Annotated in this window: 46 protein-coding genes and 2 tRNA genes; 18 read left to right on the top strand and 30 right to left on the bottom strand. The window is 38.1% G+C overall.

All coding sequences use genetic code 11. The annotated features are described in order from the left end of the window. Positions 1-370: 370 nt before the first annotated feature. The gene (locus RBU60_RS07295; RefSeq protein WP_308864098.1) at positions 371-934 is read left to right on the top strand and encodes a hypothetical protein; all 564 of its coding nucleotides are present in this window, start codon (positions 371-373) and stop codon (positions 932-934) included. A gap of 134 nt (positions 935-1,068) precedes the next feature. Here RBU60_RS07295 and RBU60_RS07290 read toward each other — a convergent pair whose 3' ends face one another. The 3 genes from RBU60_RS07290 to RBU60_RS07280 all read right to left on the bottom strand — a co-directional run bounded on the left by RBU60_RS07290 (position 1,069) and on the right by RBU60_RS07280 (position 4,191). Beyond that, a complete protein-coding gene (locus RBU60_RS07290) occupies positions 1,069-2,268 on the bottom strand; it encodes a bifunctional alpha/beta hydrolase/OsmC family protein (RefSeq protein ID WP_308864097.1) in 1,200 nt (399 codons plus the stop codon). Beyond that, positions 2,265-2,990 carry a lipoyl(octanoyl) transferase LipB gene (gene lipB / locus RBU60_RS07285; protein ID WP_308864096.1) on the bottom strand — a complete coding sequence of 242 codons (726 nt, stop codon included), beginning with the start codon at positions 2,988-2,990 and terminating at the stop codon, positions 2,265-2,267. The genes RBU60_RS07290 and lipB overlap by 4 nt, the downstream gene beginning before the upstream one ends. A 79-nt stretch (positions 2,991-3,069) precedes the next feature. Continuing rightward, positions 3,070-4,191: a T9SS type A sorting domain-containing protein gene (locus RBU60_RS07280; protein WP_308864094.1), complete on the bottom strand. Its 1,122-nt coding sequence runs from the start codon at positions 4,189-4,191 to the stop codon at positions 3,070-3,072. A 136-nt stretch (positions 4,192-4,327) separates the two neighbouring features. Between RBU60_RS07280 and lysS the strand changes: the two genes are divergently transcribed. After that, positions 4,328-6,022, top strand: coding sequence for a lysine--tRNA ligase (gene lysS / locus RBU60_RS07275; RefSeq protein WP_308864092.1), 1,695 nt, complete (start codon positions 4,328-4,330; stop codon positions 6,020-6,022). A gap of 561 nt (positions 6,023-6,583) precedes the next feature. Here lysS and yiaA read toward each other — a convergent pair. Continuing rightward, positions 6,584-7,048, bottom strand: a complete 465-nt coding sequence (gene yiaA / locus RBU60_RS07270; RefSeq protein WP_308864091.1) for an inner membrane protein YiaA — start codon at positions 7,046-7,048, stop codon at positions 6,584-6,586. Positions 7,049-7,205: 157 nt separating this feature from the next. Between yiaA and RBU60_RS07265 the strand changes: the two genes are divergently transcribed. Further along, positions 7,206-8,678, top strand: coding sequence for a hypothetical protein (locus RBU60_RS07265; protein ID WP_308864090.1), 1,473 nt, complete (start codon positions 7,206-7,208; stop codon positions 8,676-8,678). Between the two features lie 77 nt (positions 8,679-8,755). Here RBU60_RS07265 and RBU60_RS07260 read toward each other — a convergent pair whose 3' ends face one another. Continuing rightward, entirely contained in the window at positions 8,756-9,373 is a 618-nt protein-coding gene (locus RBU60_RS07260) for a DUF937 domain-containing protein (RefSeq protein ID WP_308864088.1), read from the bottom strand. 179 nt (positions 9,374-9,552) lie between these two features. On the opposite strand from RBU60_RS07260, the gene RBU60_RS07255 reads away from it, so the two are divergent. The 3 genes from RBU60_RS07255 to RBU60_RS07245 all read left to right on the top strand — a co-directional run bounded on the left by RBU60_RS07255 (position 9,553) and on the right by RBU60_RS07245 (position 13,153). Beyond that, positions 9,553-10,128, top strand: coding sequence for a hypothetical protein (locus RBU60_RS07255; protein WP_308864087.1), 576 nt, complete (start codon positions 9,553-9,555; stop codon positions 10,126-10,128). A 93-nt stretch (positions 10,129-10,221) separates the two neighbouring features. Then, a complete protein-coding gene (locus tag RBU60_RS07250) occupies positions 10,222-12,702 on the top strand; it encodes a zinc-dependent metalloprotease (RefSeq protein WP_308864086.1) in 2,481 nt (826 codons plus the stop codon). Between the two features lie 88 nt (positions 12,703-12,790). Then, entirely contained in the window at positions 12,791-13,153 is a 363-nt protein-coding gene (locus RBU60_RS07245) for a hypothetical protein (protein ID WP_308864085.1), read from the top strand. Between the two features lie 44 nt (positions 13,154-13,197). On the opposite strand, the gene RBU60_RS07240 is transcribed toward RBU60_RS07245, so the two are convergent. Both RBU60_RS07240 and xrtF read right to left on the bottom strand, forming a co-directional pair. Continuing rightward, a complete protein-coding gene (locus RBU60_RS07240) occupies positions 13,198-13,635 on the bottom strand; it encodes an exosortase F system-associated membrane protein (RefSeq protein WP_308864083.1) in 438 nt (145 codons plus the stop codon). Next, positions 13,632-14,183: an exosortase family protein XrtF gene (gene xrtF, locus RBU60_RS07235; protein ID WP_308864082.1), complete on the bottom strand. Its 552-nt coding sequence runs from the start codon at positions 14,181-14,183 to the stop codon at positions 13,632-13,634. The genes RBU60_RS07240 and xrtF overlap by 4 nt, the downstream gene beginning before the upstream one ends. Before the next feature lie 84 nt (positions 14,184-14,267). Between xrtF and RBU60_RS07230 the strand changes: the two genes are divergently transcribed. Then, positions 14,268-14,726 carry a GAF domain-containing protein gene (locus RBU60_RS07230; RefSeq protein WP_308864081.1) on the top strand — a complete coding sequence of 153 codons (459 nt, stop codon included), beginning with the start codon at positions 14,268-14,270 and terminating at the stop codon, positions 14,724-14,726. Positions 14,727-14,829: 103 nt separating this feature from the next. Here RBU60_RS07230 and hemW read toward each other — a convergent pair whose 3' ends face one another. Both hemW and RBU60_RS07220 read right to left on the bottom strand, forming a co-directional pair. Then, positions 14,830-15,954 carry a radical SAM family heme chaperone HemW gene (gene hemW / locus RBU60_RS07225; RefSeq protein WP_308864079.1) on the bottom strand — a complete coding sequence of 375 codons (1,125 nt, stop codon included), beginning with the start codon at positions 15,952-15,954 and terminating at the stop codon, positions 14,830-14,832. Further along, positions 15,954-17,189, bottom strand: a complete 1,236-nt coding sequence (locus tag RBU60_RS07220) for a glycosyltransferase family 4 protein (RefSeq protein WP_308864078.1) — start codon at positions 17,187-17,189, stop codon at positions 15,954-15,956. Before RBU60_RS07220 ends, hemW begins: the two co-directional genes overlap by 1 nt. Before the next feature lie 79 nt (positions 17,190-17,268). Between RBU60_RS07220 and RBU60_RS07215 the strand changes: the two genes are divergently transcribed. Then, positions 17,269-17,829: a sigma-70 family RNA polymerase sigma factor gene (locus RBU60_RS07215; RefSeq protein WP_308864077.1), complete on the top strand. Its 561-nt coding sequence runs from the start codon at positions 17,269-17,271 to the stop codon at positions 17,827-17,829. Further along, the gene (locus RBU60_RS07210) at positions 17,830-18,108 is read left to right on the top strand and encodes a hypothetical protein (RefSeq protein WP_308864076.1); all 279 of its coding nucleotides are present in this window, start codon (positions 17,830-17,832) and stop codon (positions 18,106-18,108) included. 8 nt (positions 18,109-18,116) lie between these two features. Here the strand turns inward: RBU60_RS07210 and RBU60_RS07205 are convergent, their stop codons facing one another. After that, positions 18,117-18,944 carry a UbiA prenyltransferase family protein gene (locus tag RBU60_RS07205; RefSeq protein ID WP_308864075.1) on the bottom strand — a complete coding sequence of 276 codons (828 nt, stop codon included), beginning with the start codon at positions 18,942-18,944 and terminating at the stop codon, positions 18,117-18,119. Between the two features lie 136 nt (positions 18,945-19,080). Between RBU60_RS07205 and gcvP the strand changes: the two genes are divergently transcribed. The 4 genes from gcvP to RBU60_RS07185 all read left to right on the top strand — a co-directional run bounded on the left by gcvP (position 19,081) and on the right by RBU60_RS07185 (position 24,484). Beyond that, on the top strand, positions 19,081-21,924 hold the full coding sequence (gene gcvP, locus RBU60_RS07200; protein WP_308864074.1) for an aminomethyl-transferring glycine dehydrogenase: 2,844 nt from the start codon (positions 19,081-19,083) through the stop codon (positions 21,922-21,924). A 113-nt stretch (positions 21,925-22,037) separates the two neighbouring features. Further along, the gene (locus RBU60_RS07195; RefSeq protein WP_308864073.1) at positions 22,038-23,099 is read left to right on the top strand and encodes a 3-oxoacyl-ACP synthase III family protein; all 1,062 of its coding nucleotides are present in this window, start codon (positions 22,038-22,040) and stop codon (positions 23,097-23,099) included. A gap of 11 nt (positions 23,100-23,110) precedes the next feature. Next, entirely contained in the window at positions 23,111-23,635 is a 525-nt protein-coding gene (locus RBU60_RS07190) for a methyltransferase (RefSeq protein ID WP_308864072.1), read from the top strand. Continuing rightward, positions 23,636-24,484: a glycosyltransferase family 2 protein gene (locus tag RBU60_RS07185; protein ID WP_308864071.1), complete on the top strand. Its 849-nt coding sequence runs from the start codon at positions 23,636-23,638 to the stop codon at positions 24,482-24,484. Positions 24,485-24,492: 8 nt separating this feature from the next. Here RBU60_RS07185 and pafA read toward each other — a convergent pair whose 3' ends face one another. After that, positions 24,493-26,184, bottom strand: coding sequence for an alkaline phosphatase PafA (gene pafA, locus RBU60_RS07180; protein ID WP_308864070.1), 1,692 nt, complete (start codon positions 26,182-26,184; stop codon positions 24,493-24,495). 113 nt (positions 26,185-26,297) lie between these two features. Between pafA and RBU60_RS07175 the strand changes: the two genes are divergently transcribed. Beyond that, a complete protein-coding gene (locus RBU60_RS07175) occupies positions 26,298-27,035 on the top strand; it encodes an MlaE family ABC transporter permease (RefSeq protein ID WP_308864069.1) in 738 nt (245 codons plus the stop codon). Next, the gene (locus RBU60_RS07170; protein ID WP_308864068.1) at positions 27,035-27,799 is read left to right on the top strand and encodes an ABC transporter ATP-binding protein; all 765 of its coding nucleotides are present in this window, start codon (positions 27,035-27,037) and stop codon (positions 27,797-27,799) included. Before RBU60_RS07175 ends, RBU60_RS07170 begins: the two co-directional genes overlap by 1 nt. On the opposite strand, the gene RBU60_RS07165 is transcribed toward RBU60_RS07170, so the two are convergent. From RBU60_RS07165 to porU, 10 genes are all read right to left on the bottom strand, one after another. Next, positions 27,796-29,271, bottom strand: coding sequence for a DUF389 domain-containing protein (locus RBU60_RS07165; protein WP_308864067.1), 1,476 nt, complete (start codon positions 29,269-29,271; stop codon positions 27,796-27,798). The genes RBU60_RS07170 and RBU60_RS07165 overlap by 4 nt on opposite strands. Before the next feature lie 8 nt (positions 29,272-29,279). Beyond that, entirely contained in the window at positions 29,280-30,365 is a 1,086-nt protein-coding gene (locus RBU60_RS07160; protein ID WP_308864065.1) for a mannose-1-phosphate guanylyltransferase, read from the bottom strand. Positions 30,366-30,370: 5 nt separating this feature from the next. Then, on the bottom strand, positions 30,371-30,967 hold the full coding sequence (locus tag RBU60_RS07155; protein WP_308864064.1) for a SprT-like domain-containing protein: 597 nt from the start codon (positions 30,965-30,967) through the stop codon (positions 30,371-30,373). 9 nt (positions 30,968-30,976) lie between these two features. Beyond that, positions 30,977-31,666: an SDR family NAD(P)-dependent oxidoreductase gene (locus RBU60_RS07150; RefSeq protein ID WP_308864063.1), complete on the bottom strand. Its 690-nt coding sequence runs from the start codon at positions 31,664-31,666 to the stop codon at positions 30,977-30,979. A gap of 5 nt (positions 31,667-31,671) precedes the next feature. Next, positions 31,672-32,646 (bottom strand): M28 family metallopeptidase, encoded by a 975-nt coding sequence (locus RBU60_RS07145; protein ID WP_308864062.1) that lies wholly within the window; start codon positions 32,644-32,646, stop codon positions 31,672-31,674. A 243-nt stretch (positions 32,647-32,889) separates the two neighbouring features. Further along, on the bottom strand, positions 32,890-34,620 hold the full coding sequence (locus tag RBU60_RS07140) for a pyruvate dehydrogenase complex dihydrolipoamide acetyltransferase (protein ID WP_308864061.1): 1,731 nt from the start codon (positions 34,618-34,620) through the stop codon (positions 32,890-32,892). A gap of 5 nt (positions 34,621-34,625) precedes the next feature. Next, positions 34,626-35,624, bottom strand: a complete 999-nt coding sequence (gene pdhA, locus RBU60_RS07135; RefSeq protein WP_308864060.1) for a pyruvate dehydrogenase (acetyl-transferring) E1 component subunit alpha — start codon at positions 35,622-35,624, stop codon at positions 34,626-34,628. Between the two features lie 97 nt (positions 35,625-35,721). Next, positions 35,722-36,204 (bottom strand): cytidine deaminase, encoded by a 483-nt coding sequence (cdd, locus tag RBU60_RS07130; RefSeq protein WP_308864059.1) that lies wholly within the window; start codon positions 36,202-36,204, stop codon positions 35,722-35,724. A gap of 84 nt (positions 36,205-36,288) precedes the next feature. Beyond that, the gene (gene porV / locus RBU60_RS07125; protein WP_308864058.1) at positions 36,289-37,461 is read right to left on the bottom strand and encodes a type IX secretion system outer membrane channel protein PorV; all 1,173 of its coding nucleotides are present in this window, start codon (positions 37,459-37,461) and stop codon (positions 36,289-36,291) included. A 43-nt stretch (positions 37,462-37,504) separates the two neighbouring features. After that, entirely contained in the window at positions 37,505-41,272 is a 3,768-nt protein-coding gene (gene porU / locus RBU60_RS07120; RefSeq protein WP_308864057.1) for a type IX secretion system sortase PorU, read from the bottom strand. 212 nt (positions 41,273-41,484) lie between these two features. Here porU and gldJ point away from each other — a divergent pair, with 212 nt between their 5' ends. Next, on the top strand, positions 41,485-43,179 hold the full coding sequence (gene gldJ / locus RBU60_RS07115; RefSeq protein ID WP_308864055.1) for a gliding motility lipoprotein GldJ: 1,695 nt from the start codon (positions 41,485-41,487) through the stop codon (positions 43,177-43,179). 68 nt (positions 43,180-43,247) lie between these two features. Further along, entirely contained in the window at positions 43,248-44,525 is a 1,278-nt protein-coding gene (locus RBU60_RS07110) for a UDP-N-acetylmuramoyl-tripeptide--D-alanyl-D-alanine ligase (protein WP_308864054.1), read from the top strand. A gap of 57 nt (positions 44,526-44,582) precedes the next feature. On the opposite strand, the gene RBU60_RS07105 is transcribed toward RBU60_RS07110, so the two are convergent. From RBU60_RS07105 to RBU60_RS07065, 9 genes are all read right to left on the bottom strand, one after another. Further along, positions 44,583-44,657: transfer RNA gene (locus RBU60_RS07105), tRNA-Val, on the bottom strand. A gap of 44 nt (positions 44,658-44,701) precedes the next feature. Then, a tRNA-Val gene (locus tag RBU60_RS07100) sits at positions 44,702-44,776 on the bottom strand. A 1,880-nt stretch (positions 44,777-46,656) separates the two neighbouring features. Then, positions 46,657-47,874: a bifunctional folylpolyglutamate synthase/dihydrofolate synthase gene (locus tag RBU60_RS07095; protein ID WP_308864052.1), complete on the bottom strand. Its 1,218-nt coding sequence runs from the start codon at positions 47,872-47,874 to the stop codon at positions 46,657-46,659. Positions 47,875-47,880: 6 nt separating this feature from the next. Next, positions 47,881-48,741 carry an energy transducer TonB gene (locus RBU60_RS07090; RefSeq protein ID WP_308864051.1) on the bottom strand — a complete coding sequence of 287 codons (861 nt, stop codon included), beginning with the start codon at positions 48,739-48,741 and terminating at the stop codon, positions 47,881-47,883. 2 nt (positions 48,742-48,743) lie between these two features. Next, on the bottom strand, positions 48,744-49,133 hold the full coding sequence (locus RBU60_RS07085) for an ExbD/TolR family protein (RefSeq protein WP_308864050.1): 390 nt from the start codon (positions 49,131-49,133) through the stop codon (positions 48,744-48,746). Between the two features lies 1 nt (position 49,134). Beyond that, positions 49,135-49,836, bottom strand: a complete 702-nt coding sequence (locus RBU60_RS07080) for a MotA/TolQ/ExbB proton channel family protein (RefSeq protein WP_308864049.1) — start codon at positions 49,834-49,836, stop codon at positions 49,135-49,137. Positions 49,837-49,923: 87 nt separating this feature from the next. Then, a complete protein-coding gene (gene nhaB / locus RBU60_RS07075) occupies positions 49,924-51,393 on the bottom strand; it encodes a sodium/proton antiporter NhaB (RefSeq protein WP_308864047.1) in 1,470 nt (489 codons plus the stop codon). A gap of 31 nt (positions 51,394-51,424) precedes the next feature. Next, on the bottom strand, positions 51,425-52,651 hold the full coding sequence (locus RBU60_RS07070) for a Glu/Leu/Phe/Val dehydrogenase dimerization domain-containing protein (RefSeq protein ID WP_308864046.1): 1,227 nt from the start codon (positions 52,649-52,651) through the stop codon (positions 51,425-51,427). A 156-nt stretch (positions 52,652-52,807) separates the two neighbouring features. Next, positions 52,808-53,881, bottom strand: a complete 1,074-nt coding sequence (locus tag RBU60_RS07065; RefSeq protein ID WP_308864045.1) for an anhydro-N-acetylmuramic acid kinase — start codon at positions 53,879-53,881, stop codon at positions 52,808-52,810. A gap of 85 nt (positions 53,882-53,966) precedes the next feature. Between RBU60_RS07065 and RBU60_RS07060 the strand changes: the two genes are divergently transcribed. Continuing rightward, positions 53,967-55,109, top strand: coding sequence for an acyl-CoA dehydrogenase (locus tag RBU60_RS07060; protein ID WP_308864044.1), 1,143 nt, complete (start codon positions 53,967-53,969; stop codon positions 55,107-55,109). Positions 55,110-57,671: the final 2,562 nt, after the last annotated feature.

Raw genomic sequence — 57,671 nt, 5'->3', positions numbered from 1 at the left:
CCTGTTAGAGTCAGGCTACAGTCTTCATGCAAAATCAGTAAACACCTAAATTAGGGAAAGAACTACAATGAGAAAAGTCATAGATGTTAACCTTTTAGTTTAAAACGCATGAAAGAAGAGAATCCTAACATCTAAAAAAATATTCTTTGATGGGTCGTTATGATTTCAATAGGAAAAGCAGCATCTATTTAGCCTATTAAGAAATGCAGAGGTTTTACAACCTATTACCTCTGCTACTCTTAATCTTATTTGAATTAGCCTTCAAGAGAAAAAACCGAAGTAAAAAGCTTCGGTTTTTTCATTTTACATGTTAACCTTTTAAATTTTTCAGCATAAAATAGGAAACAACCATTAATTCCTAATTTTTAAAATGATGAAAAATTACATTTCAGAATCAACCTACGTGTTTTTAGCTCTTTTAATCACGTTTAGTTTTTCTTGCACTTTAGAAGACGATGATGGGGCAACTCAAGAAGAACAAAGTCTTGCAGAAGAAAGTGAAGAAAATACTAATGTAAAAACATTCACCTACGACGCCAGTAGCTTTACAGGTACTTACACTGAATTTAGTATTCCTGAAATAACACAAGATGTTATAGAGAACGAAGTGGTGTTGACCTACTTGACAGATGATGGAAGTTATTGGATTTCACCCTCACAACCAACCGATCATACCATAAAGTTTGACTTTTTAGCTCATACTGTATTAACCGTTGGGACACTAATTTTAGATTATGATGATGCATCGGGTTCTAAACACCATATAGATGTTGGAGATTTAGAAACCTTTAAAGTGATCATCATAAAATCTCCTAATACTATCTCTAAAAAAGCCATTAACACTAAACAGCAAATCATTAACGAGCTTAACCAAGTTGGCATAAACATGAACGACTATTACGCAGTTTGTAATTACTACGGAATCGATTACTAAACAAAAACACTTCTATGCATTTAAAAGCTTCGTCTTCTTTATGAGTCGAATTGTTCTGATTTCTTCAGAATATAATAGTCTACAAATAAGCTTTGAGTTTATCGTACAAAAGAAAATGATACTGCTTCCTTCAACTAAAGACACTCTTTCTCTAAGGTGACTACTTTTGATCCTTGCGTTAGCGTTTTATGAACAGGACATTTATTGGCGATTTCAATAAGTCGCTCTCGTTGTTTTTTATCTAATTCTCCTTGTATTTCTATGTGTCTAGTAAATACATCTTGTTTTGTTCCTTCTTCCACCTCTTCTTTTGAGTGGGAAATATGGACATTTACTTTTTGTAAATCCCATTCTTTGTGTTTCGCATACATGTGAAGCGTCATCGAAGTACACGCCGAAAGACCTGCAGTTACCAACTCAAATGGATTAGGACCAAAATCATTCCCCCCAGCACTTACAGGCTCATCGGCTAACATATAATGACTTCCTACTTTCATATGGGTAAGGAAATTGTCTTCTTGAGCCAAGCTTGCTACCACCTCATCTTGAGTAGTCAGTTTTGTAGCTTCGGGAATATCTACATAACGTCTAGCCCACCCTGCAATCACTTCTCCTACATAAAGAGAATCTTCCTTTTTTGAAAGCAAGTGATCTGCTTGGTCTAAAGAGATAAAGCTTTTAGGATGAAATGCTGCTTTAAATAGTTCTTCGGCATTATTTATAGTGACCACGCGATCTTGTGGGGAATGTAATATTAAGAGTGGCTTTCTTAAATCTGCCACTAAATCTAATAAAGAGTTATTTTCTAAATCATCTAAAAATTGTTTTTTGATGGTAAAGGGTCTTCCGCCAAGGGAAACTTGAGCCTGTCCTTTTTTAGAAATTTCTTCTACACTATCTTGAATTAAGTTTTTAACATGCATAGGTTCACTTGGAGCCGCAATCGTCGCGACTGCTTTTATACTCTCAATTTTACTCGCTGCAAAAAGAACCGCAGCGCCTCCCAAAGAATGTCCTATCAATAAACTGGGCGCAGTATGCTTTTCTTTTAAGTAACTTGCTGCAGCAATTAAATCTTGAATATTGCCAGAGAAATTAGTTTCGGCAAAATCTCCTTCGCTTTCTCCCAAGCCTGCAAAATCAAAACGAAGTACCCCAAATCCATGATTTGTTAGCGCATTGCTTAAATTTCTTATGGCTATTAAGTTTTTGGTACAGGTGAAACAATGAGCAAAAATGACAAAATTATGAGGTTTTTGATCTACGGGAAGACTAATCTTCCCTGCCAATTCTTGTCCTTGTTCGTTGGTGAAATTTACTTTATCTGATTTCATAATGCTTTTAATTCCTGGTTCGTCTGCAATTCTGCTTCGAACAAATTACTAAAATGTTTGAGGAGCTTTTCCTTGACTTTCTTTTCTGAAACTTCTTTCTTTCCTAATTCTACGTGCAAAGAAGTGACCGCTTTGTCTTTTATACCGCAGGGAATAATGTGGTCAAAATAACCTAAATTGGTATTCACATTTAAGGCAAATCCATGCATAGTGACCCACCTACTCGCTCTCACTCCCAAGGCACAAATTTTTCGGGCAAACGGAGTTCCTACATCTAACCATACGCCAGTTTCCCCTTCGCTACGTTCGGTTTTTAAGCCGTATTCTGCTAAGGTTAAAATCACCATTTCTTCTAATAAACGCAAATATTTGTGAATATCTGTAAAGAAATTTTCAAGGTCTAAAATGGGATAGCCCACAATTTGTCCCGGGCCGTGATAGGTAATATCTCCGCCTCGATTAATTTTATAGAAAGTAGCACTTTTTGCTGCTAATTGCTCTTCTGTTAATAACAAATTGCTTAGATCTCCACTTTTCCCTAAGGTATAAACGTGTGGATGCTCCACTAAAAGCAGGGTGTTTTGAGTCGGCTTTGAAGTGGCCTCTCGCCTATTCCTAATTTTGGAATCTATCACCTCTTGAAAAATTTTCTGCTGGTAGTCCCAGGTTTCCTTATAGTCTCTTAAGCCTAATTCTTGCAGCTGAACTAAGTGGTTTTTCATGAAGCTTATCTTAGCGGGTTATCAAAAAACAAAGGTACGATTTTCATCGCACCTTTTAAATATTCCGTTAAGCATAAACCTACTTAATCATTACTTTTTCTATACTATTTCCACGCTCGGTTTTCAGTTTCACAAAATAGGTTCCCGAAGCTAATTCAGACACATCTAAACGATAATTATCTTGAGCTTCTGTAAAGGAGTGCGTCTTTATTTTCTTCCCTGCGATGCTATAAATTTCTATCACTGCAGTTGAGTGTTGATTTGGTACGTTAATATAAAGTATTCCGTTTGCCGGATTTGGATACGCAAGCAATTCCGCTTTAGCTAATTCATTCACTGCTAAAGTAACATTAGATTCTAGATAATCTGCCACGCCGCTATTATCGGTATCATCATCTGTGGGATCTCCGTTGTTGTTATAATCTTCATCGGCAGTTAAAACTCCATCTCCGTCATCATCATTGTCTTCATAGTTTCTTAAACCGTCGTCATCGGTATCATCGTCGTTTAAATTACCGTTATTATTCAAATCTTCATCGGCAGCAGCTACCAAATCATCATCTACATCTATACTACAATCCCATACCAATATTAAAAAACTTGTTAAAGAAGAACATCCCGTATTCATATTTTCAACAATCACCCAAATGCTTTGAGGCTGTACGGTATTTGTGTAAGATGAAGGGTTTACGATTTCATTAGTGTTATTTTCGGCATCTGTTTGACTTTTATAGTAAGTCAGCATAAAATCGGAAACATTTTGTGTCCCTAAAATAATGCTATCATTAAGCGTTAAATCAAAATTTGCTGTTCCATTACCTATCTCACAGTAAATTAATTCGGGTGCTTGGTTGGCGATAGGCGCATCATTTACGATAAGATCTAAGATAGCAGTAGCAAAATTACCTGTTCCTATATCTTGCACCCTAGAAAAAAGAGTTTCATTATAAGGAGTCATATTAACATAAGGCGATGAAAGTTGATTCATGGCAGCATCTGCATCTACTATGGTAGTGTAATAAGAAACGACATAGTCACTGGAAGACTGAGACCCCAATACCTGAGCATCTGCCGCTGTTAAATCGAAGTTAGCAAACCCATCGTTATCGTCATCGCAAACTGCTAGCGTTGTAGGATTGGCGGTTTGAGCAAAGGCATTTATTTGAAATGTAATTACAAAAAATAGTAGTAGTCTTTTCATGGTTGTAGCTTTTTGCTTAGTACTAATAAAACAATTTCATATAAAAAACTCCTACTTGGACTAAAAGCTTCGTTTGCTTTTTTTGATTGCTAAAAAGTTTGTAATTACCTTTGCAGCTTCAAATTAAATAGAAACTATGCAATTATCTGAACAAGAACTTGTACGTAGGGAAAAATTAGCTTCTCTAAAAAAATTAGGCATCAACCCTTATCCGGCAAATGAATATCCGGTAAATCATACTTCAGCAAAGATTAAACAGGAGTTTGAAGAAGGCAAGAAGGTGGTGATTGCAGGAAGATTAATGTCTAGAAGAATTCAAGGGAAAGCTTCTTTTGCAGAATTGCAAGACTCTCAAGGGAGAATTCAGGTATATTTTAATCGCGATGAGATTTGCACTGGTGAGGATAAAACGCAATACAACGATGTGTATAAGAAATTACTAGATATTGGTGATTTTATTGGGATAGAAGGAGAGCTTTTTACTACGCAGGTAGGAGAAAAAACCGTGATGGTGAAAAACTTTGTATTGTTAAGCAAAGCTTTAAAACCTCTCCCCTTACCAAAGAAAGATAAGGATGGAAACGAATACGATAAGTTTAACGATCCAGAAATGCGTTACCGACAGCGGTATGCAGATTTGGCCGTTAACTCTAAAGTGAAAGAGGTTTTTATAAAGCGCACCAAGTTATTTACAGCGATGCGTGATTTCTTTAATGACAAAGGTTATTTTGAAGTGGAAACGCCTATTCTACAGTCTATTCCTGGCGGAGCTGCAGCAAGACCTTTTATAACGCATCACAATGCCTTAGATATTCCGCTTTACTTAAGAATTGCCAATGAGTTGTACCTTAAAAGGTTAATTGTAGGCGGTTTTGATGGCGTTTATGAGTTTTCTAAAAACTTCAGAAACGAGGGAATGGATAGAACCCATAATCCTGAATTTACTGTAATTGAAATCTATGTAGCCTATAAAGACTACAATTGGATGATGGACTTTACGGAAAAATTACTCGAACATTGCGCCATTGCCGTGAACGGAACTACCGATGCTACTTTTGGAGAACACAAAATTAACTTTAAAGCTCCTTATAAAAGAGTGACCATGACAGATTCTATCAAGGAGTTTACTGGTTTTGATATTACCGGAAAAACAGAAGAAGAACTTAGAGCTGCGGCATTACGTATGGGCTTAGACGTAGACGAAACCATGGGGAAAGGAAAACTCATCGATGAGATTTTTGGTGAAAAATGTGAAGGAAACTACATCCAACCTACTTACATCACCGACTATCCCAAAGAAATGAGTCCGCTTTCTAAAGAGCACCGTGATAATCCAGAGTTAACCGAGCGTTTTGAGTTGATGGTTTGTGGGAAAGAAATCGCCAATGCCTACTCCGAGCTGAATGATCCTATCGATCAACGCGAACGTTTTGAAGACCAATTAAACCTGGCTAAAAAAGGAGATGATGAAGCGACAGAATTTATAGATCAAGATTTCTTACGTGCTTTAGAATACGGAATGCCGCCTACCTCTGGATTGGGAATTGGTATGGACCGACTTATTATGTTTTTGACCAATAATCCTTCTATACAAGAAGTGTTATTCTTCCCACAAATGCGTCCAGAGCGTAAGCAACTAGACTTAACGGAAGAGGAGAAAACAGTCTTAGATTTATTAAAGAAAGAATCCCCGCAAGAATTGGAAGTTATAAAGAGTGCTTCTGGCTTAAGCAATAAGAAATGGGACAAAGCCACCAAAGGCTTAAGAAAGCACAAGCTCGCTAAGGTGAATAAAACCGATGAAGGTTTGTTTGTAGAATTAGAAAGCTAGTTCAACTGTCACCCTGAGCGACAGTCGAAGGGTCTTTTTCATAAAACTTAAAAAGGAATCATTCTTTACGGAATTGATTCCTTTTTGCTTTTGTAGCAAAGTAAAATCACACAAATTGAAACCAATAGATATAATACAAAAATTAGAGAATAGTGAACTGTACTTAGAATTAATACTGGCAATAGGCTTATGAAATTAGTCAAGTAACCTATGAGCATTATATTTATTTCCTCCTGAAATACAAACACCAACCCCACAATACACAATACACTCGTAACACTTATAAGGTTTAATGATAAGCTGAAAATACAATCTATCATACTAAACAGGCTTAGCATACCAAAGGGTATCGTTATTCCTTTCCCCATAGAAATTGGAATCATAATCAATAGAATAATTGATATTAACTTTAAAATAATGATCATTTTTATTCTCATGATAAAGTAGATAAACATATTGAGCAACACTTTATTAGAACAAAAAACGACCCTAAAAAAATCTTTAGAGCCGTTTACAAACATCAAAACAGGACTTGCTTTAGAAGTGCTGTTTTGGTGTTTTTTATTTCTCCTTCTTATCAATCCATTTGATGTCTCTGGTGTTTTTTTGCACGGCAATCGCACTAAACAAAGCCAAGCTAAACGACATTCCGTAGAAGCCTTTTTCACTTAGTTCCAAATCGGCGTTCCAAAGGCCAATCACCAATAATAAGATAGAAGCGATGGTGGTTACCCAACTAATCCCAAAATACACATCGGTTACGGGAATATTTTCTTGTCTGTCTCGCACGCTTTTTTGAACCGAAATCACCGAGAAAAGACCAAATAACAAAATGGTGAAGTAGTAGCCTTTTTCGTTAAGCATCATCTCTGCATTCCACAATCCAATGCAGTAAGAAATCATTCCAATAAATAAAGCCGACCAAGAAGCAGAAACAAAAGCTCCTGTAGGTTTTCCGTTAAACGGCGTATTTTTTGTTTTTTCTAAATCAACTCGTTCGTTTTTAAAATCTGTTTGCGTTTCCATAATTCATTTATTTTGATGTTTGTACTCACAAAGATGCAGCAAGCTTTAGAGTGAGACTAAGCTATTTTTAGAACATTCTTACGATTCAAAACATTATTATAAACTATAAAGTGCTATTTTTATACATTTATTGACACCTATAACCTACGATTAAACAATGTCTATTGTTCCTTTAATACAAGCGCTTAATGAAGAAGAGCAACACAAAGTGCTTAAGTTTCTCCAACAACACAACCAACGTGGCGATGTAAAAAACATTCAATTGTTTAATTACATCCGTAAAGGAAAGACGGAAAAACTGGATGAGAAAATTTACGGAAAACCTTCAAAGAATGCTTTTTATGCACTTTGCAACCGTCTTCAAGAAAACATTATTGAAGTGGTTGCAGCGAATAGCTTTTCTGGTAAAACTTCAGAAGAGATTAGGTGTCTTAAATGCTTATTGGCTAGTCGTATATTTTTTGAGAAGCAACTTTATCCCTTAGCGGTAAAAACCTTGCAGCGTTCAGAAAATCTGGCGAAGGAGTTTGAATTATACAGCATTCTAAATGAAGTCTATCATACCAAAATACAATATGCACAACATCAAAAAAACAAATCCCTAACAGCGCTTTTTGAGGAAGCTAAGCATAATTTAGAAGCATTTCAAAACGAGTTTCGTCTTAATATGGCTTACGCCGAAATAGAAACAGGACTTCGGCAAAATCCGCTTCAAAATTCAAAAGATCTGATTGAAAAAACTTTTTTTAAACTTCAAATTCAAGCGGAAGAAACGCTTACCTACAAATCTTTATTTCAATTACTGAGTATGTTATCCGAGGCAGCGAAACAACAAAGTGATTATTTTAAAATATTAAATTACGCTTCAAAGTTGTTTAACATCGTAAAGAAGAAAGCTCATTTTGTCGAAAAACACGAATATTATTATTTACACATCTTAAGTTTGATGGCTAACATCTACTTTAGAACCAAAAGATTTGAAGACTCTCTTTCACTCCTTGAAGATTTACAAAATAAGTCGCTAGACCCTAAAAACAGTTCTTTTGTTATGGAAGATACTGTTCTTCTTACATCTCTCAACCTTATTTACACCAACCAACTTGATGCGGCCATAACCAACTTAGAACAGACCTCCTTAAAAACTCCCAACCTCAACTTAACTCTAGCGGTATGTTTTATTCTTCAAGAAGAGCCTCAAAAAGCCTATGCGATCATAAAAGAATTTCAGCATAGCGATCATTGGTACGAGAAAAAAATCGATTTACTTTGGGTGATTAAAAAAAACCTGATTCATCTTATTGTTCTTATCGAACTGGAGAAAGTTGATTTGGTATATCAACACTTCCAATCTTTTTATAAGCGTTTTGGCACCCGACTTAAAAATGCTGGCGAAGAACGAATTCTTCAATTTACAAAATTGGTAAAAGCTTATTATGACCATCCTGAAGAAAGCAACTCTGAAAAATTAAAACATCAATTAGAAACCAGCTTTCTAAGCGACCCAGAAAAGCCTGCCGATATTTTGATGCTGGGTTTTTATGCTTGGATAAAGTCTAAAGTCTACCAAGAAGAAGTCTATCAAGTTCTCTTAAAAACCCTCGACTTCACTTCGCAGAATAAGTCCGTTTAAAATTCTACCCACAAAAAAGTCCTTTCAAAAAGTAATTTTTTTGAAAGGACTCTCCTTTATATCATTAAGGTGACGTTCTAGAAAAGACCGCCAAGACCTCCTCCGCCATCTTTCTTATCTCCGCCTAAGAATTTTCCGGCTATATCATCCATAACACTTCCATCTCCATCGGCGTCCAATAGGCTTTCTAGCATAGAAGCATCTTTATCTCCGCTTGTTCCCATTGCAGAACCAAGCATATCAGATAAACCACCGCCTCCGCCGCTTTGTTTTTGTTTCCCTAGGAAGCCCATAACCAATGGCATCGCCATTTTTATAATCTTGCCCACAGATGAAGCATCTACTCCGGTCATTTTACTAATATTTCCTGTTAATGCAGATTCTTTTCCGCCGCCAAGCACGTGACCTAAAATATCGCCTCCTTTACTTAACAAACTACCACCATCTCCACCACCTAGCATTCCGCCAAGACTACTTAAGATAGACCCATCATGTTCTTTCGACTCTAACGCATTATTAAGGTTTTTTTCTCCTTCTTCTGTCTTAGCATTAGATTTCATAGCTCCCAAAATTGCGGGTAAAGCCATAGAAAGTACCGATCCTGTTTTCTCTTTAGAGACACCTGCTTCGTTACTTGCTCCATTGATAAGGTTTTGACCTGCTTCTGTTTTTAATAAGTCTAAAATTGATGACATCTTTATTGTTTTTGAGTTACCGCAACAATATAATTAATTTTTACTAAAACAAGCTTTAAAAACCTATTTCTATTCAGAACAGAAGAAAAACACAGTCAAAAGAAAAATTTATCTTAAATTAGAAGCTTGAGGTAATTTTGCCTCTTTTTTCTATAAATCAAACCTGTAGATTTCATTCTATGCCTCTAAAAGACATTCCCGAACAAAGACATTGGACCATTTCGTATTGGGATGTGGGGAAGCTACTCTACCTTTCTTTAGGGTTATTTATCTTAGAATCTATACTTTACGGGAGCCAATTAATACAATCCTATCAAAACAACTCTACTTGGGGCACCGTCTTTTGGGTGATTTGCTTTCTATTTTCTTTTGTCCATATCTTTTTAGTTCTTATGGATGGATGGTCTCGTTTTCAAAATTATAAAAGAGTAAAAGATCAATTCTACATTTATGGCTTTAACATCAAAACCGCCAATCATTACAAGGGGTCTAAATGCCAAAGAAATGCAATTCTTGTAGCTTCCAAAGAATTGGGACTAGAGCAACAAGCAGTTTCCTTTTATAAACGCCAAGGCATAAAATGGTATTATTTAATTCCAGATTTTATGGTAAGCGATCCCTTCTTTATGATACGATCTAATTTTTGGGCGAGAACCTTTATGGAGAAAAAATACATTCCCAAAATTGATTTCAGTAAAATACAATCCGAAAAAACACAAAGTACCTTATCAATTAAACCCTCCATGGGGGATTAAACCTTTATATTTTTTGGAGGTCAAAGCATTAGTAACAATCCAAAACCTAGGATAGGTTAAACCCTCGGGAGGGATTAAAATCTAAGTATTTCTATGAATAAATCACTATTATTTAAAACTTGCCTTGTCGGAATAAGTCTCTCGTTGAGCAGTTGCGCTGTTTTTCAGAAAAAGCAAAGTCCGCATTCAGAAAAGGAATCCATTAAAAAAGGGGACATTAAAGACTACAAGAAAGTAATTACCAAAGAGGCAAAATCTGATACAGGTTTATTTACCGTTCATCATTTAAACAAGAAATACTTTTACGAAATTCCAGATACACTTTTTAACCGAGAGATGTTAATGGTAACGCGTATTGCTAAAACGGCCAACGGAATTGGTTTTGGCGGCGGAAAGCAAAACACCCAAGTATTAAGATGGCAGAAAAAAGGGGATGATGTTTTACTAAGAGTGGTTTCTCATGAAATCGTCGCAGCAGATTCTCTTCCGGTACACGAAGCAGTAGTTAACTCTAATTTTGAGCCTATATTATACTCCTTTCCTATTAAAGCATTTCATAAAGATTCGATCAGCAAAAATACAGTAATCGATGTTACCGATTTGTATGAAAAGGATATTGCAGCGCTTGGCTTTCCGCAGGGAAGAAGAAAACAATATAAAATATCTGGCCTAGATGCTGATAGGTCTTACATAGATACCATTAGAAGCTTCCCTAAAAACATTGAAGTTAGACAAGTAAAAACTTACAAAGCGAGCAATCCTCCCTCCAACAGTTCTACGGGTTCTATTTCTTTAGAGTTTAGCAATTCGATGATTTTGTTGCCAAAAACTCCTATGAAAAGACGCTATTTTGACGAACGTGTAGGTTGGTTTGCTAGAGGTCAAACAGATTATGGCTTAAATGCACAAAAAAGCAAGAAAGTCAAGTATTTAGACCGCTGGAAACTTGAAGTAAAAGAAGAAGACAAGCAAAAATTCTTAAATGGTGAATTGGTCGAGCCTAAAAAGCAAATCGTTTATTATGTAGATAGAGCGACGCCAAAACAATGGGTTCCTTACATTAAACAAGGAATTGAAGATTGGCAAGTGGCTTTTGAAGCGGCTGGTTTTAAAAATGCCATTATCGCCAAAGAAGCCCCAAGTAAAGAAGAAGATCCAGATTGGAGTCCAGAAGATGTACGTTTTTCTGTAGTTCGGTATTTGGCTTCTCCTATTCCTAACGCCAATGGTCCACACGTAAGCGATCCTAGGTCTGGAGAGATTTTAGAATCCGATATCAATTGGTACCACAATGTAATGACACTTTTAAGAAATTGGTTCTTCGTTCAAACGGCGGCTATTAATCAAGATGCGCGCGGTGTAGAATTTAAAGACGAAGTGATGGGAAGACTTATTCGCTTTGTATCTTCTCATGAAGTTGGTCACACCTTAGGATTACCTCACAATATGGGAAGTAGCGTTGCGTACAACGTAGAAGATTTACGTAATCCAGAGTTTACCAGTAAATATGGGACTGCACCTTCCATTATGGATTATGCTCGTTTTAATTACATCGCGCAACCGGGCGATGGCGATGTGGCTTTGATGCCAAATATTGGCATTTACGATAAGTACGCTATTAGCTGGGGATACAAACCTATTTTTGATAAAACGCCAAAAGAAGAAAAACCTATTTTAGATGAATGGATTTTAGCACACGCCGGAGACCCTATGTATAGATTTGGGAGCCAGCAAAGCGGAAGCACCATCGACCCGAGTTCACAAACAGAAGATTTGGGTGATGACAGTATGTTGGCCAGCGAATATGGTATCAAAAACCTAAAAAGAATTATGCCTAATCTTATAGAATGGACGGCAGAAGATGGTAAAGATTACCAAGATCTAGATGATTTATACCAGCAAGTACTAAGTCAATACAATAGATATATGGGTCATGTGACGGCAAATATTGGCGGGGTTTACGAGCATTATAAAACTTACGACCAAGAAGGAGCTGTGTATACGCACGTTGCCACGGAAAAACAAGAAAGAGCGATGCAGTTTTTGCAAGATCAACTGTTTACGACTCCAGAATGGCTGTTAGATCCTTCTATCTTCAACAAAATTGAATTTGACGGAAGCGTTGAGCGGTTAAGAAGCTATCAAGAAAGAACCTTAAACAATATTTTAGATTTCGGAAGAATGGCAAGATTGATTGAAAATGAAACCATCAACGAAGATGTATATGGCTTATTAGATATGATGACCGGTCTAAGAACTGGTGTTTTTAAAGAATTAAGCAGCGGAAATAAAATAGATATTTATAGAAGAAATTTGCAACGCGCTTATGTCAATAGAATGGAATACTTAATGACTGGAAAACAAAACTCTATTCCTGCTGAGTATAAAAATTGGATAAATCACAGTGCTATTAATGTAGAACAAAGTGATATTCGTCCAGTAGTTAGAGCCGAGCTCAACAACTTAAAGAGAGACGTTCAACGTGCGATTGGAAGAACTTCAGATAAAATGAGTAGATATCATCTACAGGATTTAATAGAGCGAATAGATTTAATTTTAGACCCTCGAGGTTGATTTTTAAGGTTACATTAACTTTATTTTAAATAAAAATGTATATTTACATTTCATTTTTAACCAAAAACCATAAATAAAAAACCAAACCATGAGAAAAATAATATCCCTTATTGCGCTTAGCCTTGCTTTTTTAGCTTTTACACCAGAGATGAATGCTCAAGATTCAAAGACCGCTGAAGAAGTGGTTCGTGCTGAAACCTTAAAACAAGTAGATGAGCTTTCAGAAACATTAGGTTTAGATGCTAATGATCAAACAAGATTACACCGAAGTCTTTATGCTTATAATATAAATACAGAAGTACACATTAAGAATGTTACCGAAAAGAATGATGCGTATTATGCTAACAAAAAGAAGTTTGAACACTCTTTAATTGCTAGTACTAAAGAATTTTTATCTGCAGATCAAGTAAATCATTTAAAGAAAGTTCTTAAGATAGAAGCTGCTGAATAGATCCAGCATCAAACAGAATTGAAACTAAAATTATTAAAACCGACTTACAAGTCGGTTTTTTTTATGCTTTGTTGGTAATAAAATGCCGGTAATAATAAGAGAAGAAAAATAGGCTGTATTAAAAACCGACGCACATAAAACAAGAACATATAGCTTTCTGCTTCCATCGGAGAAAGAAGCACAAAGAAAATTACTATTAAGACTACAAATGCCAATCCGTAAAACAACCCAGAAAACTTCAAAATACTTTTCTTAGGGAAAGCTAAAAGTAAAATCAATAGCGATAAGATGGTATTCATTAAATAGCGAAGGGAAGTGAATCCAATCAATTTCCATTTTTCAAAATTAGGCGGTTCCATTGTGGTGAAATTAGACTTAAAGAAACTCACCAGAGGATCATGAAAAAGAGTATCTTCAAAAAAGCGGATACTCACCAAAAGCAAAACGCAACCTATTCCTAAAATCCACTTGACAACTCTCATGAGCTTGTCGTTTTAGTTTTAGTATTCATTCGCACCCAAAGCATCCATAATAAGAATACCAATCCGTAAATAAAACCGGGAAAAACTATATCGTGTAGGAAAGAAGCGTATTCTGGGTATTCATGAATCCCTATACATAGCAAAGCAACCCTAATGATATTTAGCGCATAAATGAGAATAGCTCCAGTTAAGCCAAACAAAAAGGTCTTTTTAAAGTTACTATGAAAAGCAATGATAAAGGCTACAAATAAAATCATCACGCTTATGGCATTACAGCCTTCCACAATTCTTGCGACATACTCATTATTTATAATAAATTTCATGGAGAGATCTGTGGGATGCGGCGCAACCCGAACCTCATACCCCAAAGCCTCTGCAACATATTTGCTTTGATAAGAAACCAAATGCGTCACATAATCTGGGTAATATTTTTCAGAAGAAAAATGTGTTAAATAAGCTTGATAGCCCAACGCTAAAAGCATGTAAGTACCCCCAAACAATAGGAGAAATTTTACAACCGCTTTATTTTTTTTTATAAGTTCTATCAAAAGACTTAAGTTTTATACGAATTTATAGAATTAGAAACTTTAAGAGCGGATTATTATAAATACTTTTGTGTAAAAAAATTTATTATGACATTTCAAGAAATTCAAGCCAAGGCTGTGGAGCTTATCCAAAACGAACATGAATCTGTAGATCACCGCTTAAGCCAAGTATGTTCTTTGCTAAAAGAAAATGTGGCCCACTACGACTGGGTAGGCTTTTACTTTAAAAACGGAGACAAGAGAGAACTCAAGTTACGCGCTTTTGCGGGAGCTCCCACCGATCATATCATCATCCCCTTCGGAAAAGGGATTTGTGGCCAAGTCGCCGAGTCTAACAGTAATTTTGTGGTTCCAGATGTACAGGGGCAAGACAATTACATCTCTTGCAACATCAATGTAAAAAGTGAGATTGTGATTCCGCTGTTTGTACACGGCGAAAATGTAGGACAGATTGATATTGATTCCAACACCGCAGATCCATTTACCAAAGAAGATGAAACCTTTTTAGAAAACATCAATAAAGAAATTGCTAAAATTTTAGGTTAAGATTTATTTGGGCGTTTCCCTACGGGTCAGGCTTTCGCTACTCGCTTTTTGCTTTTCACAAAGCAAAAGAGCTCACACATGCCGCTCAATCCTTAACGCAAAATCACTCTATATAAAACAAATCAGCAGCAATACCATCGCTTAAAAATTTTCCTTTTTGAGTGATGGTATATTTTTCACCCTTCTTTTCTAAAAGTTCTTTCTCAACAAAAGCAGGAAGTTCTTTTGCCAAGTAGTTTACATAAGTAGCTCCAAAAAGCTTTTCTACTTCTGCCAAATCAATTCCCCACATAGTACGTAAACGCGTCATCACATATTCATTATACGCATCGTTAACACTTAGTGTCTCTTGCTCTAAAGGCAGGGTTTTATTTTGAATCGCTTTAACGTACTTGATGTTGTTAGCCACATTCCAACTCCGTACGCCTTGATGATAACTATGTGCTGAAGGTCCAATCCCTAAATAGGATTCTCCCATCCAATAAGCGGTATTGTTTTTAGAAAAATAACCTGGTTTCCCAAAATTCGAAAACTCGTAGTTTACAAATCCTGCTTCAGACATTACGCGCTGTAAGATGTCAAAATGCGCTTTCGCTAAAGCATCTTCTACCGGAGCCACTTTTCCTTTATCAATCATTTTTCTTAAGGCTGTATTAGGCTCTACCGTCAAAGCGTAACTAGAAATATGTGGTACTTCTAAAGACAAAGTAATCTCCAGATTTTCTCGCCAGCGGGCTTCGCTCATCTTCGGAATGCCGTAAATGAGATCTATAGAAATATTATCAAAATACTTCTTCGCATTTTGAATAGAGGATAAAGCTTCCGCTTGGTTGTGAGCTCTATTCATTAACTGTAGGTCTTCCTCAAAAAAGGACTGCACCCCAATACTTAATCGATTGATAGGGGTTTGAGCCAACTCCTTAATCTTCTCTAGAGATAAATCATCTGGATTAGCTTCTAAAGTGATTTCCGCGTTAAGCGAAACCTCAAAATGCGCGTTGATTGTTTCTAAAACAGAAAGAATTTGCTCTTTGCTTAATAAACTCGGTGTTCCTCCACCAAAATAAATGGTTTTTATGTCTGGGCTCTGCTCCTCTTTTCTTAAAATAATTTCTTGCGAGATGGCATCTACCATTTCGGGTTGGCGTTTAAGCCCCGTAGAAAAGTGAAAATCACAATAATGACAGGCTTGCTTACAAAAAGGAATATGTATGTAAATACCAGCCATTACTTATGTTTATTTTTCTCTTCAATCCAAAGCGACATATATTTGGTGCTTTGCAACGTGTGATGCATTAACATCGCGCCCATAAAATTTCGTTGTCGGTGTTTAGAAAGTTGGTGTTGTAGCCTATTAATCGTATCAAAAAAGTTGGTACTAAAGCTTTCTTTCTGAAAACGATTCTGAATAATTTTAAAGCCGTTTTTTTGTGCTTTTAGCCATCGCTTTTCTCGGTTATAAAGCATAAATGCCGCTTCTGCAATTTCTTGATCGTTGTTAGAGATTTCTCCGTTCCAAGGATAGATTCCACAAATGCCCTCAGCACCAATGGTCGTGGTAATACTCGGAGTACCGGTAAGCATTGCGTCAATAAATTTTCCTTTGATGCCTGCACCAAAACGCAAAGGCGCCAATAATACTTTATAATTTTCGATGGTGCTCAAAGCTTCTTTAGCCCTACCTTTTATTAAGAAACGTTCTTTAGGATTGTGTAGTTGCTCTACTTTTTGTGTGGCATAAGCTCCGTAGATGTGAAGTTCTGCTTTGGGAAGTTCTTTTCTTATCAGCGGCCAAATGTATTGCTTTAGATAGAGGACGGCATCCCAGTTGGGGTCATGCAAAAAATTTCCTATAAAAAGAAAATGTTCTCGTTCTTCAAAACTTTTTAAATTTTCTGACTGGGAAGTGCGTTCTTGAGGCACTAAAAAGGGAATGTAAAGCAAGAGGTCTCTATCTATTCTAAACTTTTCTATAAGTAAATCGCGCTCCGCTTCAGAAATGATCAACGTCAAATCACACCGTAAAATACTTGCAATTTCCCTTTTGGCCTCTTTAGAAAATAAATCGGCTTTGGTTAATACCCTATTATTTTTTGCGGCTTCGTACCTGGCTTTTCTAAAAAAGTGCAAGTCTTCAGTATCTAAGACCCGTAAAGCATCGGGGCAATTTTCTGCGATGCGCCATCCAAATTGCTCTTCCATCATAAAGCGATCAAACATCACGATCTCTGGATTGAGTTTTTTTAACCAGGGATCAAATTCACTTTCATTGGCTTCTATTTGAACTTGATCAATACCCATTTCCTCCAAATTAACTGCATACTCAGAGAATTTTGCAGGACAAGCATAGGTAATCTTATACTCTTTTTCTAAAAAAAGATCTATAAGTTGCATCATTCTGCTTCCTGCGGCAGAAGAAGCGGGTTCTGGCCAAATGTATCCAATAATAAGCAGCTGCTTCATTTTATGTTTTATTTCACAGTTAACACGAAAAGTTTATTTTATATTCTTTGTAGCTTTAGCTCCTAAATTAATAGGAGTTATGCCACCGAGCAAAGAAAATCAAATTAAACCAGAAAATTGGGTAGATCGCTACTCAGATTTTCTTTTTAACTATACCATAACTCGTGTGAATAACAGAGAAATTGCGAAAGACCTTATTTCTGAAACTTTTCTTGCCGCATTAAAATCGATGAAAAATTTTAAAGGGGAAGCCAGTGAGCGCACTTGGCTGGTCTCTATTTTAAAGCGTAAAATTATTGATTATTACCGAAGAATAAATTCTAAGAAAGGAAAAGCCGAAGTTAAAATCAATTACCGTAATGAAGGCGATGACGGGGATTGGTTAGAGCAACAAGTGAGTAACCGTGATGGCGTTAGCGCAGAAGACGATTTAATGAATGATGAATTAAGAACTACGATCTTCGATTGTCTAGCTACTTTACCCGAACAACAGGCCAAAGTTTTTAAAATGAAAACCATTGATCATTACGATACGGAAGCGATTTGTAATGAATTAAATATTAGTGCGTCTAATTTATGGGTAATTATACATAGAGCGAGAAAAAAAATGGCCGAATGTATGCAAGATAAATGGCTTTAAATGATGAGTAAACGGGAAGATTTACAGCAATCTGATTGCGAAAAATACGGCATATTTTGTGAGAAATGCCAGTACGATGAAGCCAGTTACTGGGAGCGGTTCAAGCTTAAATTTCATTTATTATTGTGTGGCGGCTGCCGAGAGTACTCCAAAAACAATACGCATTTAAGCGAGGCTATTAGAAACGCAAAACTCAGCAATCTTACCCCAGAGGAACAAGAGAATTTTAAACAAATGCTTCAAAACAACCTGGTAGAAATTCGTGTAAACGAAGAGTAATACTTTCCTTAATTTTTTCCGTAAAGAGCTCCTAATTCTAATAAGAACCACAAAATAGGAATCGCTTCTACCCAAAAAGAAGTGTAATATTTAGGCTGATCTTTTCTTGTCTTCACAATAGCCCAAATGCTTATTAATCCGATAAGAATAGTGGAAATCATTCCCCAAAATTGAAATTCGGCTATCCAAACCTGAAGAAGCATGACCATAATTAAAAAAACATATCCTAAGGTTTTTACTTTTTTAATTCCTATCAATTGAGGCAAGGTACCTAAACCATCTGGATCATATTTTAAATCGCGAACCTCAAACGGAATGGTAATTGAAATCACAAATAAAAAAATCTGAATCCACTTGAGAATCACCGGCAAAGTAAAAAGTGGCATAATATCTACCAAGGGCAAGAAGACGCATACGCCCGCCCACACAAAGGCAATGATAAAGATTTTTGTTCCTTTTAAATTTCTAAGGTTGGTATGTTTGGGCAAAAAGGGAATCGAATATAAGAGCGTGCTCAACCCCATTAAACCGGTTAAGATCCAAAATTCTCTAGATTGAACCGAGAAAAAATACAACAAGGCTAAAAAAGCAACCAACGAAAAAATTTGAATAATTCTCAAATTCTTAGTGAGACTATAATGATGTAATTTGGCTATTCCTGCATATTTCACAAAGTTATAGCCAGAAATTGTACCCAAAAAGATAAAAACTAAGACATTTGTTCTTAGGTGTCCCACCAATTCCAACCTCGTCACTGCAGCAAGCGAAGTCACCGCTAAAGCCACATGAATACTGCTGTTGATATAAAAATTAACTCCTTTTTTTATAAAGTTCATAAGTCAAAAATAAAGTTTTAAAATGAGACCAAGAATTTTCTCTTAAAACTATCACTTTATGCGGCAGAATTAACACTTTTTTATACTTAAAAAATGTACTTTTGCAAACCACAAACACAACTACATTTTTTACTACATGAACACAGATTCTTTCGCATTAAGACATATTGGTCCAAGACCAGAGAAGATAGCAGAAATGCTAGAAACCATTGGGGTTGATTCACTAGATCAACTAATTTTCGAAACGATCCCAGATGACATTAAACTCAAAAAAGACCTAGATTTAAACCCAGCTTTAAGCGAGCATGAATACTTAGAACACATCACTAAGCTTGCCGCTAAAAACAAAATGTTCAAATCATACATTGGTTTAGGCTATCACCAATCCATTACGCCACCTGTGGTCCAGCGTAATGTATTAGAAAACCCGGGATGGTATACCGCCTATACGCCTTACCAAGCAGAAATTGCTCAAGGCCGTTTAGAAGCGCTGCTTAATTTCCAAACCATGGTCGCAGACCTTACGGGAATGGAACTTGCCAATGCTTCTCTTTTAGATGAAGCTACTGCTGCTGCAGAAGCAATGACCTTACTTTTTGCCCTAAGAGATCGCGCTCAAAAGAAAAAAAAGGTCGTGAAATTCTTTGTTTCCGAAGAAATTTTACCACAAACACTTTCTTTATTAGAAACTAGAGCCAATCCCTTAGAGATAGAATTGGTGGTAGGAAACCACGAAGAATTCGACTTCTCTGAAGATTTCTTTGGTGCTATTCTTCAGTATCCAGGAACGAGCGGTAAAATATACAATTACGCTCCGTTCATCTCCAAAGCAAAAGACGCCGGGATTAAAATTGCGGTCGCTGCCGATATTTTGAGCTTAGTAAAACTTCAAGCTCCAGGGGATCTAGGCGTAGATGTCGTAGTAGGAACTACGCAACGTTTTGGGATTCCATTAGGATACGGAGGGCCTCACGCTGCTTATTTTGCAACCAGAGAAGAATATAAAAGAAATATCCCAGGAAGAATTATTGGGGTAACTAAAGATGTTGACGGAAATGTAGCCTTAAGAATGGCGCTACAAACCAGAGAGCAACATATAAAAAGAGATAAAGCAACCTCTAACATCTGTACTGCACAGGTATTGCTTGCGGTAATGGCCTCTATGTACGGCGTATATCACGGTCCTAAAGGGCTAGAATATATTGCCAATAAAGTGCACCGCTCCACAGCAGAATTAGCTGATGCTTTAGAACAATTAGGTTATTATCAAGAAAATGAACTTTATTTTGATACCATTCGTGTAAAAGCAGATCCTATCAAAATTAAAGAAATAGCGGAAGCCAGCGAAATTAACTTTTACTACCCAGAAGATGATACGGTATCGATTAGTTTAAATGAAGCGACTAGCTTAACCGACTTAAATAACATCATCGCTGTTTTTGCACACGTAGCAGGAAAAACTTCTTTCAAAATTACGTCTTTAGAAAAAGATGTAATCGAGAAGCAAAACCTTGCTAGAGAAACGGAATTCATGACGAATGAAGTATTTAATAAATACCATTCTGAAACGGAGTTGATGCGTTACATCAAAAAATTAGAGCGAAAAGATTTATCATTGAATCATTCGATGATTTCTTTAGGTTCTTGTACGATGAAGTTGAACGCTGCCGCGGAAATGCTTCCGTTAAGCTACCCACAATGGGGAAATATTCATCCTTTCGTACCTATCGAGCAAGCTCAAGGTTACCAAGAAGTCTTGAAGAAATTAGAAGATCAGTTAACCGAAATTACAGGTTTCCATGCGACTTCACTGCAGCCTAACTCGGGAGCTCAAGGAGAATTCGCTGGATTAATGGCGATTAGAGCTTACCACGAATCTCGCAACGATCACCATAGAAATATCTGTTTAATTCCTTCTAGTGCACACGGGACTAACCCAGCGAGTGCTGTAATGGCAGGAATGAAAGTGGTGGTAACTAAAGCCAATGACTCTGGAAGTATCGATGTAGATGATTTAAGAGAAAAAGCTTTAAAACACAAAGATAATCTTTCGGCAGTAATGATTACCTACCCGTCTACCCACGGAGTGTTTGAATCGGCTATTAAAGAAATCACACAAATTGTTCACGATAACGGCGGACAAGTATATATGGATGGTGCTAATATGAACGCGCAAGTAGGATTGACCAATCCTGGAAATATTGGCGCAGATGTTTGTCACCTTAACCTACACAAGACTTTTGCGATTCCTCACGGAGGTGGCGGACCTGGAGTAGGACCTATTTGTGTGGCCAAACAATTAGAACCATTTCTACCAGGAAATCCTATTATTAAAACAGGAGGAGAGCATGCAATTAACGCAATTTCTGCAGCGCCTTGGGGTTCTTCTTTAGTATGCTTAATTTCGTATGCTTACATCACGATGTTAGGTCCTAAAGGATTAAAATCGAGTACAGAACACGCCATCTTAAACGCCAATTACATCAAGCAACGCTTAAGTGGTCATTATGAGACGCTATACTCTGGAGAACGAGGAAGAGCGGCACACGAAATGATTATTGACTGTAGACCGTTTAAAGAAAGAGGCATTGAAGTGGTAGATATCGCCAAACGTTTAATCGATTATGGTTTCCACGCGCCTACAGTTTCCTTCCCAGTAGCAGGAACGATGATGATTGAACCTACAGAAAGTGAAAGCAAAGAAGAATTAGATCGTTTTTGCGAGGCTTTAATTTCTATTAGAGAAGAAATTAATACCGTAGAAAAAGATGAACCTAATAATGTTCTTAAAAACGCTCCGCACACCTTAGCAATGTTAACCGCTAATGAATGGGAGTTCCCTTATTCAAGAGAAAAAGCAGCTTACCCGTTAGCTTATGTTTCAGATAATAAATTCTGGCCAACAGTGAGACGTGTAGATGATGCTTACGGAGATAGAAATCTAATGTGTACTTGCGCTCCAATGGAGGAGTACATGTAAGGCTTTGATCAACTATGAAAAAAGCCTGTATATGTCTACAGGCTTTTTTATTTTTAAAATTCTTTCTTTGAAAATAAAGAAATGATTAAATTGTAAAAAATTATAGATTTGATATGGCAGAAGTAATTACGGGGGTAGGAAGTTATATCCCTCAAACAAAGATAGAAAACTCTCATTTTTTGGAGCACCAGTTCTTAAATGAAGATGGATCTGCCATCGAAAACTCCAATGATAATATTATAAAAAAGTTTCAAGCCATTACAGGAATTGAGGAACGCTTATACCTTGAAAAAGGAATGACCGCTTCCAATATGGCGAGCATTGCGGCTCAAAAAGCCATAGAAGATGCTCGTATAGATCCAGAAACTTTAGATTACATTATTGTAGCTCACAATTTTGGGGATGTTAAAGACAAAAACACCCAAGGAGATACGGTTCCTAGTCTTGCGGCAAGAGTAAAGTTCCAATTAAAAATTGAAAATCCTAATTGTGTAGGTTACGATTTGCTTTTTGGTTGTCCTGGTTGGCTAGAAGGTGTGATCCATGCCAAAGCCTTTATAAAATCTGGAATGGCCAAACGCATTCTGGTGGTAGGAACCGAAACTTTATCGAGAGTAGTAGATGACCATGACCGCGATAGCATGATTTTTAGTGATGGTGCCGGTGCTGCCATTATTGAATATAAAGAGGAAGAAGACCAAGGTATTATTTCGAACAAATCGGCTACCTACGCTTTGGCGGAATCGAATTTTATCAACTTCGATGAATCGTTCAATAAAGGGAATTCGCTAGCTACCAAGTATATAAAAATGAAAGGGAGGAAAGTATATAACTTCGCCCTTACTAAAGTCCCCGCTGCAATGAAAGCTTGCTTAGATGAAAGTGGCTATAGTATTAAAGATGTAAAGAAACTATTTATTCATCAGGCGAATGAAAAAATGGATCAGGCCATTTGTGATCGTTTTTATCAATTATTTGACGTACCCGCACCAGCGCATGTGATGCCTATGACCATTCAGAAATTAGGAAATAGTTCGGTGGCTACTTTACCTACCTTATTAGATTTAGTAACCAAGAAAAAAATGGAAAATCAAGAGATACAAAAAGGAGATGTCGTTATTTTTGCCAGTGTTGGTGCAGGAATGAACATCAACGCTCTTGTTTACAAATTTTAAGATATTAATAGGTGTACGAGCAACATTTTCCGCATAAGCGTTATAAAGAAACTTTGGCCTTCTTAGAGAAACATGTGCCTAAAGATCAAGCTCTTTTAGATCTAGGTGTTGAAAACCCTTTGACCAAGCTTCTTAAAAAAAATGACTATCAAATAGAAAATACCAAGGGAGAAGATTTGGACTTAGATTTTTCTAGCGTTAAAAATTCTTCTGCAGAAGTGGTGACTGCCTTTGAAATTTTTGAACACCTCATCGCTCCTTTTAATGTACTTCGAGAAATTAAAGCCGATAAGTTAGTCGCTAGTATTCCGCTAAGACTATGGTTCTCTCCTGCCTATCGCAGTAAAACTGATCCTTGGGATCGACATTACCATGAATTTGAAGATTGGCAATTTGATTGGTTATTAGAAAAAGCAGGCTGGAAGATTATCGATTCTAAAAAGTGGACCAATCCCGTCAACAAAATTGGCATTAGACCTTTGCTTCGGAAAATTACGCCGCGTTACTATATGGTCTACGCCGAAAGAATATCATAAATGGATATTTATATTGTCATTCCCGCTCATAATGAAGCTGCGTATATTGCAAAGACGCTTCAGTCATTAGTGACGCAGTCTTTTTTACCTAAAAAATTGATGTTAGTGAATGATCATTCTTCAGATGACACCGAAAAAATCATTGCTTCCTTTTCCAAAGAATACGATTTCATAGACTACATTAATACCTCCTCTAGCGAAGAACATTTACCGGGCAGCAAAGTAATTAATGCTTTTAATAAAGGCCTGGAGAAGCTAGACACCAACTACGATGTGATTTGTAAATTTGATGCCGATTTAATTTTCCCCAATAACTACCTAGAAAGTATAAAAACCATGTTCGTCAACAATCCTGAACTAGGAATGGCGGGCGGCGTGTGTAGCATTCCACATCAAAACGGCTGGAAAATAGAATCCCTAACCAATAAAGATCACCTAAGAGGCGCTTTAAAAGCTTATAGCAAAACCTGCTTTAAGAAAATTGGCGGACTTAAAAATGTGATGGGTTGGGATACTGTAGATGAATTGCTGGCAAAATACCACCACTTTCAAATTGAAGTAGATCAAAATTTGGAAGTCAAACACTTACGTCCCACAGGAGAAACCTACCACGCTAAAGCTAGATACAAGCAAGGAGAAGCTTTTTACCGTATGCGATATGGTTTTAGCATCACCGCAATTGCCTCGCTTAAATTAGCTTTAAAAAAGAAAAAACCTCGCTTGTTTACCGATTATCTTAAAGGCTATTTTCTCGCTAAAAGTAATCAAATTCCTTTTATGGTTTCTTCCGAAGAAGGAAAATGGATTCGCGCTTACCGCTGGAAGAAAATTAAAGAAAAGCTCTTTTAAAGTTTCTCTTACTTCTCTTCCAATACTTCCTGAAGCACTTCTCCCGTAATCGCATTAGGAAAAGCAATTCCTAATAAAGCAGAAATTGTTGGAACGATATCTATAATTTGCGTTTTTGCGAAAATTTGTCCTTTTTGAATTCCATTTCCGTAAAAGATTAAAGGCACGTGGGTGTCGTAAGTAAACGGACTCCCGTGCGTACTTCCCGTTTCTGAATAAGAAATATAGCCGGGCTCATATAAATAAACCACATCGCCACTTCGCTGTTGGTGGAAACCATTTTCAACATAGCTCATTATTTTATCATTGCTGCTCATCGCTTCAATTTCATTTCGCGTATAGGCTTTATAAATATGAGGTAGGGAAATTAGAAAAGCTTTTAACTCGTTCGCCAAATCTTGTGCTTGGATATTCTTTTCCTTCAGGCTCTCTTTACGGAAGAAAATTTGGTTGTTAGAAATATGTTCTACTAAATCTAAAGTACCATATTCTTCCCCCAAAAATTGCTTGATCTTCTTCCGCATGGTTTTACTTCTCAAGTAACCCGCAGGTATTTTTTTGCTTTTCAAATAATTCGGGACGTGAATAGCTCCATGATCTGCGGTTAGAAATAAGGTATAATTTCCTTTCCCTACTTTTTCGTCCAAGTTTTTAATAAGTCGGGCGATATCTTGATCCAAGCGAATGTAATTATCTTGTACTTCTTTAGAGTTCACCCCAAAGCTATGACCAATATAATCTGGACTCGAATAGCTTAGCGTTAGGAAATCGGTGATGTTATCTTTTCCCAAAGCCTCTCCATCAATCGCTGCAAGAGCAAAATCTGTAGTGATATTATTTCCGTAGGGAGTCGATTTTAAAATATCATAACCGTCATTTTCTTTACTTAAAGCTTTTAAGTCATAGGGAAATGTGGCTGTTTTTTTTCCGCGAAAGCGATGTTCAAAATCATTATCATCAGGTCCGCTTTCTACATAAGTGCTGATAGGTTTTAGCGTATTCCAAGGTTTTAAATAATTCTCTACGGTATTGGAAGAATTAAAATCTTCTACCCATTGGGGTAAGTCATTTCGATAAAAAGAACTGGTAATAAATATGCCCTCCTCTTTTCCGTGAAACCAATAAGCCGCATTGGCTGTATGACCCGCAGGTAAAATAGAACTACGGTCTTTTAAAGCAATCCCAATGGTTTTCCCTTTAAACTGTGTATGCAAGCGATTTTGATCTGCTACAGTCGTCACCTGCAAGCGAGAAGGAGACATTTGTCCTGCAACATCTTCGGTACCGACACTGGTTTGCTCCCCATCTTCAGTACAATAAACGTACTTTTTGGAAACCTTATCATACCAAGAGTTAGAAATAATCCCATGATTTTTAGGCGAAGTTCCCGTATAAATAGAAGTATGTCCCGGCGCGGTGTAGGTAGGCACATAGTTGTAATGATTGTTTTTACACGTAAAGCCTTCATCTACCAATTTTTTAAAGCCGTCTTCCCCATAGTGATCCCAAAAACGGGTGAGGTAATCGTAACGCATTTGATCTACCACTACCCCAACCACTAATTTGGGCTGATGAGCAAGTGAATTTGGAATAATAGAATCTTTTGCGGTAAGATTGGTTTCGTTTTCTTTAGAAAAGTCACTGGTTTTACATTGAAAAAACAGGACTGCCAGCGCAGGTAAGAGAATTAACTTCTTCATAATTGGTCTTTAAAAGCACAAAAATACACATGTTAAAGAGATAAAAAATTAATTGTAAGTTAAATGCTTTTGTTTTTGGTGATTCTATTTTAGATTTACAAAAAAATAACCGAATGAGTTACCTTCACAGTATTGGTGAATATTTTATCATGTTGAAAGACATCTTTAGAAGAATGACTAAAGGTTCTGTGCTTAAAACACTCATCTTTAAGGAAATTGATGACCTCATCATCAATTCTATGGGAATTGTGGTATTTATTTCCTTCTTTATTGGGGGAGTAGTAACCATTCAAACTGCCTTAAACCTCAACAACCCTTTAATTCCTAAAAGTTTAATTGGGTTTACCGCAAGGCAATCTATTATTCTAGAATTTGCTCCTACGTTTATTTCTATTATTATGGCGGGGAAAGTAGGCTCTTACATTACTTCCAGTATCGGAACTATGCGCGTTACCGAACAAATTGACGCCTTAGAAGTGATGGGAATTAATTCGTTAAATTATTTGGTTTTCCCTAAAATCATCGCCATGCTTTTGTATCCTTTTGTAATTTCCATCGCCATTTTTGTAGGTCTTTTAGGTGCTTATATGGCCGGTGTGATGGGTGGTTTTGTAGCTAGCGAACAATTTTTAGAAGGCTTACAAAGTGATTTTATTCCTTTCCACTTGGCATATGCATTTATTAAAAGTTTCTTTTTTGCCCTTATTCTGGCGACCGTCCCTTCATACCACGGCTACTATATGAAGGGGGGATCTTTAGAAGTAGGACAAGCAAGTACAACCTCTTTTGTTTGGACTAGTGTTATTTTGATTATCACCAATTACGTACTCACTCAATTACTATTAAGCTAATGATTAAAGTAAAGAATTTACATAAAAGCTTTAGCGGGGAAGAGATTTTAAAAGGAATCGATACCGAATTTGAGAAAGGAAAAACCAACCTTATCATAGGACAATCTGGTGCCGGAAAAACGGTATTCCTAAAGTGTTTACTCGGATTGATAACGCCTACAGAAGGATCTATAGAATATGATGGGAAAGCTTACGCTACTTTAGACAAAGAAGAGCAACGGGAACTGAGAAAGAATATGGGAATGGTTTTTCAAGGAGGTGCCTTGTTTGATTCTATGACCGTTGCCGAAAATGTCATGTTTCCGCTAAAAATGTTTACCAAACAAACTAAAAGTCAACGTTTAGACCGAGTTAGAAAAGTACTTGATCGCGTGGACCTACTCAATGTAGATAAAAAATTCCCTTCAGAGATTAGTGGGGGGATGCAAAAAAGGGTTTCTATTGCCAGAGCCATTGTCAACCAGCCTAAATATTTATTTTGCGATGAACCTAACTCGGGATTAGATCCTAGAACCGCTATTCTTATTGATAACTTGATTCAAGAAATCACCAAAGAATACGACATCACCACCGTGATCAATACGCACGATATGAACTCGGTGTTAGAAATTGGTGAAAATATCATCTTCTTAAAAGATGGAAGGTTGGAATGGCAAGGAAACAAAGACATCATCTACAAGACCGAAAGTGAATCTCTAAGTAATTTCGTTTATTCTTCAGATTTATTTAAAAAAGTTAGAGAGGTTCAGTTAAAAGGAATTTAAGCCTTCTTCTTCGCAGGTTTCTTTTCTGTTTTCTGAAGTCTTGAATGTATCAACAAAGTATCCACATTCAGTTTAAACTGAAGCCAGTTTTTTAATTTCTCTTCGTCTTTTATACGCTTCTCCTTGGGAATACTATCATTCCAAATCACATTAAATTCTGGAATGGTATCAATTGTTTTAAAGTCTGATATCACGGTTTGTGCAAATCCAAAACCACGAATATCCTCATAATTCAATTGCACCTCCCTACTTATTCTTTCAAAAGGTATCTCATTTCGCTTAAATCTAGCCAAGTTCGTGACCTCTTTTTCTAAGTAGGCAATGCGCTCGTCTTTATTGAGAATACTCAAGGAATCCCGACGCTTAAACTCTTTCATATACTCCACTTGATCGTAAGATTCGGTGCGCTCGTTTTGTAGAATGATCAAAGAAGTATTATTTAAATTAGGATACCTTTTCATCTTTTCGCGCCATAAACCAATAATAGAGTTAGGGATTTCCTTTCCTAGAAAGGAAACTTCAATTTTAGGATCCCTACCGCCATCATAGGTAGCAATCGTCGAATTCTTCTGAAGAAAAGATTCTTTATAAATCATCAACTCTTCCTGAACAAATTTTTGAGCATCTTGCTTAAAGTAAGACTCCTTCAGCATATTGTAAAATAAATAAATACTAGGAATCATCACAATAATTGCAATCGCCGAAGCCATTTGTGCAATAAATCTTCTTCGTTTAGAATTGGCGTATTTCACCAAAGGAAAGCCCAATAACTTGGACACTACAAAGGTGGAAAGCGCAATAAAGGTGGCATTAATAGAGAATAAGTAAAGTGCTCCTCCTGCATCAGACCAGCTTCCTTGAGCCAATCCGTAACCCACGGTACACAAGGGAGGCATTAAGGCGGTAGCAATCGCCACTCCAAAAATAACACTCGCAATGGTTCCTTTTTTGGTTTTGGCAACAATCAAGGCCAATCCCCCAAAAATAGCTACCAATACATCTAAAATCGTAGGATAAGTTCTGGCTTCTAGTTCGGCATTACTTCCGTTTAAGGGTGAAATTAAAAAGTATAAAAATGCGGTAAGCACACTCAGCACCAACATCACTCCCAAATTAATCAAAGAGCGCTTAAGCATATCTACGTCATTAATCGCCACAGAGAGCCCCATTCCTACAATCGGACCCATTAAGGGAGAGATTAACATCGCTCCAATCACCACCGCCGTACTGCCCACATTAAGACCAATAGAAGCTACGAAAATAGAAAATACAAGAATCCAGGCGTTATGGCCTTTAAAGGTAATGTCTTTTTTAACCGCTTCAATCGTAGAATCTCTATCGGTATCGTTTCGAATATCTAAAAGCTCTTTTAAAAACTGCTTTAGACTAGCAAAAGTTCCCTTTAAATCTTTTTTAACGATTTCTCCCTGCGTTTCCTCAGGCGTTGGGCTATGTGTATGGTTCTCTTCCAATGGATATCTTAGATAAGTTCTTCTCCAAATTTTTCCTTTACGGAATTTCTTAAACTTTTAATTTCTTGTTCATCGCTCTTAGGACAAATCAGCAAAACCTCTTCATTTTCTACGACAATATACTCATTTAAATCTTTTAGCACTACAGTTTTTCCTTTCGTCGTTCTCACGATGTTGCCCGAAGCATTCTCCATATACGATCTCGCGTTAACGACAACGTTGTCTTTTTCGTCTTTTTCTAGCTTATCGTAAAGAGATCCCCAAGATCCTAAATCGTTCCAATCGAACTTAGCGGGTAACACAGAAACCTTTTCAGACTTCTCCATGATCCCATAATCTATAGAAATATTTTCAGATTTTGAATAATTTTTTTCAATAAAAGCTTTCTCTGATTCCGTATTATAATCCTTCTTTCCTGCTGAGAAAAGCGAATACATTTCTGGCAAATGAGTTTCAAATGCAGAAAGAATCGCTTTTGCACTCCAAATAAAGATTCCCGCATTCCATACATAATTCCCTTCCTTCAAAAATGTTTTTGCGGTAGCGTAGTCTGGTTTTTCCGTGAAATTGATTACTTTTTTTATGGCCGTTTGATCCTGTTCTTCATATTGAATATAACCATATCCCGTGTGCGGAAAGCTAGGCTCTATCCCCAAGGTCATCAATAACTCACGATCTCGCTGGCAAGCATCAAAAGAAGCTTGTACGTTTTCTATAAAGGCAGCTTCATCTTCAATCCAATGGTCTGAAGGCGCCACAATCATCAAGGCTTCTGGATTTTCTTTTTGTATTTTTAAAGAAGAAAGCAAAATACAAGGCGCCGTATTATTCATAGAAGGCTCCAACACAATTTGTCGATCTTCCACTTTAGGCAATTGTTCTTTGACTAAATCTTCATAAAGTTCGTTGGTAAGAATATAAATATTTTCTGCAGGAATTAATTGCTCTAACCTAGAAAAAGTCTTTTGAATAAGCGTCTCCCCAGTTCCCAACATGTCATGAAATTGTTTTGGATATGCTTTTTTACTTAACGGCCAAAAACGTGAGCCTACCCCTCCTGCCATCAATACGGCATAATAATTTTTATGTTCCATCAACTTCAAACTTTTATTAACTCTACTTGGGCGTTGGGCTGAAAGATATACACTTTCCCCGATTCCATTTCTAAACACTCATAGCGTTTTACCCTCTTTTTTCCTTTTTTGAATATTCTCCCATTGGGAATTCTAAACGTACTCCCTGTGGGGATTTCAAAGATATAATTTTTATCAGTAGCCGGGTCATATTCTTTTAGTGCCACAGATAATACGGCATCGGTATCACTGCTTGCCGTCGGATTTTTAAAATGTCTTGCCAACAGTGGTAATAACCTTGACGGAAATATAGCCGGATTGATAAACGGCAACATCAATTGCTGAAACGTATGTTTCCATTCCCGACCGTGAGGTTTGATGTACCTACCGTATTTCTGAAAAGCCACCAAATGGGCTATTTCATGAACCAGCGTAATTAAAAACCTATATTTATTTAAATTGGCATTAATGGTAATCTGATGGGTTTTTCCCGTTTGCCTATAATCTCCATGCCGCGTTTTTCGTTCATTCACAATTTTCAAATGAATCGCATGACGCTCTATGAGCTGAAACAATGGTTGTACGGCTCTCTCTGGAAGGTATTTTGCTAAAACCTGTTGCATACTTTATACTTATGGCGTCGACTTAGAAACCTGAAGCATTTTCCCATTATAAAACTTATTCCCGGTTAAGGAAAAATCGGCGATGTATTGGGCCATTTCGTGAGCGGAGTTGGGCGCTTCATACCCAGGAAATGCTTCTTCTAACATTTCGGTTTGTACCGCTCCAAGCGCCAAGACGTTAAAACTAGGTCCGGTTTCTTTATATTCTTCTGCCAGAATTTCGGTTAAATTTATCACTGCAGATTTACTAGAACTGTACGCCGTTAAACCAGGAAACTTCATACTTCCTTGTACGCCTCCCATACTGCTTATAGTCACGACATGACCTTCTTTAGGCATTTTACCCATCAAACGCTGATTCAACTGAAAAACTCCAAAAACATTGGTTTGGTAAACACTCATTAACTCTTGTGCTGTAATCTCTGCGAAGGGTTTATTGATGATGCTTCCGGCATTGTGAATCAAAATATCCACACTGCCTTGCCACTGTTCATTCACAAATTTATCCAGTTGATCTAAGTCGTTTTCCTCATTTAGATTGAATGAAAAACTATGAATATTAGGATGTTTTAGGTTTTTAATCGGAGTATGATTCCGCGAAAGCGCTAATACCTGATGCCCTTCATCGGCTAAAATTTGCGCCAACTCAAAGCCTATTCCTCTACTGGTACCGGTGATAATTACTTTTTTATGATTCATTTCAATTATTTTAATCGGATAGATTTATCGTTTTCATTCGCCAAAGCTTCTACTCCTGTCGCCACTTCTTCTAATAAATGTAGCATATGCTTCATATCCAAAAATTCAATCTCATCATCTACGTGATGATAATAAGGGTAATTTTCAAAATCAAACGTACACAAGGTTTGTGCAGGCACGTTTAACTCTTGGTAAAAAGGATAGTTATCACTTCGCTTAAACAACTGGAAAGACTTTGCTTTTTCAAAAAATCCAAAGGTATTCTTTCCTGTTTTTTGATTAAAACTTTCGGCTAAAGTAGAATTATCAAAGCCCGTGAGGTAAGCCAAATAATCTTGATGCGGCAAGGGAACGCCAATCATCTCGAAATTAAGCATAAAATAAACAGGGGCATCTTCTTTCTTTAAGCGCTTCGCCAAATGCGTAGAACCTAAAAGTCCCAATTCTTCTGCAGAAAAAAGTACAAACATGATACTTCTCTTGGTATCTCGAGAAGAAAAGTACTTCGCCATTTCTAAGATAGCCACACTTCCTGCAGCATTATCATTGGCTCCATTGGCGATGGAATCCTTATTAATAATTTTCGCACTTTCGGTTTGCAGCCCAATATGATCATAATGTGCTCCCAGCACAATAATTTCATCTTTTAATTGCGGATCTGTACCTTCTTTAAATGCAACTACATTATATCCTGTTTTGTCTTTTACCTCAAAAGAATCTCTATAACTGGTATAATAAGGTTTTAAATTATAGTCTTTAAACACCTCCTCGGCGTAGGTGGCAGCGGTTTCAATGCCTTCACTTCCCGTGTTTCTTCCCAACAATTCGTCTGAGCTAAAAAACTGAAGCGATTTTTTTAGATCGCTTTCTTGAAATTCATAGTTTTCAGTTTTAACCGATGAATCTATAGATTGGGTTCCCGGTTTCTGCGCGCAAGCGGTAATGGCTACTAAAGCAATTAAATATATCATTTTTCTCATAGCGCTAAAGATAAAAAAATCCCGCTTTTTAGAGCGGGATTTTTAAGGTATTCTATATTTTACAAATTTGTATATCTGCTTTCAATCCAAAATTATTATTTGTCACCTTGAGCCTTTCGTCTCGACTCCCCGCCAGAATGAATTCTTTCGGGCTGGCACACGACGTGACATCGGAATTATTATTTGATTACACTGGGTGCTAAATGGATATCAATTAAAATTTAAGATCTTTTTCTAAGCGACTTAAGCCAACATCGTTACTGGATTTTCTAAATAACGCTTTAAAGTTTCTAAAAATTTAGCTCCTGTGGCGCCATCTACCGTTCTATGATCACAAGCCAAGGTTACCTTCATGGTATTCCCCACAACAATCTGACCTTCTTTTACCACTGGTTTTTCTACAATCGCTCCCACCGATAAAATAGCGGAGTTAGGCTGATTGATGATACTGGTAAATTCTGTAATTCCAAACATACCTAAGTTAGAAACGGTAAAGGTACTTCCTTCCATCTCTTTAGGTTGTAATTTTTTATTACGTGCTTTTCCTGCCAATTCCTTTACATTTCCTCCAATTTGAGTCATACTCATTTGGTCTGCAAAATTAAGCACAGGAACCACTAAACCTTCATCTACTGCTACAGCAACTCCAATATGAATGTGCTTTGCAATTTTTGTGGTATCGCCAGTCCATTGTGAATTCACTCGAGGGTGTTTTCTCAAAGCTATTGCTGACGCTTTTATCACCATATCATTGTAAGACACTTTCGTATCTGGTAAGGCGTTAATTTGCTTGCGAGAAAGCATCGCATTTTCCATATTCACTTCTACCGTTAAGTAGTAATGTGGTGCCGTAAATTTAGATTCTCCTAATCGCTTGGCAATGGTTTTACGCATTTGAGAGTTTTTGATTTCCTCAAAACTTTCTTCGCCTGCAGGCGTATACGTTTGCACTTGACTTTCTGCTTCTGGAGCCGGTTTTTCTGATTTCGCTTTCGCGGAAGCATCTTGTTTTTTAGGCGTATAGTTTTCGATGTCTTTCTTAACCACACGACCGTTTTCGCCAGAACCCTTTACCGTTCCTAAATCGATGCCTTTATCTGAAGCCATTTTTTTAGCTAAGGGAGACGCAAAGATTCGATCGCCGCTGGCATCTTCATGCTGTCTTTCATTAGATTCACTTTCTTCTGAATCGTCTTTATTCTCTTTACTATCTTTAGAATCCTTATCTTTTTTACGCTTAGAAGATTTATTTTTGTCACTACCAGTGCCTTTGAGCACGGCAGAAACATCGGTTCCTTCTGGTCCAATTACGGCCAACACAGCATCTACCGCAGCAGTTTCGCCTTCGGCTACGCCAATATGAAGCAAGGTTCCTTCATAGAAAGACTCAAACTCCATCGTCGCTTTATCGGTTTCAATTTCGGCTAGGATCTCTCCTTCCTCTACTTGATCTCCTTCTTGCTTTAACCAAGTCGCAACCGTACCTTCTTCCATCGTATCGCTTAGACGTGGCATTTTCACCACTTCTACGCCTTCTGGAATTTCGTTATCATCGCTGTCTTCTTCTGAATCTTCTTCAGACTCATCTGAATCTTCCTCAGATTCATCGTTCTCGTCTTTCTTGTTTTCTTCAGTAGAACCTTCCTCTTCTTTAGAATCCTTTTCATCTTCCTTCTTATCGGAATCTTCCGCTTGAGCTGAATTTTCTTTCTCTAAGATTTCAGAAATATCTTCTCCTTCTTCTCCAATAATGGCCAAGAGTTGATCTACCGGAGCAGAATCCCCTTCGGCAACGCCAATATGAAGCAAGGTTCCTTCATAGAAAGACTCAAACTCCATGGTAGCCTTATCGGTTTCAATTTCGGCTAGAATATCTCCTTCTTCTACTTGATCCCCTTTTTGTTTAAGCCATTGTGCCACCGTACCTTCTTCCATGGTGTCGCTTAAACGAGGCATTTTAATTACTTCTGCCATAAGAATTATATTTTATGAGGCGTGAAAGGGTAATCTTCTTGTTCGTAAACCGCATCGTACATTAAGCTAGTTTCTGGATATTCAGATTCGTCTGCGAATTTCTCACATTCAGTCACTAAATCTTTCACTCGCTTATCGATGGTTTTTATCTCCTCCTCGGTTGCCCAATCGTTTTCTTTAATTTTTTCTAAAACTTGGCTAATCGGATCAATTTTTTGATACTCTTTCACCTCATCTTTGGTTCTATATTTTTGAGCATCACTCATAGAGTGTCCGCGGTAACGATAGGTTTTTAAATCTAAAAAGGTGGGGCCACCGCCAGATCTAGCTCTATCAATGGCTTCACTCATCGCTTCTGCCACTTTCTCTGGGTTCATGGCATCTACAGGTCCGCAAGGCATTTCATAACCTAGACCTAGTTTCCAAATATCTTCGTGATTAGAAGTTCTCTTTACAGAAGTTCCCATGGCATACCCATTGTTTTCTACACAAAATACTACGGGTAGTTTCCAGTTCATCGCCATATTAAAGGCTTCGTGAAGCGTACCTTGTCTTGCCGCACCATCGCCAAAAAACGTAAGGGTTACATTGTCTCTATTAAAGTACTTGTCACCAAAAGCGATCCCAGCACCTAAAGGAATTTGACCTCCTACAATCCCGTGACCTCCATAAAAACGGTGTTCTTTAGAGAAAATATGCATAGAACCTCCCATACCTTGAGACGTTCCTGTTTTTTTTCCGTAAAGTTCTGCCATTACTTTTCGAGGATCTACTCCCATCCCAATAGGTTGAACGTGATTACGGTAAGCAGTAATCATTCTATCTTTATCTAAGTCCATCGCATGCAACGCACCAGCCAAAATTCCTTCTTGACCGTTATATAAGTGCAAAAACCCACGTACTTTTTGTTGAATATATACTTGCGCTAGCTTGTCTTCAAACTTACGCCAGAAAAACATGTCTTCATACCATTTAAGGTAAGTCTCCTTGGTGATTTCTTTCATGAAAATTATATTTTACCGCTAAGCCATTTTTAGCGAGAAACAAAAATAATATAATAACTACTAAAGGAAAAACTCTTTAGTGCATTAAAATTTATATTTATAAAAAACTGGCATCAAAAGCCAAAGGTAACAAATCTAACAATGCTTTTGCCTTGATGATCTTCCCTTCTTCTCCCATAAAGTAAATTTCTATAGGTTGGTCTTGTTTGACCTCATATTCTGCAATGGTTTGCCTACATGCGCCACAAGGTGCAATAGGCTCGGTCACCACTTTTGCAGAAGACTTGATGCAAATAGCCATGGTTTTCATTTTCTTATGAGGATACTGAGATCCTGCGTAAAAAATAGCGGTACGCTCTGCACATAATCCTGAAGGATAGGCTGCATTTTCTTGGTTACTTCCCGTCACGATTACCTCATCTTCCAATTGGATGGCCGCTCCTACTTTAAATTTAGAATAAGGGGCATAAGCTTGATCTCTTATCGCTTGAGCTTTCTTCATAAGAAGCCTTACCTCTGGCGGCAATTCTTCTATAGTATCAAAAACTTGAACCGTGGTGGTTATTTTTTTCTCTTTCATCTTATTTTTTTTGGCGCAACAATATAAAGCAAAAAAATGCCGAATTGCAATTCGGCATTTTAAAACTATCTTAAAACTGATGCTTTAGTATTCGCTATAGTCTTCTCCAAAATTAAAAGACAAACTAAATCTTAAGGTCCCTTCTAATGGATTTGCTACCGCTTTTGAAGTAGAGAACAAGTAAGAAACGTCAATTTGAGTAATAGAATATTTAAACCCAGCCCCTAAGGTTAAAAACTTTCTAAATCCTTTGTCTTCACTTTCATTAAAGTATCCTACACGGAAAGCAAAACTATCTTCGTACCAATATTCTGCTCCTAAAGACCAGGTGATTTCTTTTATCTCTTCACTAAACCCATCTGGTGCATCTCCCCAAGAAGAGAAAATAGAGCCAAAAGAGCTTTCGTTGTACCAATCATCTTCTGAGTTGATTCTATTGTCTCCATTAGAATCACTCGGCGTAGGTACCAATAATTTATTAAATTCCCCATAGGCACCAATCGTATTGGAAGCATCTAAGATGAAATCAAAGCCTAATCCTGCTTTAAAGTTAGTAGGAATAAAACTTTCTGATCCTGCGTCGTCATATTTTATTTTTGGTCCTATGTTAGAAATATTTACACCTCCACGCCAACGGCCATTAAAATCATTATAAGCAATCTCTTCACTTTGGTAAAAAGCAGAAACATCTACGCCAAAGGAATTGGCTGCACTGGCATCTCCATTAAGACCTGGTATTCTTAAATCTGAACGAATGTAACGCCCGGTTACCGCCATCGAGATTTCTTCTCCTAAACGTAAGGCATAAGATATATCCAAACCTAATTCATTAGGTTCTACAATTTGTGGTGCTTGGTCTGGCGTTTCTCTTAATTCGATTTCCCCCTGACCAAAGTAACGTAAGCTTGCAGATACCGCACTACGTTCGCTAAAACGATTATAGTACGAAAGCACTCCTAGATTAATATCGGTGACTAACTCTCTTAAATAAGGTACGTACGAAAGTCCTACCCCTTGTTGCTTTTCCGCGAAAGCGTACTTAGCAGGATTCCATTGTTGAGCATACACATCTACAGGAGTAGCCACCCCTTGATCTCCCATTCCAGAAGCTCGAGCATCTCCAGATATTAAAAGAAAGGGAACCCCAGTGGTAATTACCCGGTCTTTAATGGTGGGCGCAGGCTGCTCATTTTGTGCGTTTGCGTTATAGCTAAATAAGGCGATAGTTCCTAAGAGGAATACTGTTATATTTTTCATATAGTTTCTTAAAATGGTTGCAAATATATAGTTTTATTCGAGATTAAAGAATAACGAGTTTTTCAAATTTTTCTACTTTCTTATTGGTCAGCATAGATTTTACAGTTAATTTATAAATATAGACCCCTTTTCCTATGGCATCACCAAAATCATCTTTCCCGTTCCAAGTAATTTCTCTAGATAAGAATCCTTTGGTATTGATTTGCTGATTTCTGGTCCAGACTACTTTCCCCGTAACGGTAAACACCTGAACCTGTACGTCCAACGGTTCGAAAGGCCGGTTGTGATTGAACCAAAATTCGGTGTAATTATGAAACGGATTCGGATAATTTAACACATTGGTGATTTTTAAATCTTCATCTCCCGCAACCATAAATTGGATTTCTGCCGTACTGGAATTATTATATACATCCCAAGCTTTAAAGCTAAGCGTATGTAATCCCTCATCCAAATCTCTTAATTTATAATTGACAGATCCACGCATATAATCATCGAGTTCGGTTTCATAAAAATCGTTGACTACAAAAGGTTCGGTTTCATCGCCATCAAGAATAGCGACTAGATCGTGACCTATTCCGCTGGCAGTATTAATTCCGTTCTCATCTTCCAGTTTTGCGAGTAAAAAAGGAGAAGAATTGGTAATCCCCCCCGAAACAAAACTTTCGTCGTTCATATATAACTTAATTTTTGGCCCTATATTATCTTCAGGGGCATCTTCATTTATTCCGCCCACGAGAATATCATTATTATAGCCTTTATTATCTTGCAGCGCATTTCCTTTTTCGGCATAAAAACTCACCCTCCCATTTCCTACCGGGATCGCGATATCTTTGGGCGCCACAAAATCAAATTCAAATTTCCCGTTACTTACCGAAGCTCTTCCTCTAAAGATAATTTCACCCAAGGTGGTAAAATCAAAAAAGCCACTATCATCATTATTTAAGGTCGTTCTATCAATGCGTTTATCAAATATAGTCGTAGAAAGCTCGCCATTATAATTGTTCAACGTTCCACCTCCCGCATTGACTAACTCTCCAGCCACTTTTACATAGCCCAAGGCTTTTATGGTGTCGATCGACTGACCGATGGGAACATCATTAATGGCGGTTAATCTTACTTGAGGATCTGGAAGTTGCAATTTCATGGCGGGATCTCCAAAATAAAAAATCACTCTTCCCCCGCCCCCCAAGGTATTTTTTCCTTTTCGTACTGCTTCGGCAATGCTATCATCTCCGCCAGTATAATTAAATAAAAAGGGAGCAAAATCATTATTAAAAGCCACCCCCGGAGATACTCCAATAGAACGCGTAGTGGTGACCATGGCCACAGAACCGCTTTTTTCTCGAAACAAATTGGTTTCTCCAGGTGACACTCGTAACGGGTTGTCAAAACGGGTAAACTCACAGGTTACGGTCACAAACACATTATACCTATTTTCATTTTCCCAGTTTTCTATATCCTGAACGGTTACAATTCGCTCTGTTGCCAATCCATTTTCTCCTCCGTGTCCTAAATAATTTATCACACTGGCGCCTACTTCTATAGCATCAGATATGGCTTCATTTACTTCGGGATACCTAAATCCTCCAGAGGTAGACACTTGTTGATACGCATCACTATGTATTTTTTTAACGTTAATAAAAGGCTTATTAGCAGAAATATTATCTCCCAGCGCATCTAAAGCCTCCTGAATCTCATAACCTCCAGAACCAGTGTTATCGGCGTCATCAGAAATTAGCACAAAATTGTTGCGCCAGCTCCCGTAGGATTCTTTATTTTCATAAGCAATAATCTTATCTACCCATGTTTTTGCAAGTTGTGGTGTATCGGCTAAAATTCTCCCCACGGCAATATCCAATTTATCCGCAATACCCATAGAGCCTTCTTGGGGATCCATCATTCCGTAGAAATCATCTGAAGCAGCAGAACTAGAACTTACCGCTAAACTATAGGTGCTTTGAAAAGTAGGCACAATATCGTTGTTGTTTTGCAACCTATTTTTATAATCTACGGAAGCATCCCCAAAAAGCCCTACGTACTTAATTCGGTTTGCAGGGGTAGAAGCATTGTCATAAATGTATTTGATAAAATTACGAATGGCGCCAATATCTTTTTTCCCAGAATTAAACTCGGTATAAATATCATCTACCAAAACGACTTTAACTACCAATCCATCTTGATCTCTTCTGAATTGCGCTAAGCGATTGGCTTGATTCAGCAGACTTTGATTGGTTACAATCAAATAATCCAAGTCTTGAAAATTCCCTTGATTGTCTTTAAAGACGTTTCCTTTTAAATTAAGATTGTCCACCTTAGGATTGGCTTCTTTTAAAGGCGTATAATAATCATTTGGAGAAATCGCCATATAGGTACGCTTCTCTCCCATCACCGCTTTAAAACTCATACTCCCCGCATTACCTACATTAGAAATAGCTTTTACATTCTGGCTATTCGTGATATCCCATATTTGTGAAATGCCAGCGGTATTTTGTACATTGTACTGCCCAATACCAGAAGTCATCGCAGCCTCTTTATAGGTAAACTGCATTTGTGTATTGTCTGCTTTAAGTGCACGTTTTGCTTGCACGCGTAAATAATCTAAATAACCTAAACTAGAAGGGTTTCCTGCATTGCTATACACTAAATCTAAGGTAATATCGTCCCCACTCACCGTTGCCTGGTTGGTTAAGCTTCCTACTGCTGATTTTGCATACACATCATCACTTATAGTTCCAAAAGTTAAGCTGGTTAATCCCTGCCCGTTAACAGACACCTCCATACTGGTATTACTTTCTGATGCCGCTACAGCATCGAGTATAACATTTACGGGTGCTGAGGCGATGCGGTTTTTAAAATTAAATTCGTACGATCGTTCATTTTCTACATCAAAGCGATCCCCAAACCATTTTCGTCCCGCTTTAGCAACACTGTACTCATCTACTTCATAAATTTGCTCTTCATCAAAAGTATCTATACTTAACTGGGCATTTCCTGAAGGTTCTGCATAAGCCGAAACTCTTAACCCAGGATTACCGCCAGAAGTGATGTAATAATAAGAGCGGTCTGCATATAGATTTTGCGTAGTTTCATTTTCTTCATTCCATGAATTATGTACGGCCTTGGCATAGAAAAGAACATAATCACTTCCGTCAAAACTGCCGTCTTCTCCCCCTATGAGCTGAATAGAAATTTGAGGCAGGTCATAAAATTCGTTTTCGTTATTCCTTAACGGAAGCATTTCTCCTCCGTGACCATAAATTTTTATAGCACTAGGATTAGAAAGGTCTACACCTAAACTGTTTAAAAAAGACTTAGATAGTTTATAAACTCCGGTTTTGGGCACATAAAACCGAGCCCATTGCCCTGAAGCTAATACTGAATTAGAAATAGAAGGTGTATTGGAAACCGACAAGGCTCTTCCAGAACTCTTTGTATAACTAAAGCTAATGGAGCTTATTCGCTTGATCATTCCATTTTGACTCACTAAGGGATTCACTGAAGCCACAAAATAATTTTTATCTCTAGCCTTAGTGCTTTCGAGTTCTATAAAAGGAGAAGACGGAATCGCATTTCTGTTAACTTGTGACAAATCTAGATTTTTACCGCTAGAGGCATAGGAAACACTTTTGACTTGGTAGGAACCCACATTTCCTTGCTCTTCCCATTGCGAGATATAAAGGATTTGCTGAGCTTGGGAATCCATAGAAAAACCTGATTTTTTCTGAAAATTATCGGGAATCAACAAAGTTTTTTCTTGAGCAGAAAGGCTCAGTGTTCCTAAAAAAAATAAAATGTACAAATACTTCATCATCAAAATAAACGTTAAATATATTATTGTAGTATATTTACTGCTTTCAAAAATAAATTAAATAATCAACATACGATTCTTTATATAGAGACGTTATTCTAATTAAGAATTGCGCAAAAAAAAGTAATCTATCTGCTAAATTTCCAAAACAAACTTGTTAATTTGACGTTAATTACTATATTGCAAGCCCAAAATATTTACAAACTTACTGTGATATGACATTAAAAACCGTTTTTAAATCAATCTTTTTAGTTGCTCTAGCTGCGTCATTTACTGGTTGCAACAACTCAAAAGACTACAAAGACAATTCACGCGCTACCGGATGGAGGCTAGACGGGAAGGATGGTAATTTAAAATACAAAACCGATTACGACGAACAAGAAACCGGTCCAGGTTTAGTGTTTATAGAAGGAGGAACTTTTACCATGGGTAGAGTTCAGGATGATGTGATGCATGATTGGAACAATACGCCAACGCAACAACACGTTCAGTCTTTCTATATGGATGAAACTGAGGTGACCAACCGCATGTACCTTCAATACTTAGATTGGTTAAAATACACCTTTGACCCTACAGAAGATAAATATAGAAATATTTATTATGGGGCATTGCCAGATACCTTAGTGTGGAGAAACAGATTGGGATATAATGAAACCATGACTAACAACTACCTTCGTCACCCAGCTTACCAAAACTATCCTGTAGTGGGTGTAAACTGGATTCAAGCGACTGAATTTAGTAAATGGAGAACCGATCGTGTGAACGAAATGGTTTTAGAAGAAAAAGGCTTTACAGCAGATGGTGCAAGACTTAAAGCAGATCCTAGCACTACCTTTAATACAGAAACTTACATCAACTCACCAACTTCAGTATACGGAGGAGATGATGAGCTTACCAGAGGAGGAAAAGCTTCTGACAGAAGAGAGAAAGAAAATACGCCTAAATCTAAAGGTGTTCAAGGGGACGGTCAAGGAGAAGCCAAAAACTTATACATACAACGTAAAGACGGAATTTTATTACCAGCCTATAGATTACCTACAGAAGCTGAGTGGGAATATGCTGCCCTAGGAATGTCTTCTGTAAGAGAATACAACACCTACAGAGGAAGAAAGAAATATCCTTGGGATGGTCAGTATACTAGATCTGGTTCAAGAAAAAAGAGAGGTGATCAATTGGCTAACTTTAAGCAAGGAAAAGGAGATTACGGCGGAATCGCTGGATGGTCTGATGACGGTGCAGATATTACAGCCGAAATTAAATCTTACTCGCCTAACGATTTTGGAATCTATGATATGGCAGGAAACGTCGCAGAATGGGTAGCCGATGTATACAGACCTATCGTAGATGATGAATTTAATGACTTTAACTACTATAGAGGTAACGTATACACTAAAAACGCTATCAATAAAGATGGTACCGTTAAAATTGTACAGACAGATAGTGTGGTTTATGACACCCTTAGTAATGGTAGTATTGTTGCCGTAAGTCTTCCAGGAGAAATTCAGCAAGAAGCAGTAACTTCAGAAGATACTTACTTGAGAACTCAATTCTCAGAAAGTGATAACAGAGACTTTAGAGATGGTGATGCTAGCTCTAGCAGAGACTACTCAGAGAATGATAAAGATAGAATGTACAATTCACCTCAACACCAAGTGAGTGTAGAAAGAGATAGCTCTGGTACGGCAACAGGATTAGACAGACAGTATGACACCAATGCAAATAGAACTACGCTAATAGACAATGAAGTTAGAGTATTCAAAGGAGGTTCTTGGAGAGATAGAGCTTACTGGTTAGACCCAGCACAAAGAAGGTATTTCCCTCAAGATATGGCAACAGACTATATCGGGTTTAGAAACGCAATGTCTAGAGTTGGTTCTAAATCTCAAAAGGGAAAAAGAGCAAGAGACTAAATATTATTTATATCATATCACTAAAAAACCCTTTCTTTACGGAAGGGTTTTTTTATAGCAGTATACCCATGAAAATTTCTCAACTACACCAACTTTTTTTAGACAGCAGCGGCGTTTCTACAGACACGCGCAACATCAAGAACAATAATTTATTTTTCGCTTTAAGCGGAACCAATTTTAATGGCAACTTATTTGCTACGGAAGCTTTAAAGAAAGGAGCCTCTAAAGTGGTCATTGACGATGAAAAATACCGTTCAGAAAATAGTATTCTCGTAGAAGATTGTCTAATCGCTTTACAAGACCTAGCGCATTATCATCGGAAGCATCTTGGGTTAAAAATTATAAGCATCACCGGAAGTAACGGAAAAACGACCACCAAAGAGTTACTTACCCAGGTGCTCCAACAAAAATATAAGGTCGTCGCCACCACCGGAAACCTCAACAATCATATTGGCGTGCCGCTTACACTGCTCTCTATGAACAAAGAAACCGAAATAGGCATCGTAGAAATGGGCGCTAACCATCAAGGAGAAATTAAATCTCTATGTCAAATAGCAGAACCCAACTATGGCTACATCACCAATTTTGGGAAAGCCCATTTAGAAGGTTTCGGCGGAATTGAAGGTGTTATCAAAGGCAAAAGTGAACTCTACGATTATCTTATTAGGAACGAGCAAACTGTCTTTATTCATATAGAAGATGAGACTCAGGTTGAAAAAACCAAAGACTACAAAAAACGCATTTCCATAGGAAGCAGCAAAGAAGCTAATTACCTCATCAGCAGTTATACCAGCAATTTTCAAGCTTGCATTACGTATAAAGATACAAAAGTGAGCTCTCAGCTCACCGGAAGTTACAACAGCTTTAATATGGCTGCCGCTACCGGAATCGGGCTATACTTTAAGGTAGAAATGGAAGCTATACAAGATGCCATTCAACACTATGTTCCCAGCAACAATAGATCTCAGCGTTTAGATTTAAACGGAAATCAAATTATTTTAGACGCCTATAATGCCAACCCTAGTAGCATGATTCTAGCCATCGAGAATATCGCTTCTCTTCCTGCTAAGAAAAAGGTACTTATTCTTGGTGATATGTTTGAGGTGGGACCTACTTCTCATGAGGAGCATCAGCATATTGTAGACCTACTGGAACCTATGCCAATAGACCTCGCCTTAGTCTGCGGGGAGAATTTTTATAAAACGAAAACCGAGAATGTTCTCGCATTCCAACAATTTGAAGATTTAAAAGACTACCTCTCTAAAAAGAATATCCAAGACAGCACCATTCTTATTAAAGGATCTCGAGGAATGCAACTGGAGCGGCTCTTAGATCTCTGGGAATAATCGAAAAATATAGAAATAAAAAAGGCTTCCTTTATGTAAAGGAAGCCTTTTTTTGTGTGGGCGCTGAGGGATTCGAACCCCCGACCCCTTGGGTGTAAACCAAGTGCTCTGAACCAACTGAGCTAAGCGCCCGTGCATCGTGAAAAATAAAAACCTGAAGAATTCTCCAGGTTTAGTGGGCGCTGAGGGATTCGAACCCCCGACCCCTTGGGTGTAAACCAAGTGCTCTGAACCAACTGAGCTAAGCGCCCGCACGTAATGCGAGTGCAAATATAATATATTTTTGAGATATCGCAAGAAAAAAATAAAGATTATTATGAAAGCTTTGAGATTGTCATAGAAATCGAAGTTGAAGCTGAAATCGAAATGGAGAGCTGGTAGTGAGAAGTGAGATATTAGAACATAGACCTAAAAAAACAGCAAAACGGTAAAACAGCAAAATTTAAAAGTGAAAAGTAATATAAAACTATACCCAAGACTTAAAAAGTAAAAAGCTAGAAGTAGGAAGATTTCTCATTCATACTCAATCGCTTCCTGTCATACTGAGCGGAGACACGGAGTCGAAGTATCTTTTGGTTATGGAAGCAAACATATTCAAACTACTTCTCGATACAATTACTCCTCTCGTCGTAATCACCCGCCTGAATCACTAGTTGGACGGGCTCGAAGTGACAAGGTGAAATTGAAGTTGAAGTTGAATTAAAAAAGCTGGAAGCGCGAAGTGAGGCTTCGATACATCCCGAAACTTCGGGGCTCATGAAAATCACTCAGCACTTCGATACAAATTCCTTGCAGGAATTCACTCAGTGATCGTTTTGAGTAGTGAAAAAATAGAACCACGACGTTTAGAACCACGACGCTTAGACTTAAAAAGCTAGAAGTAGGAATTTCGGAACACGATGATATTAAAGTAAGGAATTATGGCCTATCGAGAATTTATCGTAAAACCCGCCTGAATGACTAGTCGGGCAGGCCCGCCTGAATGCTAGTCGGGCAGGCCCGCCTGAATGCTAGTCGGGCAGGCCCGCCTGAATGCTAGTCGGGCAGGCCCGCCTGAATGACTAGTCGGGCAGGTTTGAAGTGAAAGCGCCGTAAAATTTCAGACTGCCCGCCCGAACCGGTACGGGCGGGTCTGAGCCAAGTTTTCTTATTTTAGCTATTACAAACCACTATTGGCGAGTTTCTGAAATTTAGGTGCTGAACAAAAAATTTAGATAAAGTCTCGTAAGCCTAGATCTCCCGCCCGAACGTGCCTTTTCGGTACGGGCGAGGTTTTGTTTAGCTCACGCGCTATTATTTTTATTGAGTTCGTGAATCTCTCAAGAGATTTCTTTTTCCAGCGATGGAAATCGCAGATTCACGAACACCGAAGGTAAAATAGAGACGAGTGGTGAGTAAAAAAGTAAAGAATATATATAGCGCACCTTAATGATCGTCGATTAGCAATTCATATACATTAGAAGCTAGAAGTGGGCTTCGATACATCCCGAAGTTTCGGGGCTTGCGAAAATCACTCAGCACTTCGATACAAATTCCTTGCAGGAATTCACTCAGTGATCGTTTTGAGTAGTGAAAAAATAGAACCACGACGCTTAGACTTAGGACTAGGTTGAATTTCTTCTGTCATTGACTCCGTCGAACCACTGCGTTAGGTTTCCGACGAGAGGAGGAATCTCATGCATAGAACTTTTTAATACTTAGGAGAGTTTTCAATTTCGAATTCAATTTCGAATTCAACTTCAACTAGTGAGGCTTCGATACAATTTTCTTGCGAAAATCACTCAGCCACCGTTTTGAAAAGTAAAAAATAGAACCTAGAAAAAAGACTTTTAAACGTAGGACGCTTAGACTTAACAAATTTTTCGAATTCGAATTCGAATTCAATTTCATTTTCAATTCCTCATCCCATCCCTAGCTTTGCGGGCCCGTCCGAACGTTTCATCCGGGCGGACAGGCAGGCGTAGCTTCGCCCGCGCCGGTCGGACGGGCCTTCCCTGAAGGAAGGGAACTTTTCTCGTGTTTTAAAAGAGTACCCACCTCTAAAAAAGCAAGTACTTATCCCGCTCTTTATGTTTGGGTAGACTATTCTTCTAAAAGACAGGATAAGTCTACGACGAATTGAAATTTAACTTTATAGTATTTCTGCTACGGTAAATGTACTGCCTCCCACAAAGATGACTTCTTCGGGTTGGGCTTTTAATTTTGCTTCAGCTAAAGCTTCTTTTACAGAAGAATAACTATTTCCGTTAAGCTTAAAGTCTTTTGCCTTTTCTACCAAAATAGAAACAGGCATTCCTCTTTCTACGTTTGGCTGACAAAAATAATACACCGCTTCCTGAGGAAACATAGGCAAAAGCTGATCCAGGTCTTTATCGTTGACAAAACCCAGTACGATATGAAGCTTCCTTGCGTTGAGTTCTTTTAATTGATTCAGCACAATTTTAAGCCCCTCTTCATTATGTCCGGTATCGGCAATTACTTTAGGGGAATCTTGTAGCATTTCCCATCTTCCCCGTAATCCCGTATTCACCACTACTTTTGCAAGTCCGGTTTGTAAATTTTCATGAGAGATGTTCCAAGCTTGGTTTCTTAGGTTTTCTACCGCTACGGCTACCGTTTGCTTGTTTTTCTCTTGGTAATCACCTTTTAAATCTGATGTTAAGAAAATAGATTCACATTCTTCAGCGAAGCTGATGGGCGCATGTACCGCTTCGGCTTTCGCTAAAAATACTTTTTGGGAAGCTGCTGAGGTCTCCCCTATAACCACGGGTGTATTGGGTTTGATAATCCCTGCTTTTTCTCCTGCGATAGCTGAAATGCTATCTCCCAAAAACTGGGTATGATCCAAACCAATGTTCGTGATGATAGAAAGTTCTGGTGAAAGGATATTCGTGCTGTCCAATCTTCCGCCAAGACCCACTTCTACAATAGCCACATCTACTTTCTCATGATGAAAATAAGCAAAAGCCATGCCCACCGTCATCTCAAAAAAAGACAAGCCTTGTTTTTCTAAAAACGTTTGATGCGTTTCTATAAATTTGATGACAAAATCTCTACGGATTTCTTTGCCGTTGATTTTAATGCGTTCGGTAAAGTCTTTTAAGTGCGGAGAAGTATATAAACCTACTTTATAACCGGCTTCTTGCAACACGGAAGCTAGCATATGACTGCTAGACCCTTTTCCATTGGTACCGCCTATATGAATACTTTTAAAATTATTTTGTGGTTGTTGTAAGACTTCCGCGAAAGCGAGAATATTAGTCAGGTCTTTTTTAAAGGCCGATTTTCCTTGCTTTTGATACATAGGTAATCGCCCAAACATCCAAGTTAAGGTTTCTTGATAATTCATAAATCTTTACTCAGATAGTTTAAATTCGTACTCAATATACCCCGTTTGTTTTAACGGCGCTTGAGCATCGCTATTAAATTTGGTCGCTAAAGCAGCACGTCGGGCAGGCTCCATCAAACAAGGTGCGGTATTGGTAGTTCCTCGTGATCCCGCAGAAGCACTAATCACTTTCCCTAGCTGATTCACTTCTATCTTCACCACTACAATTCCTGACTCATTACAGTCTTGTACAAATTTCTCTTTGTTTAAGGCTTTTCTTCCGCCTAGACGGTAATTTCCATCTCCATCAAGTCCTTTCCCTTGTCCGTAATAAGAACTTGCATTAGGATCTCCATTTGGATCACCTTTATCTCCGGCTTGGTTATCGTTCCCTTCTCCTCCATTAGCCTCTCCATCTTTTTCAGGTCCGTTTAAAATACTGTTTAACGCATCTGAAGTGGACTTTTCAGGCTGAGGATCGGGTTCTTTTTCGGGCTCTTTTTCTTTTTGAGGCTCTACCTCTTTTACCGGGTCTTTGGTCTCCTTTTCTTCTTGAGATTTATTTTTTTCTTTCTCCTTATCCTCCTCAATTACGGGAGCTTCTTCGGTATCTTGTGTCGTTACCTCCTCCTCTACCGGCGTACTCGTTTCTTCTTGAGGTTCACTTGGCGGAGTGGTATTTTTTTGTGGAGAAGATTTTATAGGTTCGGTGGGCTGCACCTCTCCCGAGCCTACTTCACTCGTCCCAAAATTAATGGCAATGCCGTTTTCTGGCGGCGGATCTAAGTACGTAAAACCAAAAAGTAGCAATAATAAAATAAGTCCGATTGAAATTACCGTAGTAATTATAGCCGACTTCTTTTCGTATTTGGTTTCTAGTAAATTCATACTTATGGCTTTACAGCTAAAACAACTTTATATTTATTCCTTTTGGCGATATCCATAACGCTTACGGCATTTTGAATAGGCACACTTTCTTCGGCACGCAAGATAATGGTAGGATCTTCATCTCCAGCCAATCTTTTTTGTAATTCTAGCTCCAATCGATCTCCCGAAACCTGATCTGAATTGATAAAAATCTCTAAATCTTTATTGATGCTTACCGATAAACTCTGAACATTGCTCGTTTTCCCTTTTGCTTTAGGGAGAATAAGGTCTAAAGCCTCTGGAGTAATCGCAGGAGACGTCAACATAAAAAAGATAAGCAAGAGAAACACGATATCGGTCATAGAAGACATGCTAAACTCTGGACTTACTTTATTTCTTCCTCTTAGGTTCATATTATGCAGGTTCGTTTAGTAAGTCTAGAAAATCAACGGCGGTAGTTTCCATTTGGTGCACTACTTTATCGGTCTTTACTACTAAATGATTGTAGCCAATATAGGCAATAATTCCAACAATTAATCCGGCAACGGTCGTTGTCATCGCGGTATAAATTCCTTCCGCTAAAGCTCCCATTTCGGCTTGACCGCTACTGGTGGCCAATTCGTGGAATGCCAAAACCATACCAATTACCGTTCCTAAAAACCCAATCATTGGTGCAGCTCCTGCAATGGTAGCTAAAACGCTAACGTTCTTTTCTAACTTATATACTTCTAATCTTCCCGCATTTTCGATGGCCGTATTAATATCTTCTAAGGGACTTCCTATACGAGAAATTCCTTTAGCGGTAATTCTAGCTACGGGAGAATCTTCTTGAGCACATCTTATTTTTGCGCCTTCAATGTTTCCGGTAGCGACATGGTCTTTAATTTGATGCATAAAGTTAACATCAGTTTGAGAGGCGGCTTTTACCGCAAAAAGACGCTCAAAATAAATATAGATGGCTGCTACAAATAGAATAAAGAGAATACCAATAATAATTTGACCCCCTAATCCTCCACTGATAAGTAAATCCATAAAAGAAAGTGTTTTTTCTTCTACGACTGCCTCTGCATTTTGGGCAGCAGCTTCTGCAGTTTCTTGTAAAGTAATCGCTAGCATAAAATTTTTTGTTTAGTATATATAGTTAGTAACGAAAAAAAGAATTTTAAATTATATAATGAGTTAAAGCTTAGTTATAATTTGGTTTTACAGGAAAAATAATACTCCTAAATAACCTACCACACTCAGCACAATGGTATAAGGTAAAGCCATCTTTGCCATTCTACCATAACTTAAGTTAATCAATGGCGCTAAAGAGCTGGTTAACAAAAATAAAAATGCTGCTTGCCCATTAGGGGTCGCCACACTAGGTAAATTGGTTCCCGTATTAATGGCGATGGCCAAACGCCTAAATTGATCTGCAGAAATCTGTCCGGCATCAAAAGCACTTTTCACCTCTCCTATATAAACGGTAGCGACAAAAACATTATCACTTATCATAGACAACGCACCATTGGCGATATAAAATACTGCTGGCTGGTGATCTGGCTCTAAAGATAAAGCCCAATCAATAATAGGATTAAACAAGTGCTGCTGATGAATCATTGCAACAATCACAAAAAACACAACGATTAATCCCGTAAACGGCAAAGCTTCTTCAAAAGCTTTCCCTAAGCTATGTTCTTCTATAATCCCCATAAAAGCGGTTTGTATAACGATAAGACCTAGGCCTATAAACCCCACTGGAGCAATATGAAATGCGAGTCCCAAGATTAAAAACACCGCCGAAATCGCTTGCACTATGAGTCCGTATTTTTGTGAAGCCGTACGAGTTTGGTCTTGTTTTAGGGTATAGTTTTCTATAATGGTTCTCGCAGGTTTTGGCAACTTACGGCCAAAACCAAAAGTTTTTGTCGTCTCCAAAACTACGGTAGTAATCATTCCCGCCACCAACACTGGAAGCGTTATGGGGGCCATATGAAGAAAAAAGTCTACAAAATCCCATCCCAGTTTCTCTCCAATCAGCAGGTTTTGAGGCTCCCCTACTAGCGTACAAACACCCCCCAAGGCTGTACCTACCACGCCGTGCATAATCAAACTTCTAAGGAAAGCCCTAAATTCTTCTAGGGTTTCACCTCCTAGCTCTTTTCTATCTAAAATACCACTTTCGTTATAATCGGTGTCCGTAGAGAGAATCTTATGGTAAATCCCATAAAACCCAACCGCTACTCCTATCAAGACTGCTGTTACCGTTAAGGCATCTAAAAAAGCCGACAATACCGCTGCCATGCTTAAAAACAACAAGGAGAGCATCACCTTTGATTTTACGTTGATAAACACCTTACTAAAAATATACATGAGTAAGGGTTTCATAAAGTAGATCCCCGCCACCATAAACATCAGCAGAAAGATGACTTCAAAATTTTGAATCACTTCTACTTTTGCAGCTTCTGGGGAGGTTAATCTCAAGATTAGTATTTCTATGGCTAGCAATCCCCCCGATTGCAACGGATAACATTTTAAAGCCATCGCCAGCGTAAAAATAAACTCTGCAATAAAGATCCAAGCGGTAACAGTTGGCCCTAAAATGTATAGTGAAAAGACATTAAAAATAAGAAAGAAAACAATGGTGTATTTAAACCAAACAGGACTACTTCCCAAGAAATTTTTTAACATGATGGAGGTATTGAAGTGACAAGCCCTAGGCTTACACCAATTGTTTTAAAGCGATTTCAAAAGCTGTTTTACTTATATTCTTTTTATCACTACTGTGATCAAAGCTATTTTGAATCGCTTTCCTTATCGTCATGGAAGTGTCGTTAAAAATGGCCTCATCGGTCATTTCTACTTCGTTTTCCATGAGGTAAGCGAATACTCTCGCCATTCCGCAGTTAGAGATAAAATCGGGAATCAAGCTGATGCGCTCATCGGTGTATTCCATAATGCTTCCGAAGAAAATTTCTTTATCGGCAAAAGGCACATTAGCTCCACAAGAAATTACTTCAAGGCCATTGTCTATCATCGTAGAAACCTGCTCTTTCGTAATCAATCTTGAGGCGGCACAAGGGGTAAATATCTCGGCTTTCAGCTTCCAAACTTTCTCGTTAATTTCTTCAAACGGAACCATCTCCTTAGCCACTAAGGTATTCCCATCTTTATTTAAGAAAAGTTCTTTTATTTCTTCAAAACTGAAACCCTCTTCATTAATAAGTCCGCCATCTTTATCAATAATTCCTACGATTTTAGCTCCCATTTGAGCCAAGTAATACGCTGCGGCAGAACCTACATTTCCAAAACCTTGTACGATAGCACGTTTTCCTTTTACATCCCCCCCATAAACACTGTAATAGTGTTTTACCGCTTCGGCTACACCAAAACCGGTAATCATATCTCCAACGGTATATTTTTGATTTACATCTGGAGAATAATCTGGAGTTTCTAATACTTTCACTACGCCTTGACGCAATTGTCCTATACGGTTTGTTTTCTCCACTTCTGTAGGTTTAAAGTGCCCTTGAAACACCCCTTCTTGTGGATGATCTACTCCAAACTGCTGCGTTATAGGAATCACTTCACTTCCTTGATCTACATTCATATCGCCTCCCGTCCCGTAGTACGTCTTTAGTAACGGAGCAACCGCTTTAAACCAACGCTCCAACACTCCCTTTTTTCTAGGGTCGTGCGGATTAAAATTAATTCCAGATTTTGCTCCTCCAATGGCAGGACCAGAAACCGTAAATTTCACTTCCATGGTTTTGGCTAGAGAGAGTACTTCATTCTTATCCAAACCTTCACGCATACGCGTTCCCCCTCCGGCAGCGCCTCCTCTAAGCGAGTTGATCACGGTCCATCCTTCGGCTTCGGTTTCCGCATCTTTCCAGTTAAAGACAATTTCGGGTTGCTTATTCTCGTATTTCTTCAGTAAATCTTTCATGGGTATACTATTTTTTTGTGGTCAGAGGTGATGCATGATGTCTTTTTCAACGCGAAAAAGCCAAAATCTTGCCGACTCATTCCATAAGTAGGTTAATTTTTTGCATCGCAAATATAAACAAATCAAAATGTTAAGAAGACTTTAACCTTTAGAAATTTACGGAAGAAAAATCTTTCCCGAGGAGTGGTCTTTAGAAGCTCCGGTAACCGACTTGAGCACATTCACTTTACCCGTTAATTTTAAGACACCCAAAAGCCCGAAAACTAAGGCTTCTTTATACTCCACTAATTCCTTTTCTGGAATCACCAATTGCAAGCTGCACAGGCTTTTAATATGCTTTATTAAGGTGCTATTAAAAGCACCCCCGCCGGTAATCAATACTTGCTGAGTAGCATTTCCTTTTAACTCATGCGCAATTTGCTGTGCCGCATGATACGTGTAGGTCGCTATTTTATTTTTTATAGAAATTGGAGCTGCTTTTATTAAAGGAAAAACTTTGGCTTTCACCCATTCTATCCCCAAAGATTTGGGTGCTTGTTGTTGATAGAACGACAAGGCATTTAAGCTGGCCAACAAGTTGTCATCCACTTCACCTAAAGCAGCAATTTTCCCATCTTCATCAAAACCATAACCCATTTGTTCTGCCAAAAAGTTAAGTACCGTATTTACCGCACCAATATCGTAAGCGATACGCTTCTCATCTTTCTCTAGGGAGACATTCGCAAAGCCACCTAAATTAAGACAGTACGTATACTCTGCGAAAAGCAGTCGGTCGCCTATGGGAACCAAAGGAGCTCCTTGTCCGCCTAACTTCACATCCTGCACTCTAAAATCGCAGACGGTTTTTAGGCCTATTTTTTTCGCTAAAGCGGAATTGTTCCCTATTTGAATCGTAATTCCGTTTTCTGGTTGATGTAAAACGGTGTGCCCATGAGCGCAAACGGCATCCAAGGTGTCTTCAGTAAGCTGATGCTCTTTCAAAAATTGCTGAATCACTTCCGCCAAATAAATCGTATAAGTTTCGTCTAAATCTGTTATTTCAGGGATAGATAATAAGGACGCATTTTCTAGTTTCCGCTTCCATACTTCGGGGTAAGCATGCGTTTCTGCAGCCGTAATTTTAAACTCCCAAACCCCCTTAAAATCTACAAATTGGATGCAGGCAAGATCAATTCCGTCTAAGGAAGTACCAGACATTACTCCTACTACTTGATACCTTAATTTTTTCATATTTGTAAAATTAAAGCTATTCTATTGAATTTCGCCCTCGAAGAAGTATATTTGCATCGTTTTACTAAAATTAAATCAACAACTAATGGATTTTAAGTTAACAGAAGAGCATATCATGATCAGGGATGCAGCAAGAGATTTTGCCAAAACTGAGTTACTTCCTGGAGTCATCGAAAGAGATGAAAAACAAGAATTCCCTACCGAGCAGGTGAAGAAAATGGGAGAATTGGGTTTCCTAGGAATGATGGTTTCACCAGAGTATGGCGGAGGCGGAATGGATACCGTTTCTTACGTATTGGCGATGGAAGAGATTTCTAAAATCGATGCTTCCTGTTCTGTCATCGTTTCTGTCAACAACTCTTTAGTATGTTGGGGGCTTGAAACCTACGGAAACGAAGCGCAAAAGAAAAAATACTTAACGAAATTAGCTACCGGAGAATCTATTGGAGCTTTTTGTTTAAGTGAGCCAGAAGCTGGTAGTGATGCCACCTCACAAAGAACTACAGCCATAGATAAAGGAGACCATTATATTCTTAACGGAACAAAAAACTGGATCACCAACGGAAGTAGCGCCGATTATTACTTAGTAATCGCTCAAACCGACAGAGAGAAAAAGCATAAAGGAATTAATGCTTTTATCGTAGAAAAAGGAATGGAAGGTTTTGAAGTAGGTCCTAAAGAACAAAAATTAGGAATCCGCGGAAGCGACACCCATACCCTTAACTTTAACGATGTAAAAGTACCTAAAGAAAATCGCATTGGCGAAGATGGTTTCGGATTCAAGTTTGCGATGAAAACCTTATCTGGAGGAAGAATTGGGATTGCTGCACAAGCTTTAGGAATTGCTAGCGGTGCTTACGAGTTGGCCAGAGATTATTCTAAAATAAGAAAAGCTTTTGGGACTGAGATTTGCAATCACCAGGCGATCGCCTTTAAATTAGCCGATATGCATACCGAAATTACTGCGGCAAGACATTTGGTAATGAAAGCGGCTTGGGACAAAGACCAAGGCAACAATTATGATATGAGTGGTGCTATGGCAAAATTATTTGCCTCTAAAGTAGCGATGGATACGGCGGTAGAAGCAGTACAAGTACACGGCGGAAACGGATATGTAAAAGAATACCACGTAGAGCGCTTGATGAGAGATGCAAAGATTACTCAGATTTATGAGGGAACTTCAGAGATTCAAAAAATTGTGATTTCTAGAGGCTTGTTGAAAGATTAAGCAATCACCCTTTTTATACTATCACCCCGCAATTGCGGGGTTTTTTTTGTGCTTAAAAACAGTAATGAGAATTGAGTAGTTAGTATTGAGAGATGAGACGGGAGAAAATAGACTCCTCCTCGCTATGCTGTCATTTCGACGAAAGGAGAAATCCCATCTATAGAATTTTTAGAACCTAGAGTCTAGAACCTAGATTTTTAGACTTAAGACGATAAGACCTAGGACTGCTGGAATCAGGACTTTTAGAACCACGACGCTTAGACTAAACAAGGTTTTCGATTTCGATTTCATTTTCAATTTCTTCTTCCATCCCATCCCTAGCTCCGCCCGCGCCGGTCGGACGGGCCTTCCCCGAGGGAAGGGAACTTGTTAGGTATTTTAAGTGAATCAATTACTCTCTAAAAAGAAGAGATGTAACGCTAAGTGTAAAAGTGAAAACAAAAACATTAAAGTAAGTAAACCTGGCCTATCGAAAGTTGCGCGTAAAATTGGCAGTGCAGTAAGCGTAAAAATTTTAGGCTGCCCGCCCGAAAGGGTACGGGCGGGTTTGAGCCCGATGAAAATCGGGTGAGTTCCTAAAATTTAGCTTACAAACCTACAATTTAGCGCTGGTTTCGTAAGCCTAGACTTCCCGCCCGAACGTACCTTTTCGGTACGGGCGAGGTTTTGTTACTTTTTTGGGTAATGCAAAAAAGTAAAGAATCTATATAGAACCTTAATGATTGTCGATTAGTAATAAACAATTAACTCCTCCTCGCTATGCTGTCATTTCGACGAATGGAGAAATCTCATTCATAGAATTTTTAGAAAATAGAACCCTAAAATCTAGACCCAAGGACTTTTAGAATCACGACTTAGAAAGTGGAAAATGAAAAATTTAAAGTGAGGCTTCGATACATCCCGAAACTTCGGAGCTTGCGAAAATCACTCAGCACTTCGATACAAATTCCTTGCAGGAATTCACTCAGTGACCGTTTTGAGTAGTGAAAAAATAGAACCACGACGGTTAGACCCAAGACGCTTAGACTTAAAAAAGTGAAAAACGAAAAGTGAAAAGTGGGCTTCGATACAATTTTCTTTCGAAAATCACTCAGCCACCTTTTTAGTATGGAGTAGTTAGAGGTGAGAGGTGAGAAAATAGAAACTAGATTCTAGACTTAGGACTTAGGACTTAGGAAAGCTTGAAGCAGGAAGTGGGAATTTCGGAACACGATGATATTAAAGTAAGGAATTATGGCCTATCTAAAAAAATATTAAAAATCAAGGAAGCAGCGTTGGCTAGAAGATGAAAAGCTGCCCGCCCGGACCGGTACGGACGGGTTTGACCGCAGGGAGTTCTTTTCATCTGTGGCGGTGGGTTCCGTAGTATTTTCTTATGTCTTTTTAGTAAGTCTTGACTTCCCGTCCGACCGGCACGGGCGGGTTGCTTCGTTTTACATCAAGGTAAAATGAAGAAAACTTACATCTAAAACGCTTATGATTGTCGATTAGCAATTCATATACATTAAAAATGAGGCTTCGATACAATTTTCTTGCAAAAAATCACTCAGCCACCTTTTTAGTATGGAGTAGTTAGAGGTGAGAGGTGAGACGGGAGAAAATAGAACCAAGACGTTTAGAAACAGGACTGTTGGAATCAGGACGTTTAGACCCACGACTTAGAAAGTGAAAAACGAAAAGTGGGCTTCGATACAATTTTCTTTCGAAAATCACTCAGCCACCGTTTTAGTATGGAGTAGTTAGAGGTGAGAGGTGAGACGGGAGAAAATAGAATCTAGATACTAGAGTCTAGAACCTAGACCAAAGACTTTTAGACCCACGACGCTTAGACTAAAAAAAGTGAAAAGAGAAAGTCGGAAATTGGAAGTTAGAGATTACAAAACAAGAAAAATTTTAAAAGTAAAAACGAAAACATGAAAAGAAAGTATCTGGCCTACTTTTCATGTGCGTAGTAAAACCAAGAAGAAATTTAGCGTTGGCTGAAGCAGTATGGCCTAGCGCAGCGATCGCCATACGGAGGATATAATTTTTTCTTTGGTTTTCAAGAGCAGGAAAATCAGCCTAGATTTCCCGCCCGAACGTACCTTTTCGGTACGGGCGAGGTTTTGTTACTTTTTCCAGCGATGGGAAAAAGTAAAGAATATATATAGCACCTTAATGATTGTCGATTAGCAATTCATATACATTAAAAGTTAGGCTTCGATACAATTTTCTTGCAAAAAATCACTCAGCCACCTTTTTAGTATGGAGTAGTTAGAGGTGAGAGGTGAGACGGGAGAAAATAGAACCAAGACGTTTAGAAACAGGACTGTTGGAATCAGGACGTTTAGACCCACGACTTAGAAAGTGAAAAACGAAAAGTGGGCTTCGATACAATTTTCTTGCGAAAATCACTCAGCCACCGTTTTAGTATGGAGTAGTTAGAGGTGAGACGGGAGAAAATAGAACCAAGACTTTTAGAAACAAGACTGTTGGAATCAAGACTTTTAGACCCACGACTTAGAAAGTGAAAAACGAAAAGTGGGCTTCGATACAATTTTCTTGCGAAAATCACTCAGCCAC

This window comes from Mesonia profundi, assembly GCF_031085155.1.
Lineage (GTDB): Bacteria > Bacteroidota > Bacteroidia > Flavobacteriales > Flavobacteriaceae > Mesonia > Mesonia profundi.
The sequence above is the reverse complement of the archived record's forward strand: the minus strand, read 5'-3'. Positions and strand labels throughout refer to the sequence as shown.

Coding starts and splice junctions, on each gene's coding strand:
- RBU60_RS07295 (WP_308864098.1), top strand. CDS start 371: ATGATGAAAAATTACATTTCAGAATCAACCTACGTGTTTTTAGCTCTT.
- RBU60_RS07290 (WP_308864097.1), bottom strand. CDS start 2,268: ATGAAATCAGATAAAGTAAATTTCACCAACGAACAAGGACAAGAATTG.
- lipB (WP_308864096.1), bottom strand. CDS start 2,990: ATGAAAAACCACTTAGTTCAGCTGCAAGAATTAGGCTTAAGAGACTAT.
- RBU60_RS07280 (WP_308864094.1), bottom strand. CDS start 4,191: ATGAAAAGACTACTACTATTTTTTGTAATTACATTTCAAATAAATGCC.
- lysS (WP_308864092.1), top strand. CDS start 4,328: ATGCAATTATCTGAACAAGAACTTGTACGTAGGGAAAAATTAGCTTCT.
- yiaA (WP_308864091.1), bottom strand. CDS start 7,048: ATGGAAACGCAAACAGATTTTAAAAACGAACGAGTTGATTTAGAAAAA.
- RBU60_RS07265 (WP_308864090.1), top strand. CDS start 7,206: ATGTCTATTGTTCCTTTAATACAAGCGCTTAATGAAGAAGAGCAACAC.
- RBU60_RS07260 (WP_308864088.1), bottom strand. CDS start 9,373: ATGTCATCAATTTTAGACTTATTAAAAACAGAAGCAGGTCAAAACCTT.
- RBU60_RS07255 (WP_308864087.1), top strand. CDS start 9,553: ATGCCTCTAAAAGACATTCCCGAACAAAGACATTGGACCATTTCGTAT.
- RBU60_RS07250 (WP_308864086.1), top strand. CDS start 10,222: ATGAATAAATCACTATTATTTAAAACTTGCCTTGTCGGAATAAGTCTC.
- RBU60_RS07245 (WP_308864085.1), top strand. CDS start 12,791: ATGAGAAAAATAATATCCCTTATTGCGCTTAGCCTTGCTTTTTTAGCT.
- RBU60_RS07240 (WP_308864083.1), bottom strand. CDS start 13,635: ATGAGAGTTGTCAAGTGGATTTTAGGAATAGGTTGCGTTTTGCTTTTG.
- RBU60_RS07230 (WP_308864081.1), top strand. CDS start 14,268: ATGACATTTCAAGAAATTCAAGCCAAGGCTGTGGAGCTTATCCAAAAC.
- hemW (WP_308864079.1), bottom strand. CDS start 15,954: ATGGCTGGTATTTACATACATATTCCTTTTTGTAAGCAAGCCTGTCAT.
- RBU60_RS07220 (WP_308864078.1), bottom strand. CDS start 17,189: ATGAAGCAGCTGCTTATTATTGGATACATTTGGCCAGAACCCGCTTCT.
- RBU60_RS07215 (WP_308864077.1), top strand. CDS start 17,269: ATGCCACCGAGCAAAGAAAATCAAATTAAACCAGAAAATTGGGTAGAT.
- RBU60_RS07210 (WP_308864076.1), top strand. CDS start 17,830: ATGATGAGTAAACGGGAAGATTTACAGCAATCTGATTGCGAAAAATAC.
- RBU60_RS07205 (WP_308864075.1), bottom strand. CDS start 18,944: ATGAACTTTATAAAAAAAGGAGTTAATTTTTATATCAACAGCAGTATT.
- gcvP (WP_308864074.1), top strand. CDS start 19,081: ATGAACACAGATTCTTTCGCATTAAGACATATTGGTCCAAGACCAGAG.
- RBU60_RS07195 (WP_308864073.1), top strand. CDS start 22,038: ATGGCAGAAGTAATTACGGGGGTAGGAAGTTATATCCCTCAAACAAAG.
- RBU60_RS07185 (WP_308864071.1), top strand. CDS start 23,636: ATGGATATTTATATTGTCATTCCCGCTCATAATGAAGCTGCGTATATT.
- pafA (WP_308864070.1), bottom strand. CDS start 26,184: ATGAAGAAGTTAATTCTCTTACCTGCGCTGGCAGTCCTGTTTTTTCAA.
- RBU60_RS07175 (WP_308864069.1), top strand. CDS start 26,298: ATGAGTTACCTTCACAGTATTGGTGAATATTTTATCATGTTGAAAGAC.
- RBU60_RS07170 (WP_308864068.1), top strand. CDS start 27,035: ATGATTAAAGTAAAGAATTTACATAAAAGCTTTAGCGGGGAAGAGATT.
- RBU60_RS07160 (WP_308864065.1), bottom strand. CDS start 30,365: ATGGAACATAAAAATTATTATGCCGTATTGATGGCAGGAGGGGTAGGC.
- RBU60_RS07155 (WP_308864064.1), bottom strand. CDS start 30,967: ATGCAACAGGTTTTAGCAAAATACCTTCCAGAGAGAGCCGTACAACCA.
- RBU60_RS07150 (WP_308864063.1), bottom strand. CDS start 31,666: ATGAATCATAAAAAAGTAATTATCACCGGTACCAGTAGAGGAATAGGC.
- RBU60_RS07145 (WP_308864062.1), bottom strand. CDS start 32,646: ATGAGAAAAATGATATATTTAATTGCTTTAGTAGCCATTACCGCTTGC.
- RBU60_RS07140 (WP_308864061.1), bottom strand. CDS start 34,620: ATGGCAGAAGTAATTAAAATGCCTCGTTTAAGCGACACCATGGAAGAA.
- pdhA (WP_308864060.1), bottom strand. CDS start 35,624: ATGAAAGAAATCACCAAGGAGACTTACCTTAAATGGTATGAAGACATG.
- cdd (WP_308864059.1), bottom strand. CDS start 36,204: ATGAAAGAGAAAAAAATAACCACCACGGTTCAAGTTTTTGATACTATA.
- porV (WP_308864058.1), bottom strand. CDS start 37,461: ATGAAAAATATAACAGTATTCCTCTTAGGAACTATCGCCTTATTTAGC.
- porU (WP_308864057.1), bottom strand. CDS start 41,272: ATGATGAAGTATTTGTACATTTTATTTTTTTTAGGAACACTGAGCCTT.
- gldJ (WP_308864055.1), top strand. CDS start 41,485: ATGACATTAAAAACCGTTTTTAAATCAATCTTTTTAGTTGCTCTAGCT.
- RBU60_RS07110 (WP_308864054.1), top strand. CDS start 43,248: ATGAAAATTTCTCAACTACACCAACTTTTTTTAGACAGCAGCGGCGTT.
- RBU60_RS07095 (WP_308864052.1), bottom strand. CDS start 47,874: ATGAATTATCAAGAAACCTTAACTTGGATGTTTGGGCGATTACCTATG.
- RBU60_RS07090 (WP_308864051.1), bottom strand. CDS start 48,741: ATGAATTTACTAGAAACCAAATACGAAAAGAAGTCGGCTATAATTACT.
- RBU60_RS07085 (WP_308864050.1), bottom strand. CDS start 49,133: ATGAACCTAAGAGGAAGAAATAAAGTAAGTCCAGAGTTTAGCATGTCT.
- RBU60_RS07080 (WP_308864049.1), bottom strand. CDS start 49,836: ATGCTAGCGATTACTTTACAAGAAACTGCAGAAGCTGCTGCCCAAAAT.
- nhaB (WP_308864047.1), bottom strand. CDS start 51,393: ATGTTAAAAAATTTCTTGGGAAGTAGTCCTGTTTGGTTTAAATACACC.
- RBU60_RS07070 (WP_308864046.1), bottom strand. CDS start 52,651: ATGAAAGATTTACTGAAGAAATACGAGAATAAGCAACCCGAAATTGTC.
- RBU60_RS07065 (WP_308864045.1), bottom strand. CDS start 53,881: ATGAAAAAATTAAGGTATCAAGTAGTAGGAGTAATGTCTGGTACTTCC.
- RBU60_RS07060 (WP_308864044.1), top strand. CDS start 53,967: ATGGATTTTAAGTTAACAGAAGAGCATATCATGATCAGGGATGCAGCA.